The sequence below is a fragment of the Streptomyces sp. NPDC004539 genome (assembly GCF_040610055.1).
GTDB lineage: Bacteria > Actinomycetota > Actinomycetes > Streptomycetales > Streptomycetaceae > Streptomyces.
In genome coordinates this window covers 1-47536 of record NZ_JBEXLS010000053.1, presented here as the reverse complement: position 1 = coordinate 47536, position 47536 = coordinate 1, and the positions used below count along the sequence as shown (strand labels likewise).

46 protein-coding genes and 1 pseudogene are annotated in these 47536 nt (G+C 72.8%); 24 read left to right on the top strand and 23 right to left on the bottom strand.

Annotated features, from left to right (window positions below):
* Positions 1 to 323: 323 nt before the first annotated feature.
* From ABZX85_RS49455 to ABZX85_RS49445, 3 genes are read right to left on the bottom strand one after another with little or no spacing between them, the layout of a single operon-like run.
* Positions 324 to 905 carry a hypothetical protein gene (locus tag ABZX85_RS49455; RefSeq protein ID WP_355884989.1) on the bottom strand — a complete coding sequence of 194 codons (582 nt, stop codon included), beginning with the start codon at positions 903 to 905 and terminating at the stop codon, positions 324 to 326.
* Positions 902 to 1780, bottom strand: a complete 879-nt coding sequence (locus tag ABZX85_RS49450; protein WP_355884988.1) for an aminoglycoside phosphotransferase family protein — start codon at positions 1778 to 1780, stop codon at positions 902 to 904. The genes ABZX85_RS49455 and ABZX85_RS49450 overlap by 4 nt, the downstream gene beginning before the upstream one ends.
* A complete protein-coding gene (locus tag ABZX85_RS49445; protein ID WP_355884987.1) occupies positions 1777 to 1929 on the bottom strand; it encodes a hypothetical protein in 153 nt (50 codons plus the stop codon). The genes ABZX85_RS49450 and ABZX85_RS49445 overlap by 4 nt, the downstream gene beginning before the upstream one ends.
* Positions 1930 to 2858: 929 nt before the next feature.
* Here ABZX85_RS49445 and ABZX85_RS49440 point away from each other — a divergent pair.
* A pseudogene (locus ABZX85_RS49440) lies at positions 2859 to 3417 on the top strand (BCCT family transporter); the annotation flags it as partial.
* Positions 3418 to 3501: 84 nt separating this feature from the next.
* On the opposite strand, the gene ABZX85_RS49435 reads toward ABZX85_RS49440, so the two are convergent.
* The 4 genes from ABZX85_RS49435 to ABZX85_RS49420 form a co-directional block, all read right to left on the bottom strand.
* Positions 3502 to 4506, bottom strand: coding sequence for a 3-oxoacyl-[acyl-carrier-protein] synthase III C-terminal domain-containing protein (locus ABZX85_RS49435; protein WP_355884986.1), 1005 nt, complete (start codon positions 4504 to 4506; stop codon positions 3502 to 3504).
* A gap of 17 nt (positions 4507 to 4523) precedes the next feature.
* Positions 4524 to 5594 carry an alcohol dehydrogenase catalytic domain-containing protein gene (locus ABZX85_RS49430; RefSeq protein ID WP_355884985.1) on the bottom strand — a complete coding sequence of 357 codons (1071 nt, stop codon included), beginning with the start codon at positions 5592 to 5594 and terminating at the stop codon, positions 4524 to 4526.
* Positions 5595 to 5759: 165 nt separating this feature from the next.
* Positions 5760 to 6293, bottom strand: a complete 534-nt coding sequence (locus tag ABZX85_RS49425; RefSeq protein ID WP_355884984.1) for a GNAT family N-acetyltransferase — start codon at positions 6291 to 6293, stop codon at positions 5760 to 5762.
* 32 nt (positions 6294 to 6325) lie between these two features.
* The gene (locus ABZX85_RS49420) at positions 6326 to 7090 is read right to left on the bottom strand and encodes an NAD(P)-binding domain-containing protein (RefSeq protein WP_355884983.1); all 765 of its coding nucleotides are present in this window, start codon (positions 7088 to 7090) and stop codon (positions 6326 to 6328) included.
* A 136-nt stretch (positions 7091 to 7226) separates the two neighbouring features.
* Between ABZX85_RS49420 and ABZX85_RS49415 the strand changes: the two genes are divergently transcribed.
* A complete protein-coding gene (locus ABZX85_RS49415; RefSeq protein WP_355884982.1) occupies positions 7227 to 7802 on the top strand; it encodes a TetR/AcrR family transcriptional regulator in 576 nt (191 codons plus the stop codon).
* A gap of 1 nt (position 7803) precedes the next feature.
* Here ABZX85_RS49415 and ABZX85_RS49410 read toward each other — a convergent pair whose 3' ends face one another.
* Positions 7804 to 8172, bottom strand: coding sequence for a cytidine deaminase (locus tag ABZX85_RS49410; RefSeq protein WP_355884981.1), 369 nt, complete (start codon positions 8170 to 8172; stop codon positions 7804 to 7806).
* Positions 8173 to 8342: 170 nt separating this feature from the next.
* Here ABZX85_RS49410 and ABZX85_RS49405 point away from each other — a divergent pair, with 170 nt between their 5' ends.
* The gene (locus ABZX85_RS49405) at positions 8343 to 9608 is read left to right on the top strand and encodes an MFS transporter (protein ID WP_355884980.1); all 1266 of its coding nucleotides are present in this window, start codon (positions 8343 to 8345) and stop codon (positions 9606 to 9608) included.
* A gap of 108 nt (positions 9609 to 9716) precedes the next feature.
* Here the strand turns inward: ABZX85_RS49405 and ABZX85_RS49400 are convergent, their stop codons facing one another.
* On the bottom strand, positions 9717 to 10259 hold the full coding sequence (locus ABZX85_RS49400; protein ID WP_355884979.1) for a YciI family protein: 543 nt from the start codon (positions 10257 to 10259) through the stop codon (positions 9717 to 9719).
* A gap of 111 nt (positions 10260 to 10370) precedes the next feature.
* Positions 10371 to 11222, bottom strand: a complete 852-nt coding sequence (locus ABZX85_RS49395) for an SDR family oxidoreductase (protein WP_355884978.1) — start codon at positions 11220 to 11222, stop codon at positions 10371 to 10373.
* A 94-nt stretch (positions 11223 to 11316) separates the two neighbouring features.
* Between ABZX85_RS49395 and ABZX85_RS49390 the strand changes: the two genes are divergently transcribed.
* From ABZX85_RS49390 to ABZX85_RS49370, 5 genes are all read left to right on the top strand, one after another.
* A complete protein-coding gene (locus ABZX85_RS49390; RefSeq protein WP_355884977.1) occupies positions 11317 to 11715 on the top strand; it encodes a helix-turn-helix domain-containing protein in 399 nt (132 codons plus the stop codon).
* A gap of 87 nt (positions 11716 to 11802) precedes the next feature.
* The gene (locus ABZX85_RS49385) at positions 11803 to 12153 is read left to right on the top strand and encodes a VOC family protein (protein WP_355884976.1); all 351 of its coding nucleotides are present in this window, start codon (positions 11803 to 11805) and stop codon (positions 12151 to 12153) included.
* Positions 12154 to 12162: 9 nt separating this feature from the next.
* Positions 12163 to 12513, top strand: a complete 351-nt coding sequence (locus tag ABZX85_RS49380) for a hypothetical protein (protein ID WP_355884975.1) — start codon at positions 12163 to 12165, stop codon at positions 12511 to 12513.
* 131 nt (positions 12514 to 12644) lie between these two features.
* Positions 12645 to 13151 carry a hypothetical protein gene (locus tag ABZX85_RS49375; RefSeq protein WP_355884974.1) on the top strand — a complete coding sequence of 169 codons (507 nt, stop codon included), beginning with the start codon at positions 12645 to 12647 and terminating at the stop codon, positions 13149 to 13151.
* Between the two features lie 168 nt (positions 13152 to 13319).
* A complete protein-coding gene (locus ABZX85_RS49370; protein WP_355884973.1) occupies positions 13320 to 13841 on the top strand; it encodes a VOC family protein in 522 nt (173 codons plus the stop codon).
* On the opposite strand, the gene ABZX85_RS49365 is transcribed toward ABZX85_RS49370, so the two are convergent.
* The gene (locus ABZX85_RS49365) at positions 13825 to 14403 is read right to left on the bottom strand and encodes a helix-turn-helix domain-containing protein (RefSeq protein ID WP_355884992.1); all 579 of its coding nucleotides are present in this window, start codon (positions 14401 to 14403) and stop codon (positions 13825 to 13827) included. The genes ABZX85_RS49370 and ABZX85_RS49365 overlap by 17 nt on opposite strands.
* 127 nt (positions 14404 to 14530) lie before the next feature.
* Here ABZX85_RS49365 and ABZX85_RS49360 point away from each other — a divergent pair, with 127 nt between their 5' ends.
* The 3 genes from ABZX85_RS49360 to ABZX85_RS49350 all read left to right on the top strand — a co-directional run bounded on the left by ABZX85_RS49360 (position 14531) and on the right by ABZX85_RS49350 (position 19284).
* Entirely contained in the window at positions 14531 to 15409 is an 879-nt protein-coding gene (locus tag ABZX85_RS49360; RefSeq protein ID WP_355884972.1) for an NAD(P)-dependent oxidoreductase, read from the top strand.
* A 314-nt stretch (positions 15410 to 15723) separates the two neighbouring features.
* Positions 15724 to 17460, top strand: coding sequence for a hypothetical protein (locus ABZX85_RS49355; protein WP_355884971.1), 1737 nt, complete (start codon positions 15724 to 15726; stop codon positions 17458 to 17460).
* A gap of 54 nt (positions 17461 to 17514) precedes the next feature.
* Positions 17515 to 19284, top strand: coding sequence for an ABC-ATPase domain-containing protein (locus ABZX85_RS49350; RefSeq protein WP_355884970.1), 1770 nt, complete (start codon positions 17515 to 17517; stop codon positions 19282 to 19284).
* Here ABZX85_RS49350 and ABZX85_RS49345 read toward each other — a convergent pair.
* Entirely contained in the window at positions 19230 to 19583 is a 354-nt protein-coding gene (locus ABZX85_RS49345) for an SAV_915 family protein (protein WP_355884969.1), read from the bottom strand. The genes ABZX85_RS49350 and ABZX85_RS49345 overlap by 55 nt on opposite strands.
* A gap of 230 nt (positions 19584 to 19813) precedes the next feature.
* Between ABZX85_RS49345 and ABZX85_RS49340 the strand changes: the two genes are divergently transcribed.
* Positions 19814 to 20341, top strand: a complete 528-nt coding sequence (locus ABZX85_RS49340; RefSeq protein ID WP_355884968.1) for a ferredoxin — start codon at positions 19814 to 19816, stop codon at positions 20339 to 20341.
* Between the two features lie 602 nt (positions 20342 to 20943).
* On the opposite strand, the gene ABZX85_RS49335 is transcribed toward ABZX85_RS49340, so the two are convergent.
* The 3 genes from ABZX85_RS49335 to ABZX85_RS49325 form a co-directional block, all read right to left on the bottom strand.
* Entirely contained in the window at positions 20944 to 21222 is a 279-nt protein-coding gene (locus ABZX85_RS49335) for a transposase (RefSeq protein WP_355884991.1), read from the bottom strand.
* 70 nt (positions 21223 to 21292) lie between these two features.
* Positions 21293 to 21832 (bottom strand): hypothetical protein, encoded by a 540-nt coding sequence (locus tag ABZX85_RS49330; RefSeq protein WP_355884993.1) that lies wholly within the window; start codon positions 21830 to 21832, stop codon positions 21293 to 21295.
* Between the two features lie 512 nt (positions 21833 to 22344).
* Complete coding sequence (locus ABZX85_RS49325; RefSeq protein ID WP_355884967.1) at positions 22345 to 24240, bottom strand: L-lactate permease; 1896 nt, start codon at positions 24238 to 24240, stop codon at positions 22345 to 22347.
* Between the two features lie 320 nt (positions 24241 to 24560).
* Here ABZX85_RS49325 and ABZX85_RS49320 point away from each other — a divergent pair, with 320 nt between their 5' ends.
* The 8 genes from ABZX85_RS49320 (at position 24561) to ABZX85_RS49285 (ending at position 33759) form a co-directional block, all read left to right on the top strand.
* Complete coding sequence (locus ABZX85_RS49320) at positions 24561 to 25415, top strand: ABC transporter permease subunit (protein WP_355884966.1); 855 nt, start codon at positions 24561 to 24563, stop codon at positions 25413 to 25415.
* Between the two features lie 11 nt (positions 25416 to 25426).
* On the top strand, positions 25427 to 26287 hold the full coding sequence (locus tag ABZX85_RS49315) for a carbohydrate ABC transporter permease (protein WP_355884965.1): 861 nt from the start codon (positions 25427 to 25429) through the stop codon (positions 26285 to 26287).
* A gap of 30 nt (positions 26288 to 26317) precedes the next feature.
* Complete coding sequence (locus tag ABZX85_RS49310) at positions 26318 to 27955, top strand: extracellular solute-binding protein (protein WP_355884964.1); 1638 nt, start codon at positions 26318 to 26320, stop codon at positions 27953 to 27955.
* A gap of 70 nt (positions 27956 to 28025) precedes the next feature.
* The gene (locus ABZX85_RS49305) at positions 28026 to 29060 is read left to right on the top strand and encodes a LacI family DNA-binding transcriptional regulator (RefSeq protein WP_355884990.1); all 1035 of its coding nucleotides are present in this window, start codon (positions 28026 to 28028) and stop codon (positions 29058 to 29060) included.
* A complete protein-coding gene (locus tag ABZX85_RS49300) occupies positions 29057 to 30889 on the top strand; it encodes a DUF2264 domain-containing protein (protein WP_355884963.1) in 1833 nt (610 codons plus the stop codon). Before ABZX85_RS49305 ends, ABZX85_RS49300 begins: the two co-directional genes overlap by 4 nt.
* Positions 30890 to 30955: 66 nt before the next feature.
* Positions 30956 to 31945, top strand: coding sequence for a Rieske 2Fe-2S domain-containing protein (locus ABZX85_RS49295; protein WP_355884962.1), 990 nt, complete (start codon positions 30956 to 30958; stop codon positions 31943 to 31945).
* 65 nt (positions 31946 to 32010) lie between these two features.
* Positions 32011 to 32769 carry a glucose 1-dehydrogenase gene (locus ABZX85_RS49290; RefSeq protein ID WP_355884961.1) on the top strand — a complete coding sequence of 253 codons (759 nt, stop codon included), beginning with the start codon at positions 32011 to 32013 and terminating at the stop codon, positions 32767 to 32769.
* Between the two features lie 165 nt (positions 32770 to 32934).
* Entirely contained in the window at positions 32935 to 33759 is an 825-nt protein-coding gene (locus ABZX85_RS49285; RefSeq protein ID WP_355884960.1) for a hypothetical protein, read from the top strand.
* A gap of 94 nt (positions 33760 to 33853) precedes the next feature.
* On the opposite strand, the gene ABZX85_RS49280 is transcribed toward ABZX85_RS49285, so the two are convergent.
* Positions 33854 to 35809: a hypothetical protein gene (locus ABZX85_RS49280; RefSeq protein ID WP_355884959.1), complete on the bottom strand. Its 1956-nt coding sequence runs from the start codon at positions 35807 to 35809 to the stop codon at positions 33854 to 33856.
* Between the two features lie 97 nt (positions 35810 to 35906).
* Between ABZX85_RS49280 and ABZX85_RS49275 the strand changes: the two genes are divergently transcribed.
* Positions 35907 to 36296, top strand: a complete 390-nt coding sequence (locus ABZX85_RS49275; protein WP_355884958.1) for a hypothetical protein — start codon at positions 35907 to 35909, stop codon at positions 36294 to 36296.
* Here the strand turns inward: ABZX85_RS49275 and ABZX85_RS49270 are convergent.
* Genes ABZX85_RS49270 through glnT form a run of 6 tightly spaced genes read right to left on the bottom strand, consistent with a single transcriptional unit; the run spans position 36265 to position 42154 of the window.
* Positions 36265 to 36936 (bottom strand): XRE family transcriptional regulator, encoded by a 672-nt coding sequence (locus tag ABZX85_RS49270; protein WP_355884957.1) that lies wholly within the window; start codon positions 36934 to 36936, stop codon positions 36265 to 36267. The genes ABZX85_RS49275 and ABZX85_RS49270 overlap by 32 nt on opposite strands.
* Before the next feature lie 4 nt (positions 36937 to 36940).
* Entirely contained in the window at positions 36941 to 38029 is a 1089-nt protein-coding gene (locus ABZX85_RS49265; protein ID WP_355884956.1) for an FAD-dependent oxidoreductase, read from the bottom strand.
* Positions 38026 to 39345 (bottom strand): FMN-binding glutamate synthase family protein, encoded by a 1320-nt coding sequence (locus tag ABZX85_RS49260; protein ID WP_355884955.1) that lies wholly within the window; start codon positions 39343 to 39345, stop codon positions 38026 to 38028. The genes ABZX85_RS49265 and ABZX85_RS49260 overlap by 4 nt, the downstream gene beginning before the upstream one ends.
* 15 nt (positions 39346 to 39360) lie before the next feature.
* Positions 39361 to 40035 carry a glutamate synthase gene (locus ABZX85_RS49255; RefSeq protein ID WP_355884954.1) on the bottom strand — a complete coding sequence of 225 codons (675 nt, stop codon included), beginning with the start codon at positions 40033 to 40035 and terminating at the stop codon, positions 39361 to 39363.
* On the bottom strand, positions 40023 to 40835 hold the full coding sequence (locus ABZX85_RS49250) for a glutamine amidotransferase family protein (RefSeq protein ID WP_355884953.1): 813 nt from the start codon (positions 40833 to 40835) through the stop codon (positions 40023 to 40025). The genes ABZX85_RS49255 and ABZX85_RS49250 overlap by 13 nt, the downstream gene beginning before the upstream one ends.
* 11 nt (positions 40836 to 40846) lie before the next feature.
* Complete coding sequence (gene glnT, locus ABZX85_RS49245) at positions 40847 to 42154, bottom strand: type III glutamate--ammonia ligase (RefSeq protein WP_355884952.1); 1308 nt, start codon at positions 42152 to 42154, stop codon at positions 40847 to 40849.
* Between the two features lie 179 nt (positions 42155 to 42333).
* Between glnT and ABZX85_RS49240 the strand changes: the two genes are divergently transcribed.
* Entirely contained in the window at positions 42334 to 43545 is a 1212-nt protein-coding gene (locus tag ABZX85_RS49240) for a histidine kinase (protein ID WP_355884951.1), read from the top strand.
* Positions 43533 to 44177 carry a response regulator transcription factor gene (locus ABZX85_RS49235; RefSeq protein WP_355884950.1) on the top strand — a complete coding sequence of 215 codons (645 nt, stop codon included), beginning with the start codon at positions 43533 to 43535 and terminating at the stop codon, positions 44175 to 44177. The genes ABZX85_RS49240 and ABZX85_RS49235 overlap by 13 nt, the downstream gene beginning before the upstream one ends.
* A gap of 295 nt (positions 44178 to 44472) precedes the next feature.
* On the opposite strand, the gene phzG is transcribed toward ABZX85_RS49235, so the two are convergent.
* Positions 44473 to 46434 (bottom strand): phenazine biosynthesis FMN-dependent oxidase PhzG, encoded by a 1962-nt coding sequence (phzG, locus tag ABZX85_RS49230; RefSeq protein ID WP_355884949.1) that lies wholly within the window; start codon positions 46432 to 46434, stop codon positions 44473 to 44475.
* A gap of 133 nt (positions 46435 to 46567) precedes the next feature.
* On the opposite strand from phzG, the gene ABZX85_RS49225 reads away from it, so the two are divergent.
* The gene (locus ABZX85_RS49225) at positions 46568 to 47455 is read left to right on the top strand and encodes a LysR family transcriptional regulator (RefSeq protein ID WP_355884948.1); all 888 of its coding nucleotides are present in this window, start codon (positions 46568 to 46570) and stop codon (positions 47453 to 47455) included.
* Positions 47456 to 47536: the final 81 nt, after the last annotated feature.

Here is a 47536-nt window from a genome sequence, read left to right as displayed (position 1 = left end):
CCTGACACCAGACCGCCCGGCACCACCGACACGAACCCCACCCCCCAGCCCACCCCGACAAGAACACACCACACACCACCCGGCACGAACAGCCGACCCGCCCCGACAAACCACCACGAGATCTGCCGTCGTCAGCCACCAGCGCATCATGCCCCGGACGCTGCGCGCCGAGAGCGTCCGGCCGTGGACGCGGCAGTCGATGCGGGCCGCGATCACGCCGCCCAGTCCGCGCGGGACGACCGACAGCAGCAGCACCCCCAGCAGAAAGGGGTGCAGTGACGTCAGGACCGTTGCCGCCGCGGCGAGTTGGACGAGTGCGCTGGTCAGGGTCCTGGCGTCGCCGGCGAGGTCGACGGCGCGCAGGGCGCCGATCTCGGCGGCCCGGCCGCGGTCCTGGAAGCCCTCCGTGTCGTACGCCGACAGTTCCGCCGCATGTGGAGGCCGACCAGGGTCAGGGCCGCCGCCGAGGCGGTCTTCGGGTTGAGGCGGCGGATCGACCAGTCCGCGACGATCCACAGCGCCGCGCCGGCCGCCATCGCCGCCACGGCCACGGTCAGCGCCCAGGCCGCGCGTGACAGGCCGACGCGGGGGCCGGGGGCCGTCAGGTGCGGCAGGACCCTCGCGACCGCGCCGAGCATCACGGCCGTCGCGACACCGGACAGGAACCGGCAGACGACGATCGCGGTGACCATCCGGCGGGCGGACGTCCAGGCCAGGCGGGCCGTCCGGCGGAGGGCCGCCGGGATGCGGCGGGCCATGTCCCACAGGGTCGCCTCGTCCATGGCGTGGCGGTGCCGGCGGCCGTTGCAGCCGAGTTCCGGCGGGGCCGACGGGGCCGACGGGGCCGACGGGGCCGACGGGCGGGGAACTCCCGTACGGGCCGGGGGAACCGGGGCCGTCGTCACGCGAACACCCCCGCCATGAGCCGGTCCAGGGTACGGCGGCCCCGGGCCGTCACAGCGGCGTCCCCCAGCGCCGGGCCACGGGCCAGGCAGTTCACCGCGTCCAGGGCCGCGAGGCAGGCCAGCGCCTGTTTCTCCTCGGGAGTGAGGTCGCGGCCGTACCCCTCCAGGAACGCGGCGCGCAGGTCCGGACGGTCCGTCCAGGTCGTGCACGCCAGGAGGACGAAGTCCTGTACGGCGGTCGCGAACCGGGAGCGTGCGAAGTCGATCCAGCCGGCCCGGCGATGGGCCGGCGACCACAGGAGGTTGCGGTCCCCCGCGTCGCCGTGGACGAACGCCAGCGGGAGGGGAGGCAGGGCGCGCAGGCGGGCCGTGAGACCGCGTACGAGTCTGCGTTCCGGGACCGTCAGGCAGGCGTCGTGCAGGTGGTTGCCGGCCCCGTCGGCGGTCGACCTCAGGGCCTGCGCGGCTTCCTTGCGGCGGGCCGCGGAGAGGTCGCCGGCGTGGTGGAAACGGGACAGGAGCGTGCCGGCCTGACGGTGGGCGCGGGCCTCCTCCGCGGGGGTCAGGGTCTGCCGTTTCACCGGGTGGCCGGGGACCGCAGTCAGGAGGAGGGCCAGGTGCTGGGCGTTCGACGCGCGCAGGCGCGGGGCACGGCCGGTGCCGAGGGCCGGGGCCGCGTGGCGCAGGGCGAGCGTCTCCCGCTCGTACGCCACCGGGCGTGCGGAGATCTTCAGGTAGAAGCGGGTTCCGGTGGGGAGGGTGAGGCTCCAGACGCGGGAGGTCTCCCTCGGGTGGGAGACGTCCTCGGCCGCCGGGCGGGCGCCGAGGGCGGCGGCGGCCCAGGCGAGCGCGGCAGTGGGGGTGGTCCCGGTCATGCGCCCCACCTCGACGACGGGCGTGACGCGGAGGCGAACAGGGTGCGGCGGGCGTCGACCGGGCGGCGGAAGGCGGTGGCCCGCGCCGACTGGACAGGGGGATTTTCGAACGCGGGATGCAGGGCGGTGAGCAGGCGGACGGGACGCATGGCTTCTCCTCGGTGAGGGGGGTGGGGGCAGAGCAACCGGACAACGTCCCTGATCACGGGGGCGATACGGGGAGTTCCGGGCGACATGTCGAGCGTGAGTTCGAGCGCGGCCGGGCTCGGCAAGTACCGTCCGGGTCGCGGGCCGTTCGATTCACCCGTCGAGGGGACGGGGGTTCGCACGTGCCCCGAACGGGGGATTGCGTGACGGTCTCGACGGCACCGGACTCCTACAGCGCGACACGGACGTGCTCTGCGGACGGCACCCTCGCCGGTACCACTGACAATCACCGGGGTCCGGGGCCGGGATCAGGACATTCCGCGCGGAGGGGGTACAGGGTGCGGAGGGCCGCCGTACGGCCGCAGTCCCGGTGGGTGGTGGAAGGAAGGTGCCGCGTACGGCGCTTCCGGCGCCCGGGGCCGGGCCTTCGGCGACGTGGCCGGATCTGGTGTCCGCCGGTCACCGGAAGAGTGATCCGGCCTGCCGGTCCGGGATGGTGAGGGCTACGGTGGGCCCGCTCCTGCCGGCCGCCCGGCGTCACCCGCTGCATCCGGGAGTGACGGACACGATGCCGGCCTCCGGGTCGCCGCCTGCCCCCCGGCCTGCGACGGCAACCTCCTCGTCGGTCCCGATCCCGGCGAAACGGCAGCTCCAGCCGCCCGGAACATTACGGGCTCCCCGCATGAGGCGCTCACCGCTCCGAGAGCTGCACCGAGACGGGCTGCCCGGTGAAATACCTTTGCCTACCCCGAAATACGCGGCGCGCAAGGGATGAGAGGGATGGTGGGGCCGTGCCACCGGGACACTGGAGCAGGTGTCGGGGGATCTGCCGGGCGGGCTGGACGTCCGTTCTGACGGCGACGGGGCTCGTGGCGTTCGCACCGGGTACGGCGGGCGAGCAGCCGGAACTCCACACCCCGCCGTCGACCGTCAGGGCATCCAGCGGCCGTCCGACGTCAACATGGTGCTCGCGCTGCTCGTGGTCGTCGCCGGGCCGACGGTCTTCGTCCCCGACCTGATACCGGCCTCCGTCGGCGCCTGTCTCGGGGATCTGCCGCAAACGGCGGGCCGTCGGCATGTTCATCGCGCGGCTCAGCCACGGCCGGACGATCCGTCAGTTCGTCGGCGGGGTCGCCCTGGTGCCGAACACGGTCAGCCTGCTGTGGTTCGCGGTGTTCGGCGGGTCCGCCATGTAGCTGCGCGAACAGGGAGAACTCGCGGGCGCGACGAACCCGGAGAGCTGCCTGCTCGGGCTGCTCCAGGGGTTTCCGGCGGCGACTCCGGCCTCCGTCGTCGTGACGACCCTCGTCGGGATCTCCTTCGTCTCCGGCGCCGACGCGGCGGCCGTCGCGTCATGGGGACGCCCTCGCAGCGGCTCCCGGGAGCCGGGCCGTGGTCGTGTTCTGGGATGTCCTCACCGGACCGCAGAACCCGACAGTCCTCGCCGACTCACCCGGAAGCTGCGGCACGATCCGCTGACCGTCCGGGGGCGGCGCGGCGGGCATCGCCGGGTGCGAGGGGTACGGCGGCGGGGGTGGGCTGTGGAACGGGCCGGCGTCGTCGCCTTGAGCGCGTCAGACCCGGAGCAGGACCGCCGTGACGTGGAGGCCGCAGCCGACGGCGGCGATCACGACGTACTCGGTGTCGACGGTGGTGAAGTGGTGGGAGAGGTTGACCGGGTAGGTCGCGAGGGTCATGTTGCCGTACTCGGCGAGGGTGTCGAGGTGGACGGCGGGGCCGATGCGGTCGGACCAGTGGTCCATCAGGAGGCGGGAGCCCTGGTGGGTGATGAGGCTGACCTGGCCGCCCTTCACGCCGTTGCGGTCCAGGAGGGCGTTCACCAGGACGGGGAGTCCGTCCTTGACGACGCCGAGGAGGTCCTCGTTGCCGGTCCGGGTCATGTCGTACACCATCGACGGCAGCCCGGTGTCGGGGTTCACCGGCAGGAAGGTCAGGCCGTTGAGGGTCAGGAACCGGTGTCTGAGGGTGAGGCCGTGGTACTGGCTGCTGAGGGTGCGGAAGGCGTGGTCGACGAGGACGAAGCGGTCGGAGGGGCCGACGACGGCGGCTCCGGCGGCGTCGCTGATGCTGACCGAGTAGCCCTGGGTGTAGTCGCTGTGGCGGGTCCAGTTGGCGCCGACGACGACCAGGCTGGTGCCGGCGCGGCCGGCCTCGACCGCCTCGGCGGCGTGCACGAGGCCGAGGAGGAAGTTGCTGTACTCGCCGTTGACGGGGACGACCATCGCGTCGCCCGGCAGGCCGAGCAGGTGGTGCACCTGGAACAGGCCGTTGGGGGTGGCGTACTCGGGGACGGTGACGTAGCCGTAGAGCCGTTCGATGTCGTCCTCGCCGGTTCCCGCGCGGGTGAGGGCCTCGCGGGCGGCAGTGACCATGTGGGTCTCGATGCGTTCGCCGGGGGCGAGGAAGCGGCGCCGGTCGAGGCCGCGGAAGACGGCGGACTCGATGACGCCCTGCGCGTTGCGCCGCGTGTCGAGGGCGTCGTACACGGGGTCGTCGTTCCGGCGGGTCTGGGCGGGGAGGGAGTGGCCGCAGCCGAGCACTCCGGCGGTGACGGGCATGGGGGAATCCCGGGGTGTCAGTAGGTCAGGAGGGGTTTGAGGACGCCGCCTCGGCGGTCGGCGAGCATACGGAACGCCTTGTCGGCCTCGGCGAAGGGGAAGCGGTGGCTCGTCATGGGGGTGGGGTCGATCCGGCCGCCCTCAAGGAGGCGGAAGATGCGTTCCAGGCGTTCGGCGCCGCCCGGCGGCAGGACGGAACGGATGGTCTTGCCGCCCAGGCCGAAACCGAAGGAGACCAGGGGGATGGGGAGCGGACCGGTGCTCTTCCAGCCGTGGTGGCCCGCGTTGACGACGGTGCCGGACGCCTTCGTGATCCGTACGCACTGCTCGAACGTCTCGTGCGTGCCGAGGGCCTCGACGGCGCTGTCGACGCCGTGCGGGCCGACGAGGGCGCGGACGGCGTCGACGACGTCCCCGGCGCGGGGGTCGAGGACGTGGTCGGCGCCGAACAGCCTGGAGAGGCGGGCCTGTTCGGGGCGGGTCGCGGTGGTCACGATCAGGCCGGCGCCGAGGAGCCGGGCGCCGATGGTCGTGCAGAGGCCGACGGCGCCCTGGGCGAGGACCGCGACGGTTCCGCCGGGCGGGACGGCGGCCTGTTCGGCCGCGGCGAGGCCGGTGCTGAGGGAGTCGGTGGCGTACAGGGCCTGTTCGTCGCTGACCGTGCCGGGGATGCGGGCCAGGTTGTAGCGGGCGTCGGGAACGGTGAAATACTCGGCGAGCGAACCGTCCTGCTGGGCGGTGAACTTCCAGCCGCCCACTCCCCCGCCGCACTGCTGGGGCGCCCTGGTCTGGCAGAACGAGCACTGCCCGCACGGGGTGACGGCACTGACGGCGACCCGTTCCCCCTCCCGGAACCCGGTGACAGCGGCGCCGAGCCGGTGGACGCGGCCGACGCTCTCGTGGCCGAGGACGCGGCCGAGCGGTACGGGCACGACGCCGTCGAAGAGGTGGACGTCGGAGCGGCACATCATCGACGCCGTCGTGCGGATCACGGCCTCGTTGGGGCCGGGGAGGGGGACCGGGCGGGGTTCCAGGGCTACGTCGCGGTGTCCGAGGACGAGGGCTGTCATCGTGTGCGGGCCGGGCATGGGGGTGACCTCCGGGGAACGCTGTTCACGAGCGAAGGGGGATCGCTGCGGCGAGGCCAGGACGCCGGGGGCGACAGGGCGGATGACCCGTCCGGTTCCGGGGGTGTTGTGCTATGGGCCTGCGGTGATGTCCGGGACACGCGGACGGGCGCGGCGGGGCCCGGTTCATTCGAAGGCGTGAAACGGCTCCTCGGGCGGGTTCGGTGCGGCGTAGCTGTGGATCGTCACCGTCCGGGACGGGCCCCAGTGCTGTTCGGTGGTGGCGAGGCGGGCCCAGCCGAGGTGCTCGTACAGGGCTGTGGCGGCGGTGTCGGTGGTGAGGACGTCCAGGAGGGGGTGGAGGCGCAGGCGGCGGGACTCCGCGGCGGCACGGTCGAGGAGGAGGGTGCCGAGGCAGTGGCCGCGGGCCTGCGGGGTGACGAAGAGGCGGCTGACGACGGCGGTGGCGGGGGTGTGCCAGAGCGCGGGGGCCAGATCGCCGTCGCCGCCGGGGGCGAGGGAGACGTGGCCCGCCAAGCGGCCGTCCAGTTCGACCACCCAGGCGCCGAGGCCGGACGCCCGGGCCAGCCAGCCGCCGGGGTCGGCGGGCCAGTCGAGGGGGTAGCCGTCGTGGCGGTGGACGGCCGCGAGTGCTTCCGCGCAGGCGGGAAGGTCCTCGGGGGTGCGGGGGCGGATCGTCGGCGTGGTGTCGGTGGTCACCGCGGCATCGAAGCACGGGCCCCCGCGGAGTTCTACGCCTTTTCGGGGGAGTCGAAGCCGGCGGGGACGACGCCGCCCGCCGGGCCGCGTACGGCGGCGTCGACGAGCTCACGGACACGTGCCGCGGGGACGGTGACGCCGGGGGTCTCCAGGGCCCAGCGGAACCAGTCCGCCGGGGAGAGGCCGGCCGGGGACTCGCCGGCGTACGGCTTGACGTAGACCGGGGTCTCCGGCTCGCTGCGCCAGCTGTCGGTGAGGGTGCCGGTGTCGACGGTGTCCCAGCCGAGGACGTCGAGGAGTCCGGCGGTGGCCTTCTTGGCATCCGGGCCGTCACCGGCGACGGGCAGGGCACTGCGGTCGGGGGCGCCGGCGGGGCGGGCGAGGGTGAAGAGCTGGTGGGCGCCGATGTTGTTGAACACCTTGACGACGCGGGAGGCGGGCAGGAGGCGCTGGAGGAGGGCGCTGCTGGTCAGGTCGTTCGTGTCGAGCTCGGCGATCCGGCCGTCGCGCTGGGGGTAGTAGTTCAGGGTGTCGAGGACCGTCTTCCCGGCGAGGGCGTCGACGGGGAGCTTGTCGTAGGCGTGCAGGGGGACGGTCGCGACGACCAGGTCGCCGGCGCGGGCGGCTTCGGCGGGAGTCGCGGCACGGGCCCGGTCGCCGAGTTCGGCGACGAGGCCGGCGAGGGTCTCGGGGCCCCGGGAGTTGCTGAGGACGACGTCGACTCCGGCGGCAACGGCCAGGCGGGCGAGGGCGGTTCCGATGTTTCCGCTGCCGATGAGTCCGAGGGTGCGGGGCATGGCGTACTCCGTTCGTCGCGGCCCGGACAGATATCCGGAGGCACAGTCCGTTTTCTATCACACCAAACGGAGACAGCGTCCGGTTACGGCTCTGGTTCACTGGTCCCGACCCGCACGACAGGAACAGGAACGCGCCATGGACACCACCCCGACGACGTGCCGCAAGCCGCGTACCGATGCCGCGCGCAACCGCGCCCGCATCCTCGACACGGCGCTGCGTCACTTCACCGAGCGCGGGGCGGGGACCTCACTGGAGGCCGTCGCGAAGGAGGCCGGGGTCGGGCCGGCGACGCTCTACCGGCACTTCCCGACCCGGGAGGCGCTGCTCGCGGCGGCGCTGGAGACCCCGGCGGGCGAACTCCTCGCCGAACGCGAGGAGTTGCGTGCCGTCGGCGATCCCGACGAGGGGCTGCGGCGGTGGCTGCTGGCCCTGGAGCGCTACCTCAGCACGTTCACCGGGCTGCCCGCGCCCGTCCTCGCCGCCCTGAACTGCGACGACTCCCCGCTCGCCATGTCCTGTCAGGAACTGATCGGCATCACGGACGAGTTCCTCGCCACCGCGCAGCAGGGCGGGACGGCACGGCCGGCGGTCCACGGCCGCGACCTCTTCCTCGCCGCCCTCCTGCTCGCCTGGACTGGCGGCGCCCCGGTCGACGACGACGCGCTGCCGACGCTGCGCCGGCTCATGGAGACCGGGTACAGCACGCGGTGAGCTACTGGTGGTCGGCCCAGACGTAGCTCTCGGGGAGCAGGTCGGCGACGGGTACGGCCCGCTCCCCCACGATGACCTCGACCGTCGGGAAGTAGTCGAGGAGGACCTGCCGGCAGCGTCCGCAGGGCGGGACGACTCCCCGGTCGCGGTCCCCGACGGCGACGATCGTCCGCAGGTCGTAGACGCCCTGGGCGGCGGCCGTGCCGATGAGGACGAGTTCGGCGCAGGGGCCGCCCGTGAAGTGGCAGGCGTTCAGCGCGGTGACGATCCGGCCGTCGGGGGCGCGGCCGGCCGCCGCCATGGTGTGGCGGTCACCGTGGCAGCGGGTGCGGGCGAGGTGGGCGGCGGCTTCGACGAGTTCATGATCCACGCGGCCACGATCGCTTCGTAGGTGGGCGTGTGCAAGCGGATTGCGGGGCGGGGGTGCGCGCCGGGAGGCGTCAGGGCGGCATCCGAGCGGCATCCGGGCGGCGCCGTCCTCGGAAGAGGTGCCGAGGAGAGTGCGGGACGCCGTGCGGATCATGTGGCTAACGTGGGCGGGTGACTCTCCTCTCCCCCGCCCGGCTCGTCCCGCGCTCCTATCAACCCCTGTTCCGGCACGGCGAGTTCAGGCGGCTGCTGCCCGCGCTCGCGGTGTCGGACCTCGGGGACGGGATGAGTGTCGTCGCGGTGGCGTGGCTGGCCGTGCTGATCGCGCCGGACGGGCAGGCGGGGTTCGTGGTGGGCGCGGCGGTGGCCGCCTACGCCCTCCCGGGGGCCGTGGGGGCGCTGGTGTTCGGGCGGTGGCTGCGGCGGCTCGCGCCGAAGCGGCTGCTGGCGGTGGACAGCTGGCTGCGGGCGGCGATGCTGGGGTGCGTGCCGGTGGCGTGGGCGCTGGGGGTGCTGCATCCGGTGCTGTACGTGGTGCTGCTCGCGGGGTCGTCCGTGCTGCACGCGTGGGGCGGGGCCGGGAGGTACTCGCTGGTCGCGCAGCTGCTGCCGGCCGAACGAAGGCTCGCGGCCAACGCGTTGCTCAGTTCGAGCGTGTCCGTCTCGATCATCCTCGGGCCCGCGGTCGCCGGGTTCCTGGTGGCGGTGGTGGGGCCCGCCTGGCTGATCGGGGCGGACGCGCTGTCGTTCGCCGTGCTCGCCGTGCAGGTGGGGCGGATCGGTGAGGCCGGCGGGGTGACCGAGGCGCCGGCGGACGCCGGGCGGTCCATGGACGGGCTCAGGCTCCTGCGGGGCCAGCCCGAGCTGCTCGGGGTGCTGGTGCTGACGTGGATGTTCAACTTTCTGTACGGGCCCGTCGAGGTCGCGCTGCCGCTGCACGTGACCGAAGACCTCGGATCGGGCGCGCAACTCCTCGGACTCTACTGGACGGTGTTCGGGGTGGGGGCCGTGCTGGGGGCACTGGCGGCGGGGGCGTTGAGGCGGCTGCCGCTCTGGCCAGTGACGCTGGGGATCGTCGTGGGGTGGGGGCTGCTGCTCGTGCCGTTCGGGTTCGGGGCGCCGGCCGGGGTGTCGCTGGTGTGCTTCGCGGTGGGCGGGGTGATCTACGGGCCGTTCACCGCCTTGTCGTTCACGCTGTTCCAGGAACGTACACCGGCCGCCTGGCTGACGACCGTGCTGGCAGCCCGCGGGGCGGCGCTGCTGACGGCGGCGCCGGTGGGGACGGCACTGGGCGGGCCGCTCACGGCGACGCTCGGGCCTCGGGGAGTACTGGGGGCGTCGGGGGCGGCGACGGTCGTGCTCGGGGTGATCGCCGCGGGGGTGTGGGGATGGGCGCGGTGGTCGGGGGCGCGGAGTCCGGAGAAGGGGGGTGGGTGAGCGGCGGGGTTCAGGGCTGTTCGCGCGGGCGGCGCGGCTCGGCGTCGTACGTGTGGTGGTGCTTCGCAGGAGCGGAGGCCGATGGGCGGAGGGCGGAGGCCGGTGGGGTCAGCGTCGGCCGCCGAACTCCCAGGCGTGGACCTCCGTCTCGGCGTGGGGGCCGAGGACCGTGCGGGCCGTGTGCGGGTCGGGGGCGCGTACCAGGGCCGTCGTGCCGAGCCATCGGGTACCGTCGTCGGAGAGGAGGGGGCCGAAGGCGATGAGGTCGTCGGTGGTACCGGGGAGGGTGAGGACAGTGGACGGGACGGGGCCCAGGCCGAGGACCAGGTAACGGTCATCGCCGGTCGGGCCGCCGGGGAAGTCCCACATGGTGCGTCCGAGGAGGTTGCGCCAGCGGCGCAGGAGGACGTCCCGGTAGACGCCGGCCTGATGGTTGGGCTCGTCGTGGGCGAACGCGCGGGCGGCGGCCGGATCGGGGAGGCCGACGATGTGGACGCTGCCGGTGGGGGTCTCGCCGTCGGCGGCGAAAGTGGGGCCGCGGGCGATCAGTTCGGCCGTGTAGCGGTCCATGTACGACCAGTGGGATTCGGCGAGTTCCCTGCGCAGGGGCAGGGAGCCGGTGCGGTCACGGTGGTAGCAGAAGAACTCCATGGGCGGTGATCATCGCGGAGGCGGGGAGGAGGCTCAAGCGACTTCGGCCGCCGGACGGACCTGGGGGGTGCCGTACGGCGGCCGGCCGTGGATTGGCTCAGGGCTCGGTGGTCACTTGAGGGCTGCGGCGATCGTGTCCGCGATCGGTGTCGTCGGACGGCCCGTCAGGCGGGACAGGTCGCCGGTAACGGCGGCGAGTTCGCCGCGGGAGAAGGAGGCGTCCGCGTCGGCGAGGATCGTCGCGTAGAGGGCGGGCACGCCCGCGCCGGTGAGGACGTCGGCGTACGCCTCGGGGGTCACCCGGTGGTAGGCGATCTCCTTGCCGCAGAGGCGGGAGAGTGCGGCGGCGAACTCCGTGAACGTCCAGGCGTGGTCGCCGCCGAGTTCGTACGTACGGCCCTCGTGGCCCTCGCCGGTGAGGACGGTGACGGCGCCCGCGGCGTAGTCGGCGCGGGTCGCGGAGGCGATACGGCCGTCGCCGGCGGCGCGGACCAGGGTGCCGTGGGCGATGATCCGGTCGAGGCCGTCGGCGAAGATCTCGCTGTACCAGTTGTTGCGCAGCACGGTGTGCGGGACGCCCGAGGCGGCGAGGGTCTTCTCCGTGGCGCGGTGGGCCTCGGTGAGGGGGGCGTCGTGGCCGCCGGTCGCGCTGGTGTAGGCGAGGAGGGCGACGCCGGCGGCCCGCGCGGCGTCGATGACGACCTTGTGCTGGGCGGCGCGGTCCGCCGTCATCTCGCCGCTGGAGATCAGGAGCACCTTGTCGCCGGGCGCGAACAGGTTCGCGTACGTGTCCGGGGCGTTGTAGTCGGCGAACGCGGTCCGTATGCCCCGGGCGGTGAAGGGGGCGGCCTTCTCCTCGCTCCGTACGACGGCGGTGATCCGGTCGGCCGGGACCCTCTCCAGCAGGCCCTCGACGACCAGACGGCCGAGGTTCCCGGAGGCTCCGGTGACGACGTAACTCATGACGGCTCCTTGCGGCAGGGGGGTTGGGTGTGTCCTCGACCCTAGGAGTTTTCGTCACTCTGCGTGAGTACGTACTTTGAAGTACGGTACTGGCATGACCGTCAGTGCCGGGGTGGCGAGCCGATCCGGGGCGTTGTGCCCGCAGCGTCTGACCATGGAGCACGTCACCAGCCGCTGGGGCGTCGTCGTCCTGATCCGGCTCCTGGAACGCACCTACCGGTTCGCGGAGTTGCGGCGGGCCATCGGCGCCACGGAGTCCGTCGGGCAGGTCACCGAGAAGATGCTCGGGCAGACCCTTCAGAGCCTGGAGCGGGACGGGCTGGTCCACCGCGACGTGAAGCCCGTCGTCCCGCCGCACGTCGAGTACTCCCTCACCGATCTCGGGCGCGAGGCCGCCGTCCAGATCCGGGCGCTCGCGCTGTGGACCGACGAGCGGCGCGAGCGGGTGGAGCGGGCTCGGCGGGAGTATGACTTGGCGCGGGCGGGGGGCTGACGGCCGGGGCGGGGGCGTCTGGTGCGGGGGCGTCCCGAATCTGATCCTGGTGCGGCCCGGCTGTCGCGGCACGACTGGTGGGGCGTGGTGCTGGAGGCACCCGATCCCGGTGAACTGGCGTGCTTCTACGCGGAGTTGCTCGGGTGGGAGATCGTGAAGGCGGATGTGGACGGGGCGGCTGTCGCGCCCGCCGAGGGGGTCGCGTATCTCGGGTTCCAGCGCGCCGAGGGGTACGTCCCTCCGGTCTGGCCCGCGCGGGAGGGTGCCCAGCGGATGACGGCCCATCTCGACTTCGAGGTCACCGATCTCGCCGTCGCCGTCGCTCACGCGGTCGAACTCGGGGCCCGGGAGAGCGAGTTCCAGCCTCAGGACGGTGTGCGGGTGCTGCTCGATCCGGCGGGGCATCCGTTCTGCCTGTACGTGGACGGTGCTGGATAGGGTGGGGCGATGCCGCTCGTGGAGATCACTTACGCGCCCCATGTCGCACCGGAGGTTCTGCGTGAGCTCGGGGATGTGTTGCCGCATCTGGTGTCCGTGGCTGTGGAGTGTCCTGAGGAGCCGTATGACGGGGATCTTCGGCCTGGGGACGTGGAGTTGAGGTTCCGGGTGCTCGGGCCGTTCGATCGGAGTGGGCTGGATGTGGTGATCGAGGTGCGGTCGAAGTGGTTCGAGAGCCGGGCGGTGGATCGTCAGGAGCGGGTGGACGGGTTGTACGAGGCCGTGGCGGAGGCGACGGGGTTGCGGGAGTTCGGGGTGTATCTGTCGCTGCCGGTGGCGGCTTGGGCGCAGGGGGATTGACGGGGATGGAGGGCGTGGGGCGGTTGGGGCATGTGTACTGGGTCGGTGGGGGGCCGGGGGCGGGGAAGTCGACGGTTGCCCGGAGGATTGCCGCGCGGCGGGGGTGGCGGCTGTATGTCACGGACGACGTGATGGAGGAGCATGCGCGCCGGACCACTCCTCGGGACGCGCCGTTCCTGCGCGAGTTCCTCGCGATGGACATGGACGAGCGGTGGGTGGGGCGGTCGCCGCGTGTCATGGCCGAGACGTTTCACTGGTTCCGGGGTGAGGGGTTCGGGCTGATCGTCGAGGATCTGCTGCGGTTGCCTCGGGACCGGTGTGTGGTGGTGGAGGGGTTTCGGCTGCTGCCCCGTCTGGTGCGGCCACTGCTCGACGCTCCCGGTCATGCCGTCTGGCTGCTTCCGACGCCCGGCTTCCGGAAGGCGGCCATCGAGGGGCGGGCGGCGCCCGGGGACGGGTTCGTGGGGCGGACCGGTGATCCGGAGCGGGCCGCGCGGAATCTCGCGGAGCGGGACGCGTTGTTCGTCGAGCGGTTGACGCGGGAGACCGGGGAACTGGGGCTGGACACTGTGCGGGTGGAGGTGGGGATGACGGAGGAGGAGGTCGTGCGGCGGGTCGGTGGGGTGTTCGGGGTCTGAGGGGTGTGACGCGTGTCAGGGAGCTGAGGGGCGTGACGCGCCTGAGGGGGGTGTGTCCGTGGGAGCCGTCCTGTCGGCTCTCGGCGGGCCTCTAGGACCGTTTTCGTCCTACATCGGTCCTACTGTCGGAGACAGATGATTCCTCTGTTCCTCTGCGGAAGGGTTCCCATGTCGAAGCAGCCTGCCGGCTACACCACGGTCGCGCCTTGGGTCGTCACGGACGACACGGGCGGGTTTCTGGACTTCGTGGTGGACGTGTTCGGGGGTGAGGAGCTCGCCCGGGTGACGACCGAGGACGGGGCCGTGGGGCACGGGGAGGTGCGGGTCGGGGACACGGTGGTGCTGGCGTTCGACCGGCGGGAGGAGTGGCCGGTGATGCCGGCGCTGCTGCGGGTGTTCGTGGCGGACGCGGACGACGCGGTCGCGCGGGCCGTCGCCGCCGGGGGCCGGGTGGTCACGCAGGTGATGGACAGCGCGTTCGGGCAGCGGGGTGGGCGGGTCAGGGACCCGTTCGGGAACGTGTGGTGGGTGGTGGCACATGTTGAGGACGTGCCGGAGGACGAGATGTGGCGGCGGCTCGGGGAACCGGTGTACGCGGAGGGGATGCGAGTGGCGCAGGAGACGCTGGACGCCGAGTTGAGCGGCCGGGGTCAGGGGCGCGGGAGTGCGCCGGTCAGGCCGGGCGGCTGAGGGCGTCCCGGTCGACCGCGGCGTCGAGCAGGGGGGTCAGTTCCCGGACGGCGGTGTCGAGGGCCCGGGTGCTCTGTTCGGCGCGGGCGATGAGGAGGGCGCCCTCGATGCTGCTGATCATGAGGGTGGCCAGGGAGGTGGAGCGGTCGGGCGGCACGCCCATGCCGGTGAGGGCCTCGGCGACGGCCTCGGTCCAGGTGGTGAACGCGCCGACGGCGGCTTCCCGGGTGGAGGCGGTGGATTCGGCGCAGTCGACCGTGGCGGCGGCGACGGGGCAGCCGCCCGCGTATCCGGACGTCGTGTACTCGGCGGTCCACTGGCGGACCATCTCGGCGAAAAGGCCGCCGGGGGTCGGTGCGGGGAGGGCGTCCAGGAAGCGGGGGACGCGGTTGCCGGCGTACCGGCCCGCCCAGCGGACGGCCTCGTTGACCAGTTGCTCCTTGCCGCCGGGGAAGTAATGCTGGAGGGAGCCTCGGGGTGCGTCCGCGTGGGCGGCGACGTCCCGCATGCCGGTGGTGGCGACTCCGTCGCGCCGGATGAGCTGGGCGGCGCTGAAGACCATCCGTTCGCGTGGTCCGCGTTCCGTCACTCCGGGCCTCCCTCTCGTGTACCGCGGCCAGTCTATGACCGCTGTCATAGCGCGGGCTACTATGACAGCGGTCATAGTCCCGGGAGAGTGGTGGTGCGGCATGTCGTACGTGGGTTTCGTCGGTCTCGGCGTCATGGGTCGGCCGATGGCGTTGAATCTCGCGCGGGCCGGGACGCCGTTGGTCGTGTGGAACCGTTCGCCGGAGCCGTGCGAGGCGCTGCGTGCGGCCGGGGCCGAGGTCGCCGCGAGCGCGGCCGAGGTCTTCGCGCGGACGGGGACGGTCGTCCTGATGCTCGCCGACGAGGGTGCCATGGACTCCGTGCTGGGCCGGGGGACGCCGGAGTTCGCGGCGCGGGTCGCGGGACGTGTCGTCGTCCACATGGGCACGACCTCGGCCGAGTACTCGACCGCTCTCCAGGACGACGTCCGGGCGGCGGGCGGGCGGTACGTCGAGGCGCCGGTCTCGGGGTCGCGCGTACCGGCGGAGCAGGGTCAGTTGGTGGGGATGCTGGCCGGGGACGACGACGCCGTCGCGGCGCTGCGGCCGTTGCTGGCGCCGGTGTGCCGTGAGGTGTTCGTGTGCGGGGCCGTGCCGGGGGCGCTGCTCATGAAGTTCTCGGTGAACCTGTTCCTGATCACGCTGGTCACGGGGCTGACCGAGGCGTTCCACTTCGCCGAGCGGCAGGGGGTGGACCTGGGGCTGCTGCGGAACGTGCTGGACGCAGGGCCGATGGCGAGCGCGGTGTCGCGGGTGAAGGCGCCGAAGCTGGTGGAGCGGGAGTTCGGGGTGCAGGCGGGGGTGGTGGACGTGCTGAAGAACAACCGGCTGATCGCGGAGGCGGCGCGGAAGGCGGGGGTGGCTTCGCCGTTGCTCGATGTGTGTCACGCGTTGTTCGGGGAGACGGTGGAGCTGGGGTTCGGCGGGGAGGACATGGTGGCGGTGGTGCGGGCGATCGAGGGGCGGAGTGATGGGGTGTGAGGTGGGGTGTGAGGTGGGGTGTGAGGTGGGGGTCGGGGGTGTGAGCTGGGAGGGCGAGGGGGCGAAGTGGCGGTGAGTGCGGGGCGAGGGTGAGGGTGAGGGGGTGGTGAGCATGGGGAGGCGGGGGTGCGCCTCGGCCGAACGGCCGATTCTGGGGTGGGTCGGGGCGTGATGTCCGGCCGTTCGGCCGATGTGGGGCGGGGGTGCGGGGCGGGAGGGTGGTGTGTGACGGAAGTGGTCTCGCAGGGCGGGTCCCGCCGTCGTCGACCGTCCCTGTCCAGGAAACGTCCCCCCCTCCAGGAATCGTGCCTCTCATGACCGTTGCCCTCGACGCAGTCGCCCGCTCCGACCGGGCCGCCCCCTCGGCGCGGCGGAGATGGTCGGGGGCCGCCCGCCGGTGGCGGGTGCCGCTGCTGGCGACGGCTTCGATGCTGCCCCTGTACCTGGTGTGGGCGGTGTTCCGGGCGAACGGCGGCGGTGACCTCGCGGCGCAGGAGGCGTGGGCGCGATTCGCGGCCGAGCACGGCGACTCGGCGTACGGGCTGTTCTGGTTCGGCGGGCTACACACGGCGAACTACAGCCTGCTGTCGCCGTATCTGATGGGTTTCCTCGGCGTGCGGACGGTCGCCGTGGTGTCCGGGCTGGCCGCGAGCTGGCTGGCGGCCGTGCTGTTCGTGCGGTCGGGGGTCCGGCGCCCGCTGGCGCCCGCGCTGACGGCGGCGTTCGGGCTGTGGGTGAACGTGGCGGCGGGGCGGGTGACGTTCGCGCTGGGGGTGGCCTTCGCGCTCGCCGCGTGTGTGGTGCTGGTGGGTGAGCGGCGGCTGGTCCCGGCCGCCGGGTACGCGTTGCTCGCGACGGCGGGCAGTCCGGTGGCGGGGCTGTTCGTGGTGGTCGCCGGTGCGGCGTACGGCCTGCTGCGGGACTGGTGGCGGGCCGCCGTGCTCATGGTTCCGCCGTTCCTGGTCGTGGGGGTGACGACGCTGCTGTTCCCGTTCGACGGGGAGGAGCCGATGGCGGTGGGCCGGGTGTGGTGGCCGGCCGGTCTCGGGCTCACGGTGGCGGTGTGCGCGCCGCGTGGGCGGGGGTGGCGGGTCGTCAGGCTCGGGGCGCTGGTGTACGTGCTGGGGGTCGTGCTGTCGTTCCTGCTGCCGACGCCGATCGGCAGCAACGTGGAGCGGTTCGCGCTGCTGTTCGCGCCGGCCGTGCTGGTGGCGGCGCTGGTGTCGTCCCGGCCGCCGGAGCGGCTGCCGGGTGATCGGGGGCGGCTGGACCGGCTGTCTGTCCTTCGGCTCCCCTTGGCGCGGCTGCCTTGGGAGCGGCTGCGGCGCGGCGGGCTCGTGCTGGCGTTGGCGGGGTCGTTGTTCTGGGTGGGGTCGGGGACGCCCGTGTCGTTCGTGAAGGGGTCGAGCCAGGTGCCGGCGTGGGCCGCGGACACCCGGGGGCTGCTGGGGGCGCTGGACCGGTTCGACGCGGACCAAGGCCGGGTGGAGGTCGTCCCGGCGCACGACCACCGTGAGGCCGCCGTCCTCGCACCGCACGTGAACCTGGCGCGCGGCTGGAACACCCAGCTCGACGTCGAGCGCGGCCGGATCTTCTACGAGGGCACGCTGACCCCGGCCGCGTACCGGGCCTGGCTGGACACGTGGGCGGTCGGTCTCGTCGCCGTCTCCGACGCGGAGCCCGATCACTCGGGGGTCGCGGAGGCGGCGCTGATCCGGGGCGGGCTGAGCTGGCTGGAGCCGGTGTGGAGCGACGCGCACTGGCGGCTGTACCGGGTGCGGGACGCGGTGCCGCTGGTGTCCGCCCCGGCGGAGGCCGTGCGGGCGCCGGACTCGGACGCGTATCTCGTGGTGTATCTGCCGAAGGCGGCGTCGGTGACCGTGCGGATCGCCTGGTCCCCTTGGCTGCGGGCCGACAACGGGGCCTGTCTGAGCGAGGACGGCGAGTTCACGCGGCTCACGGCACGGCAGGCGGGCGTCTTCCAGATCTCCTCCCAGTACGATCCGACGGTCTCCCTCCCGGAGCCGAAGCACCGGCCGGTGTGCCGGTGAGGGCCCGGGCGGGAGCTGCCGGAGCCGAACCCGCAGCGAGGAAGTGAGCAGCTCATGCGCCGTCAAGGGCGACCCACCGGAGCGTCGGAACACACGGGCCGTGCCCGTCGGTCCACGGGAGCGCCGGAGCGGACGGGCGGTGTCCGTCAGGGCCTGGACCGGGAGCTGGAGCAGCTCGACGGGGCGTCCTACAGCCGCTACCGGGGGCTGACCGGGCGGTGGGAGCTGCCCGGGGGTGTGTCGGTGGAGATCGTGCGGGGGCAGGCGGACCCGTACGCGCCGCCCGCGCGGGTCGCCGTCCGGATGCCGGGTGAACGGGCCGGGTTCCCGAGGGAGTTGTGGGACTCGCCGGTGCGGCGGCGGGCGCTGGCCGGGTATCTCGTGCGGCGGGCGGCGCGGGAGGTGGCGGCGGAGCGGGCCGTGCAGCTCGACGCAGGCGGGCAGGAGGTGCTGGACCGGAATTCGTGCACGGTGGACGCGCGGGACGGGTCGGTGACGTTGCGGCTCGGGGTGGCGTTGCCGGGGCCGCATCGCCGGGTCGACGGGCGGGAGGCGCGGCGGCTGCTGTGTCAGGTGCTGCCGGGGGTCGCGGAGCGGGCGTTGTGTCTGGCGGCGCTGGAGGCGGGGCGGGTGCGGGAGTTCGTGGCGGCGGTGGAGGACTCGGCGGCGTTGCGGGCGGCTCTGCCGGGGCTGGGGCTGGTCGGGTTCGTCGCGGACGGGTCGCTGCCGGCGAGGCGCAGCGGGGCGGACGACCGGCCCGCGGAGGGTGCGGGGGTGGTGGCGTTCCGGTCGCCCGAGGAGCTGCGGGTGAGCGTCGAGCTGCCGCATGCGGGGACGGTCACCGGGATGGGGGTGCCCGAGGGGGTGACGTTGATCGTGGGGGGTGGTTTCCACGGGAAGTCGACGCTGCTGCGGGCGCTGGAGACGGGGGTGTGGGACCACGTTCCGGGGGACGGCCGGGAGCGGGCCGTCTCATTGCCGGACACGGTGAAGATCCGGGCGGAGGACGGTCGTCCGGTGGAGCGGGTGGACGTGCACGCGTTCGTCAGCCATCTGCCGGGCGGGGCGGACACGGCGGACTTCTCGACGCCGAACGCGTCCGGGTCGACGTCCCAGGCGGCGTCCCTGTGCGAGGCGGTGGAGAGCGGGGCGCGGCTGCTGCTCATCGACGAGGACACCGCGGCGACGAACCTGATGATCCGGGACGCGCGGATGCAGGCGCTGGTGGCGAAGGAGCGGGAGCCGTTGACGCCGCTGGTGGACTCGGTGCGTTCGCTGCACCGGGACCACGGGGTGTCGACGGTGCTGGTGATGGGCGGCAGCGGGGACTATCTCGAAGTCGCCGACCGGGTGGTGCTGATGGACGCCTACCGTCCGTACGACGTGACGGAGCGGGCCCGGGAGATCGCCGCGGTGCCGACGGGGCGGCGGGCGGAGGCGGACTCCTTCCCGGGGGTGGTCGCCCGCCGGATCGACCCGGCGTCGGTGGACTCGACGGTCAAGGGGCGCAGCCGGGTGCGGGCGCGGGGTACGGACTATCTCGTCTTCGGTGAGCACGACATCGATCTGCGGGGCGTCGAGCCCCTCGCGGACGCCTCGCACGTCACCGGGGTGGGGCTGGCGCTCGAACTCCTCGTGCGGCACGGCCATCTGACGCGGGACCGGACCCTGGCGGAGGCCCTCGACCTGCTCGACGCGGACTTCGCCGGGGCCGATCCGGTGGCGGCGCTGCGCGGCGTCCACGACGACGACTTCGCGGTGCCCCGGCGTCACGAGATCGCGGCGGCGCTCAACCGGCTGCGGGGGCTGAGGGTGGTGCGCTGAGGGCGTCCGGCGGGCGGTGGGGCGGTGAACTGGGGGTCGACGGTGACGGCGGTGACGCCCAGCGGGAGGGCGAGGGCGCGCAGGGCGGGTTCGGCGAGGCGCAGCCAGGGCTGGTGCGGGCCGAGGGTCGCCGTGAGGCGGCGGGCGGAGGTGAAGCCGACGGCCGTGCGGGTGCCGAGGGGCGTGCGGAAGAGGCGGGCCGTACAGCCCGAGGGGCCCGGCCGGACGGGGACGTACAGGGGTCCGGCCGGGGACGGATCGGAGGGTTCGGGGTCGTCTCCGTACAGGGCTTCCGTCATGAGTGGCCTCCGTGAGGGGTGCTCGGGGCGCCCCGGTCGCGGGGAGGCGGGACCGGGGCTCGTCGTCGACGTTATGCCCGCTCCCCCGGCATTACGGTCCATCCTGACGGAACGTTGACAGACATCCCATGAGCCGACGAGTCGAACGGCGAGTACGTGAGCCCTCGGAGACCAGACAGTTCCCGGAGGCATATGCCGTTCAGCTCGAACGAATGCTCTAGTCTCGGCGGATGGAGCTCTACTTCGACCCGGTGGCCGTCCTCGGCAACGACCGCAATGTCTTTGAGGGCCGTTGGGAAGACCGACTGTGGCTCAACGTCCCCGGGCCCTTCTACGGCGGGGAGACCGACACCTGCTGGACGGGACGGCTCTCGGCGCCCGCCCACGTCCTCTACGGAGGCGAGTACCTCAGCGAGTACGTCTACCGTCAGCCCAGAACGCTTGCGGACACGGCCCGGCTGGTCGAGGCGGCGGACAACGACCCGTTCCTCGGATACGGCTGTGACGGCGACTCGCGATGGACACCGGAAACGGTTCGAGAGTGGTGGCGTGACCGCAGCCAAGTCGTGCAGTACCTGTCCGGACAGCGGAGCAAATGGGATGAGGGCGATGCCTGGTCAGGCCAGGGCATCGCCGCCGCCGTCCGCGACTTCGAGCTCTACATCGCCGATGGCCTGGCAGCTGACCTGCGGATCTACCTCTACTGGCTGGAAGAGCAGCGGTCTCCTACATCCGTTGACCGGTTGCCCGAGCTGTAGTGTCACGCGGCGAGTTGACGCAGGGCGGAATTGAATTCGATGCTGCGGGCTCGTTGTTTCTCGCGGTGGGCCCTGGCACCGGCGGAGATCCTCAGTGCGGAGAATGCCTGAGCGATCAAGGCGTCGATGAGTCGGTCGCTTCGGACGTGCCGGGCGGTCACGACCTTCTTTCCACCGGAGGCGCTGAGTATCGAGCCCAGCCCGAGCTGGGAGCCGATGATCTAAGCGTTGGGGTACCGACGGAAGTAGTCCTCGACCTGCCCGCGTAGAAAGTTGACCTGCCCGTTCACGGTGGCCAGCAGCGCGGCAAGAGCGCGTACCGAGTCGGAGTAGGCAGCCGTCACAGCGGCGGTGGCCCAGGTGCTTGGCGCCGCAGTACGGCCTGTTGCGCCGACGGGCGCGCTTGAGGACTGCACTGATCTGTGCGGCCGTCAGCTTGGCTGCGACTGCCGGGTCAGGTGCTTTGGCCAGCAATTCCAGGGCGTCGGGGGCGTCCAGGTCCTCGAACGCCTCCAAGGCGGCGGGGAAGTAGTCCAGCAGGGCGTGCCGCAGCCGCTGCGTGGTGTGGGTCCGCCCCCAGATCAAGGTCCTATGGGTGCGCGTTACCACCTTGACTGCTTCCGCGTCGGCAGTGAAGGGCGCAACTGGTGGGAGTCGGTGCGCACCACGTCGGCGAGCATGTACGCGTCGGCCGCGTCACACTTGGCCCCCGAGACCGCCGAGCGTTCCCGGTACCGGGAAGCTTGCAGTGGGTTTGACCACGTAAACCGTGCAGCCGCAACGATCAGCGCCTGCGCCCATGAGGCCCGGTCGGTCTCGATCCCGATCACCACCTCGGCCCTGTTGTCCTCTCCAGCTCGGCACCGATCATCCTGTGCAATCGCTCGATGCCCGCGACGCCTTCTGGCAGCCGAGCCTTGGACAGCCGGCGACCTGATGGGACACCGTTTCTTATGGTGCTGCTGGACACGCGTACTGGAGGAGAGCGAAGGACGCGCCGGCGGAGGCGGCAGGGAAAAGCCGCAGGACGGTAGCCCGGTCCGGCGTCGTGATGACGTAGTACCGCGCCAGGTGGGAAAGATCTCCCCAGCTTTCACGGGCATGAACGCGCATCAGGATCTGGCCGCATATCGTGCAGGTGATCCAAGGCACGAAGACGAGGCCGGCCAGGTCCTGTACGCCCACAGCAGTTGCCTCGGGAACGGGGCTCCCGTCGCCATCGATCAACTTCATGGGGCCTGGCGCGCCTTCGACACGACACTGAAGGATCTTGGGTGTGAGGGTTTCCCGCTCGCCCCAGATCTCGGCGAGTACGGAGATCTGGGCCCTGGCCGTCTCACTGATCGGCACCCGATGGCCGACAATTCCGGAGACAAGCAGGCCAAGCCCTGCCTCCTGCTCTCCGATGTCCCAGCAGTCTTTGACTTCCCGGGCTTCGGCCTCTGGCAGCAAGACAGTGAACTGGTTCCAGATGACGGCGTCGTCGGTCACCTGACAGACGCTACCGGCCGACGCATGGCATCGATCGTTCCAGCGAACTCGACCTGCCACGGACCGTCCCAGTCCTGGGCGCGGAGGACCGCGACGCGGCTGCCCGACATCAGCCCACCCGCTGGCCATGTCGGGTTCAACGGACGACCGAGGACGTGCTCCGCCGCCTGGCGGTCATCAACGCCCAAAGGGACCGAGCCAGAACTTTCTGTCATGCCGCCCACTCTGCCCGCGCCACATCCGGGAACGCCAGAAGACGAAGAACAAGCCAAGGCTGTGCTCACGCCGCGATCGGGCGGGCACGACATCCCATCAGCGATTTCACTCCTGGCTGGCCGGCAGGGGCACGATCTGTCAACAGGACTCGGTGTCCAGAGAAAAGAGAGTGCTCACCGCCGGCGGCTACCGGGCACCGAGCCCGCCGGATGGAGCCTCAGTAGGTCCTGTTAGGGGTTGGGGGGACCTTGACGAGGTGCTGACGTGCGGGTGGCGGGCCCTTCAAGTCTCGCCGGTCAGACCGTCATCCAGTCCAGGACCGGTGTCGACTGGAGGTAGACGAGCGCCGCGAAGCCGAGGAGGAGGCCGAGGCTCCAGCCGAGGACCTTGCGGAAGATGAGGCTTTCGCTGCCGGCCATGCCGATGGACGCGGCGGCGACGGCGAGGTTCTGTGGGGAGAGCATCTTGCCGAGGACGCCGCCGGTGGAGTTGGCGGCGGCGAGGAGGACGGGGTCGAGGCCGGTCTCGTGGGCGGCGGTGACCTGGAGGACGCCGAAGAGGGAGTTGGAGGAGGTGTCGGAGCCGGTGACGGCGACGCCGAGCCAGCCGACGACCGGGGAGAAGAACGCGAACGCGGCGCCGGTCTGGGCGAGTGCCGTGCCGAGGGTCGCGGTCTGCCCGGAGAGGTTCATCACCCAGGCCAGGGCGAGGACGGAGGTGACGGTGACGACGGTCCAGCGCAGTTGGTGGAGCGTCGCGGCGTACGCCTTGAGCGCGGGGCCGGGGCGCAGGCGGTAGAGGGCCGTCGTGAGGAGGCCGGCGAGGAGGAGGATCGTGCCGGCGGCCTTGAGGTGTTCGAGTTTGAAGGTGACGGCGCCCGCCTGCTGACCGGTGGGCGTCAGGACGTCGAGGCCGGGCCAGGAGAACGTGACGACCCCGTGCACGGCCAGCCACTCCTTGACGGGGCCGAGCTGGGTGAGCGCGAAGAGGGCCACGATGATCAGGTAGGGCGCGAAGGCCATGAGGGCGCTGCTCTTGACGGGGTCTTCCGCATCGGAGCCTCGACCGGGGCCGACGTCGGGGCCAAGGCCGACACCGTGACCGGGGCTGGAGCCGACACCGTGACCGGAGCGGGAGCTGGAGTCGGAGCGGGAGCCGGTGCCGGAGCCGGTACGGGAGCCGGTGCGGGTGACCGGGCCCGGCACCGACTCGCCGCGTGCGCCGGACCCCGTAGCCCCGCCGGAACCCGACCCCGCACCCGAACGCGACCCCCCGCCCGAGCCACCCCCCTCGCCCGCGCCGCCGCCCGTGCCCGAGCCCTCGCCCCCGTACATCTCCGCGTCCGAGTACGTGTCGATCCCCCCGCCGACCGTCACCAGCGCCGGCTGCCACACCCGCAGGAACCCGAGGACCGACAGCAGCGCGACGACGCCGGCGACGATGTCCGTGACCTCGACGCTGATGTAGTTCGCGGCGGCGAACTGGGCGAGCCCGAAGGTGACCCCGGCGACGACGGCGACGGGCCACGTCTCGCGTACGCCGCGCCGGCCGTCGAGGAGGAACACGAGGACGAGGGGGACGAACACGGCGATCAGCGGTGTCTGGCGGCCCGCCATCGCGCCGAGGTCGTCCAGGGGCAGCCCGGTCACCCCGGCGAGGGTGGTGAGCGGGACGGCCATGCTGCCGAAGGCGACCGGAGCGGTGTTGGCGACCAGGGCGACCGTGGCCGCCTTGAGCGGGGCGATGCCGACGGCGACCAGCATCACGGCGGTGATGGCGACGGGCGCGCCGAATCCGGCGAGGGCCTCGATGAGCGCGCCGAAGCAGAACGCAATCAGGATGCCCTGGACGCGCTGGTCGTCGGAGACCGTGCGGAAGGACCGGCGCAGGACCGCGAACCAGCCGGTGACCTCGGTCATCCGGTAGATCCAGAGGGCGTTGACGAGAATCCACAGCACGGGGAACAGCCCGTAGAAGCCGCCCTCGACCGCGCCCGACAGGGCTTGCCCTGCGGGCATCCCCCACACCGCGACCGCCAGGAGCAGCGCGAGGGCGAGGGCGGTGAGCGCCGCGTACTGGGCGCGGACGCGGAAGAAGCCGAGCAGCGCGAAGAGGGTCAGCAGGGGCAGGGCGGCGAGGAGGGCGGACCAGTACAGCGATCCGGCCAGCGGGTCGAGCACTTGACGGTACAAGTGGACCTCCCGGTACGGCAGTTGCTGCCGTGAAGCGCGATGTTCCGGTTCACAGACTTGTAGGACACGTGATCGGGGCCGTCAATGGCGCCCTCGCCGGCCGTGCTCACCTGCGGGTCCTGTCACAGGCGTTGACCCGGCTCTGAAAACGTTTTAACTTCCCCTCACTCCCAACCCCGAGCCGAGGAGGCTCCGTGGCGGTGCAGTTACGTGAGGGCCCCGGGAAGACGGCGGTCAGAGGTGTCCGCCGCGATCGGCCGGGCAGGCTGGGCGAGCGAAAAGGTTTTCAGGGACGGCGCAGCCGGACGCTGTTCCTGCTGATGCTTCCGGGACTCGGGTACTTCCTGGTGTTCCACTACGGGGCGCTCGTCGGGAACGTGATCGCGTTCAAGGAGTACGTGCCGTTCGACGGGCTGTGGGGCAGTCCGTGGACCGGGGTGGACAACTTCCGGCGGATGTTCGAGGACGCGGCGTTCTGGGACGCGGTGGCGAACACGGTGTGGATCGCGCTGCTCCAGCTGGTGTTCTTCTTCCCGGTGCCGCTCGGGCTCGCGCTGCTGCTGCACAGTCTGACGCGGTCGTCGGTGCGGCGGTTCGTGCAGTCGGTGGCGTATCTGCCGCACTTCATCTCGTGGGTGATCGTCGTCGCGCTGTTCCAGCAGGTGCTGGGCGACACGGGAATGGTCAACGGGTACCTGAACGACGCCGGGCTGCACACGGTCGACATCGTCGGGAACCCGGACGCGTTCAAGCCGCTGGTGGTCGCGCAGGTGATCTGGAAGGACGCGGGCTGGGGGACGATCATCTTCCTGGCCGCGCTGGCGCAGGTCGACGAGCAGCGGTACGAGGCCGCCGCGATCGACGGCGCGGGGCCCTGGCGGCGGTTCTGGCACGTGACGCTGCCGGCGATCCGGCCGGTGCTGGTCCTGCTGCTGATCCTCAGGCTGGGCGACATCCTGTCCGTCGGTTTCGAGCAGATGCTGCTCCAGCGGGACGCGGTGGGTCCGCAGGCCGCCGAGGTCATCGACACGTTCGTCTACTACCAGGGCATCGTCGGCGGCGACTACGGGTTCGCGGCGGCGGCCGGGCTGTTCAAGGGCGTCGTCGGGGCGCTGCTGGTGTACGCGGCGAACAAGGCCGCGCACCGGCTCGGCGAGCAGGGGGTGTACCGGTGAGGCCCGCGTGGATGGAGAAGCCGAAGCCGCTCACGCAGGCGGGGAAGGCGGTCGCGCTGACGGCGGTGGTGCTGCTGGTGTGCGTGCCGTTCCTGGTGATCCTGTCGACGTCGCTGGCCTCGCAGCGGGAGGTGGTGGCGAACGGCGGCTGGGTGCTGTGGCCGCAGGAGCCGACGCTGAAGGCGTACCGGGACATCCTCGACGGCGGGATCGTCACGCACGCGCTCGGGGTGAGCGCCGGGGTGACGCTGGCCGGGACGCTGCTGAGCCTGGCCTGCACGGTGACGCTCGCGTACGCGCTGTCGCGGCCCGGGGTGTTCGGGGGGCGTCCGGTGCTGCTGCTGATCCTGTTCACGTTCCTGTTCCCGCCGGGCATGATCCCCAACTATCTCCTCGTCAAGCAGCTCGGTCTGCTGGACGGTTACGCGTCGCTGGTGCTGCCGGTGCTGGTGAACGTGTTCAACCTGGTCGTCCTGCGCGGCTTCTTCCAGGGTGTCCCGGAGGAGCTGTACGAGGCGGCGCGGCTGGACGGGGCCGGTGATCTGCGGGTGCTGTGGTCCGTCGTCCTGCCTCTGTCCAAGGCGGCGCTGGCGGTGGTCGGGCTGTTCTACGCGGTCGCCTACTGGAACTCGTGGTTCTACGCGTCGCTGTATCTGGAGAGCGACCACTGGCCGTTGCAGCAGGTCCTGCGGACGTACGTGATCGCGGGGACCGGGCTGACGGACACGACGACGGGTGAGGGCACGGTGAGCGCGCCGCAGACGATCCAGATGGCGGTGCTGGTGATCGCGACCGTACCGATCCTGCTCGTCTACCCCTTCCTCCAGAAGTACTTCACCAAGGGCGTGCTCACCGGCGCCGTCAAGAGCTGACACACCCTCGCTATCGGAAAGGTCCCGCTCATGTCCCGCATGTCCCGACGCGCGCTGCTCGGTTCCATGGCAGCGGCGAGTGTCCCCGGTCTGCTGACCGCCTGTTCCACCGGCAAGGACGACGGCGACACCGCGAACGCGGGCAAGAAGCTCGCCGCGTGGCCCGCGTACCGGCCGGCGACCGGCGCGAAGCCGGATCTCGCGCCGACCGACGCGGGGGTGCAGCCGGGGTACACCTCCTATCCGGCCGCTCTCCCGGCTTCCGTGAAGCGCACGCCGGGTGACGGGTCGACGATCCGCGTCATGTCGGTCACGTTCGGCACACCGCCCAAGGGGCGTGCCGACAACCGGTACTGGCAGGCCGTGGAGAAGGCGCTCGGCGTGAAGGTCGAGTTCACGGTCATCCCGACGGACGACTACCAGAAGAAGATGGCGACCGTCATGGCGGACGACCCCGACGCGCTGCCGGACATCCTGAACGTGTTCTCCGGGTTCACGCTGCCGCGCGAGGCGCAGTTCGTACAGCGCAGGGCCGAGGACCTGACGCCGTTCCTGTCCGGCCAGGCGGCCCTGGAGTACCCGAACCTGGCGAACATCCCCGGGCACGCCTGGCGGGACATGGGCCGGATCGGCGGCCGGATCTACGGTGTCCCGCTGGAGCGTCCGCTGCCGGGGTCGACGCTCTGGCTGAACCAGGGGGTGTTCGCCGGCGCGGGGATGCGCGAGGGGTGGACGTCCGAGGACTTCGCGGCCGTCGCGGGCCGGGCGACGAAGGGCAGGACGTACGCGCTGGGCGCGGGGACGGGGTCGGTGTTCGGGAACGCCGTGCACGCCGCCGCGCACGGTGCGCCGTCCGGGTGGGCCGTCGACGGATCGGGGGTGTTCCGGCCCAACTACACCGACGAGCGGTACCGGGCGGCGATCGCCTATCAGGCGGGGCTGCGCAAGCGAGGGCTCTACCATCCGGACGCCGCGTCGATGTCGACGTCCGACCTGACGACGCTGTTCCTCAACGGCACGGTGGGGTCCATGCAGAACGGGTTCGGCTCCTACCAGACGCTGTACCCGGACGCGGAGGGCCTCATGACGCCGGCGCCGGCACTGCCGTACAGCGTCGGCGCGGCGGCGGGCGGGATTGTCGCGGCGCGGCGGTCGTTCGGGTACACCGTCGTCAAGAAGGCGAAGAAGGAGCGGGTGCAACTCCTGCTGCGGGTGCTGGACTTCCTCGCGGCGCCGTTCGGGACGAAGGAGTGGGAGCTGGTCCATCACGGGGTGGAGGGGACGCACTTCACGCGGGGTGCGGACGGCGCGCCGCGGGCGACGAGGCTGGGGGAGGTGGAGAACGTGACGAACCTGCCGTTCCGGTATCTCGCCGAGGGGCCGCAGGTGCTGTTCGTGCCGGGCCGGCCGGAGGTGGTGCGCGCGGTGCACGCCTGGCAGGAGAAGGTCGTCCCCGTCGCGATCCGGGACGCGTCCCTCGGGCTCCAGTCGACGACGCGGACCACGCAGGGGACGACGCTGAAGGCGCTGATGGACGACGCGACGACGGCCGTCATCGCGGGGCGTTCGCCGATGTCCGCGTACGACGAGGCGGTGCGGACCTGGCGGGCGCGGGGCGGGGACAGAATGGCGGACGAACTGGCGAAGGAGCACGCCGCCGCCTCATGACGGCGTTTCAGGCGGCTTTTCATGACGGCTCTTCGTGGCGGCACGGGACGAGAAGGGGGCGCGCGGCGACATGGTGGCGAGGGAACGGGTCACGATCCGTGAGGTGGCCGAGCGGGCGGGCGTGTCGGTGGCGACGGTGTCGCGGGTGCTGACCGGGAACTATCCGGTGCCGCCGGCCACCCGGTCCCGGGTCCTGCGGGCGGCCCGCGCGCTGGACTACGTCGCGAACGCGCACGCCCGCGCGCTGGTCGGGGGTGGCCGCAAGATGGTCGCCGTGGTGCTGCGCCAGGTCACCAGCCCGTTCTACGCGCAGGTCGCCGAGGGGGTGGAGGCGGAGGCAGCCGACCGGGGCTGGCTGTGCCTGGTCGGCACCACCGGGGGTGATCCTCAGCGGGAGATGGACTTCGTGCAGCTCATGCGGGAGGAGGGGGCGCGGGTGGTGATCCTGGTCGGCGGGGTCGTCGAGGACGACGCCTACCGGGAGCGGGTCGCGCACTACGCGCAGGCCCTCAGCGCGTCCGGGGCGCGGCTCGTGCTGTGCGGACGCCCTTCCCCCGATCCGGAACTCCCGGCACTGGTCGTCGAGTTCGACAACGAGGCGGGCGCGCGCGCCGTCACCGGGCATCTGCTGTCGGCGGGGCACCGGCGGATCGTCTTCCTCGGGGGGCTGCCCGGGAACACCGCTCTCGACGCGCGCGTACGGGGCTACCGGGCGGCGCTCGCCGAGCACGGGCTGCCGGAGGGGGCCGGGTACGTCGTCGACTGCGGGCTCGGGCGGGAGGCGGGGCGGGTCGCGATGGAGCGGCTGCTGCGCGAGACGCGGGAGTTCACGGCCGTGGTCGCCGGGGACGACATGGTGGCCGCCGGGGTGCTGCGGGCCGTCGCGGACGCCGGGCTGCGGGTGCCCGGTGACGTGTCGGTCGTCGGGTACAACGACATCCCGCTCGCCGAGGACTTCAACCCGCCGCTCACCACGGTCCGTACGCCCGCCGAGGAGCTGGGGCGGGCCGCCGTCCGGCTCGCCGTGCGGGATGGGGCGCCCGCCGGCCGGCATCTGCTGGGCACCCATATCGTCGTCCGGGAGAGTGCGGGGCCGCCCGCATGAGCGATGCGCGGGCGAGGTGGGAGGGGGCCGCCGACCGGCTGCTGGACGCGCTGGTGCCGTACGCGACGCCCGGTTTCGCGCAGTACCGGCTGCCCGGACGGGCCGGGCACTCCGGGGTGTGGTCGGACGGCCTTGAGGGGTACGCGCGGTCGTTCCTGCTGGCCGCGTTCCGGATCGCGGGGGCCGGGGGCGTGGGGGTGGACGCGCTGATCGAGCGGTACGTGTCGGGGCTGGCGGCCGGGACCGATCCCGCCCATCCGGAGCACTGGCCGCCGATCACGGACCGGGGGCAGCCGATGGTGGAGGCCGCGTCCGTCGCCGTGGCGCTGCACGAGACCCGCCCGTGGGTGTGGGACCGGTTGCCGGAGGGGGTGCGGCAAAGGGTCGTCGAGTGGTTCGGGGGGTTCGTGGGGGCGGTGGTGAACGACTCCAACTGGCGGCTGTTCCAGGTGATCGTGGAGGAGTTCCTCGCGTCCGTGGGGGCACCGTACCGGCGGGCGGAGATCGAGGCCGGGCTCGCGCGGCTGGACGACTGGTACCGGGGGGACGGGTGGTACACGGACGGGGACGGGCAGAAGTTCGACTACTACAACGCCTGGGCACTGCACCTGTATCCGGTGCTGTGGGCCCGGATCGCCGGGGTGCGCGCCGATCCGGCGGTGGTGGCGCGGCACCGGGGGCGGCTGCGGGAGTTCCTGGAGACGTACCAGTACTTCTTCGGGGGTGACGGCGCTCCGGTCCATCAGGGGCGGTCGCTCACCTACCGGTACGCCGTCGTGGCACCGCTGTGGGCGGGGGTCCTCGCGGACGCCACTCCCCTGTCGCCGGGGCGGACCCGGGCGCTCGCGTCGGGGGCGTTACGGCACTTCGAAGACCGTGAAGTGCCGGACGGGGACGGGGTGTTGCGGCTGGGCTGGTACCGGGAGTTCCTGCCGGTGACGCAGCCGTACTCGGGGCCCGCCTCGCCGTACTGGGCGGCCAAGGCGTTCCTGGGGCTGCTGATCCCGGCCGGTGATCCGGTGTGGACGGCTCCCGAGGAGCTCCTCGCGACGGAGGACCGGTGTCTGTCGCTGGCCGCTCCCGGGTGGCTGCTGCACTCGACGGCCGCCGACGGGATCGTACGGCTCGTCAATCACGGCAGTGACCGGCTCGCGCCGGTGCCGGCCCGGTCCGAGGCCAGTGCGCACTACACGCGGTTCGCGTACTCGTCGGTGACCGCGCCGGAGACGCCGCCGGGGGACGTGACGGGCGGGGTGGACAACCATCTGGCCGTGGGGGCGTCGCGCCGGGGGCGGATTCACCGGGCGGGGACGGGGGCGTCCTGGCATGTGCCGCTGACGGGCGAGGGTGAGGAGATGGCGGGGTGTGCCGTCTCGACGGTGAGTGTGGTGCACGGGGCATGGGAAGTGCGGGTGCATGCCGTCGAGGGGACGGAGGGGGCCGTGCTGCGGGAGGGGGGCTGGGCCGTGGCCGCCGACTCGGGGGCGCCGGTGGGGTCGTCCGGGGAGGGGTGGGCGGTGGTGCGGCGGGCGGACGGGCTGTGCAGTGCGGTCGTGTCGCTGCTCGGGGGTGTCCGGGAGGGGCGGGTGGTGTCCGGGGAGGGGGCCAATGCTTACGGGCGGTGGTCGGGGACTCCTGTGCTGGTGGGCGGGGGTGCGGACGGGGTGGTGGTGACGCTGGTGGTGCTCACCGCCGATCCCGGGGTGGGGTGGTCGGGGGCCTGGGCTCGGGAGATGGGGGGTGGGAGGGTCGAGGTGGGGTTTCCCGACGGATGGACGGAGGTGGTCGGGGTGGGTGGGGTAGACGGCGACGGCGTTCGGGGAGGGTGACTCGTTTGCGCCAACTACCTTGTACCGAGGGGTAGTTGAATCGTCCAGGGCCGTTACCATCGCCGCATGCGATCACTGCGTGGACAGGACGACCTGGACCGGCTTCCGCGGGACAGCAGGGCGGACGCGTATCCGATGCCGAGTGTGCCGTACGGGTGGTACGCGGTGGTGCGGAGCGGGGAGTTGCGGGCGGGGAAGGTGGTGAGCCTGCACTACTTCGGGCGGGCGTTGGTGGCGTTCCGGGGTGCGGACGGGCGGGCCGCTGTGCTGGACGCGCACTGTCCGCACTACGGGGCGCATCTGGGGGCGGGCGGGAAGGTCGTCGACGGGGCGGTGGAGTGTCCGTTCCACGGGTGGCGGTTCGGGGTGGACGGGCGGTGCGTGAAGGCGCCGTTCGCGGCGCGGGTGCCGAAGGTGGCGCTGGGCGGGTTCCCGGTACGGGAGCACAGCGGGCTGGTGTTCGTGTACGTGGGGCCCGGGGAGCCGGAGTGGGAGGTCCCGGAGATCCCGGAGACGGCCGACCGGGGGTACGCGGCGCCGATCGAGGACACCTGCCGGGCCCGGGTGCATGTGCAGGAGATGCGGGAGAACATCGTCGACGAGTCGCACTTCCACTTCATCCACGGGCAGCCGGAGCCGCTGGCTCAGGAGTGGCGGGAGGACGGGCCGTTCGCGGAGGCGCGGGGGCGGATCGGGCGGCGGGTGCTGCGCTGGGACATCGACAACACCTTCGACGCGTTCATGTACGGGCCGGGCGTCATGGTGGTGCGGACGCAGGGGCCGGTGCTGTCGTTGACCGCGGTCGCGCTGAGCACGCCGGTCGACGAGCGGACGAGTGAGCTGCGGATGCTGTACTACCTGCGCAAGCCGCCCCGGGCGCCGTTCCTGACGCCGCTGCTGAAGCTGGTGTTCCGGTCGCAGGCGCTCGGGGAGGTGCGGGAGGAGGTGCTGATCTGGGATCACAAGGTGCATCTGGCGAAGCCGGTGCTGCTGCCGCACGAGAAGGGGATTCGGGCGCTGCGGCGGTGGTACGCGCAGTTCTATCCGCCGGTGTGATGCGGGCGGGGCGTCGGGGTCCGGGGTATGACTGGGGCTCACGTCGTCGAGAGGGAGAGAGCTCAGTGAGCAACGTCAGCGGGCCGCTGTCCGGCCGTGTCGCCCTGGTCACCGGTGGCGGTGGGGGGATCGGGCAGGGGATCGTGCGTCAACTGGCCCTGGCGGGGGCGGGGGTCGTCGTCCACTGCCGTCAGGCGGTCGGGCGGGCCGAGGAGTTGGCGCGGGAGGTCGGGGAGGCGGTGGTGGTGCGGGGGGATCTCACGCGGGAGGAGGAGTGCCGGCGGGTGGTGGAGGAGGCCGTGCGGTGGCGGGGGCGGCTCGATGTGCTGGTCAACAACGCGGGGGTGCAGCCGGTGAAGGAGCTCGCGGCGCTCACCGCGTCCGACTGGCAGGAGATGCACCAGGCCAACGTCACCAGCGCGTTCGCCTGTACGCAGGAGGCGGCGAAGGTCATGGTGGGCCAGGGCGGGGGCAGCGTCGTGCACATCGCCTCCGTCGAGGGGACCCGGCCCTCCCCCGGCCACGCCCACTACAGCGCCTCCAAGGCCGCCCTCATCGCGCACGCCCGCGCCGCCGCCCTGGAGTACGGTCCCCTCGGCATCCGCGTCAACACCGTCTCCCCCGGCCTCGTCGACCGTCCCGGTCTCGCCGGCGACTGGCCCGAGGGCGTCTCCCGCTGGCACGCCGCCGCGCCTCTGCGGCGCCTCGGCCGTCCCGAGGACGTCGGTGCGGCGTGCGTGTTCCTCGCGTCCGACGCGGCGTCCTGGATCACGGGGGTGGACCTTCCGGTCGACGGGGGTGTGAGTGTGCGGCCGGGGTGGTGACCGCGCCGCCTGCGGGAGGGCGGGCTCGGCGGACCGGGGCGGTGGGGGTACGGCAGGGAGGGTGGGGTTAACCCCACCCTCGCTTCGGTGGCGTACCTCAGTGATCACGCCGTCCCGTGTGCGGGAGGGTGAGGGGGTCGTGCCGACCTGACCCCGGGAAGTGCCTTGTCCAGTACCGCCACCGTTCCTTCGCCCACCGGCCGGCTGCGGGCCCGTGTGCTCGTCCCCCTCGCCGGATCGCTCGTGCCCGCCGTGTACTTCGGGCCTCATCTGCTGGCGGCCGACGCGTCGCAAGGCGGGTTCGGGGATCAGGGGCGGCTGGTCGGGGCCGTCAAGGAGGGGTTCGTCCGGTACTGGGCCGCCGGGCGGGCGGACTACTCGCCGGAGCTGGGGGGTGTCGTCGACTACTGGTTCCGCTTCCACCTGGCCAAGGCGGCGCTCTCCGCCCTGCTGTTGGCGGTCCTCGTGGCGCTGGGGGTGGTCGTGTGGCGGGCGTTCCTCAGGAGCGGCGGGGCACGGCGGGCCGGACTCGCGGTGTCCGGGGTCGTCGTCGGTGCCCTCGGGCTGCTCTCGCTGGTCGTCGCGGCGGCCAACGTGCAGGGGGCGGTGGCGCCGTTCACGTCCGTCCTGACGATGCTGCCGACCGGGACCCGGACCGGGGCGCTCGGGGGGACGCTGGAGCAGGTGAGGGCCGGGCTGGGGAGCCCGGAGAGCGCGCCGCCCGCGCTCGCGGTGATGATCGGGGACAACACGCGCTACCACGTGACGATGGCGGTCGTCTCCGCGGTCGTGGCGGTCGGGTTCGTCGCCGTGAGCGTCCTGCTGTGGCGGCGGTTCACGGGGACGGCGGACCGGCGGGCCCGGCGTCTGCTGGGCGTGTTCGGCTCGCTCGGGGTCGGCATGACGCTGGTCGTGCTGGTGGTGGGCGCGGCGAACGTGAGCGTCGCGGCGGACTCGGCGCGGGGGTTGTCGGAGTTCTTCGGGGCGTAGCCGTTCACCGGATGACCATCAGCTAGTGACCGCCCGGTTGCGCAAGGAGTGACAGAGAGGGGTTCGGTGGTCTCGGCGTCCGCCCCCGCACGCGTCACGTCCGGGCGTCGGTGAGCAACATGCGGGCGAGGGTGCGGAGTTCGTCGTCGGTGTGGCCCGGGCGGGTGTGGGGGAGGTCGGTGAGCAGGCGGTGTGGGGAGAAGGAGAGGGCGCGGAGGGTGGGGCGGAGGGGGGCGGGACAGTGGCCGAGGACGGTGAGGGTGCGCAGGGCGTCGAGGCCGACGGGGGTGGGGCCGACGAGTGCGGTGAGGACCGGGAGGGCGCGGTCCGGGGAGCCGGTGATCCAGTGGTGGACCTCGGCCGCCGCGAGGCGTGTCCAGTCGTCGCGGGAGTCCAGGAGGGGTTCGACGACGGGGAGCAGCGGGGCGGCGGCGCTGCCGAGGGGGCGCAGGCCGCGGAGGTACCAGTGGGTGCGGCCGTCGGCGAGGAGGCGGGACCTGATCGTGTCGAGCGTGGGGACGGGGTCGTCGGTGAGCTGGTGGTGGGCGACGGCGGCCGAGATGCTCAGGGAGGCGTCGGGGCTGTCCATCGCGGCTCTCAGGAGGGCGGTCGTCTCGGGGGTTCGTACGCCGAGGTGGCCGAGGCGGCGGGCGGCGACGATGGCGGCGCGGCCGGTGCGGAGGCAGTCGACGAGTTCGGGGTGGGCGGTGCGGGCGGCGGCGCCGAAGGGCGTGAGGGCGCCGACGAGGGTGATGGCCGCGTTTCCGGTGGCTCCGGCGGCGAGTTCACGCCGGATCAGGGGGACCAGGCGGTCGGCGTGCTCGGGGAAGTGGTGGGCCGCGGCCTCCAGGAGGGCGGGGGTGAGCCGGTCGGCGAGAAGGTCGAGGGCTCGGGGGTCCTCGGCACGCAGGAGGGCGAGGAGGGCTGGGGCGGCGGCGTCGCCGTCGGTGGTGGCGTGGGGGTGGAGGGTGTCGCGGAGGGTGGTGAGGAGGCGGGCGTGCGAGGTGGCTGCGCGGTCTGTCGCCGGGGCTTCGAAGCCGGTCCCGGCGGGGCGGGTCCCGGCGGGATGAGTTCCGGCGGGGTGGGCCGGTGGTTTCGGCAGGCGTTCCGTCCAGTGGGCGATCGCGCGTATCCGGGCCGCCGGGTCGTCCGCGTGGTGGGGCAGGGCGGCCAGCAGGAGGGTGAGGACCTCGGGTTCGCGGTCGCGCCAGGTCTCGGCGATCTCCTCGGCCAGCCACGAGCCGTGGGTGCCCGCGTCACCGGCGTCGATCCAGCGGGCGGCGATCGTGAGCGCGGCGTCCGGGTCCTTCCCGAGCAGTGCGGTGATCCTCTGATGCTGCCCGACCCCGTCCGACCACGGGAAGCCGTCCCCGGCGCCGGGCGGGACCGCCGCGAACACCTCCACGAGACCGGCCGGGTACGGCGCCCCGCAGCGCTCGGCGTGCAGCACGGCCGCCGCGAGCCGCACCTCGGGCGCGGGGTCGTCCAGCCCCTGCGGCGCGCGCCCGAAGCGGGCCAACGCGGTGAGCGCGTCCGCCCGCACCGCCGGGTCCGGGTCACCCGCGTACAGCGCGTCGAGCCACTGCTCGGCCCGCGCCCTCAGGTCGGCCGGGAGCAGGCCGGCGACGACCGCGACCGTCCGCAGCGCGGCCCGGCGTACGGAGGTGTCGGGGTCGTCGAGGCACGGGAGGAGGTCCGGGAGGACCCGGCGGAGTTCGGCGCAGATGGCGGCGGTGTCGCTGCCCGCCCAGTGCCGGGATTCGGTGTCCTCGGGGTCGTGGTCGGCGAGGACGGCCAGCAGCATGAGGAGGTCGGCGGCGCGGCCCGGGGCGTGCCGGGCGGCGTGGGCGAGGAAGGGGACGGCGGGTGCGGACGCCTCGTACACCGAGCCCTGGTGGTGGATGTTGCCGTACAGCTCGTAGATCGCCTCCTCCGCCGGTTCCGCGCCCTCGTACAGGGCCCTGATCAGTCCGGGGACGTCCTCGGCGGTGCCGTAGGCGTGGGTGAGGGTGTGCCACTGGACGGTGTCCAGCTCCGCCGGAGGTCTCATGGGCCGTGCTCCTTGTCAGATCAAGGTGGAGTCGACCTTAACCAGCGGCACTGACAATCCGGTTGAGAGGCCGGGCGGGGGCTCGTAGGGTCCCGGCATGTCCCTACGTGATCGACTGCGCCGAGCCCTGCCCGAAGCGATGCGGGCCCGGGAGAAGACCGCCGTGAGCGCGCTGCGTGCGACGCTCGCGGCCCTCGACAACGCGGAGGCGGTGCCGGTGGACGCGTCGGCGCTGCGGGGGCAGGCGATCGAGCAGGTGCCGGTGGGGGTGGGGGCGACGGAGGCCGAGCGGCGGGTGCTCGGTGAGGAGGACGTCGTACGGATCGTGCGGGCCGAGACGGACGAGCGGTTGCGGGCGGCGGAGCAGGTGGAGGGGACGGCGCACGCCGAGCGGCTGCGGGCCGAAGCCGGGGTGCTGCTGCGGTTCCTGGAGGACGCAGCCGTCCAGGACGGTTCTACTGCGGGGCGTGGTCCCCGAACGCCGTGACGGACAGGAAACGGATGGGGAGCGAGACGAGTTCCTGGGGGCCGTGCGGGCCCTCGCCGTCGAGTTGGAGGGCGTCGCCGGGGCGCAGGGTGTAGGCGGACTCGCCGTGGCCGTACACCATCTCCCCTTCGAGCATGTAGAGGAGTTCGGTGCCGGGGTGCTGGAAGAGGGGGAAGACCTCGCTCTGTTCGGTGAGAGTGACGAGGACGGCCTCCATGCGTTTGTGGGGGCCGCGCAGGGCGCCGAGGAGTTCGTAGAGGTGGCCGACGCGGCTGCCCCGGCGGACGATGCGGGCGCCGTGCCCGGCGGGGACGTACACCGCCTCGCGGTCGGCGTCGAGGCCGCGGAAGAGGGCGGTGACGGGGATGCCGAGGCCGTTGGCGAGGCGGCCGAGGGTGGTGAGGCTGCACGACGTCTGGGCGTTCTCGATCTTCGAGAGCATCGCCTTGGAGAGGCCGACGCGGGCCGCCATCTCGGCGATCGACAGTCCGGCGGCCGTGCGGTACTCCCTGACCTGGCGGCCGATCACGGCCTCCAGGCCCAGCGCCTGCGCCGCCGCGCCGGGGTCGACCTCGCGGTCGGGCAGCGCGGCGGCGTGTTCACGCAGGTCGGTGGGGCCGGGGCCGGGATCGGTCGTCATGCGGTCATTGTGCCCCGGGGGTGCGGCGCGTCAGCCGGAACCTGGGGTGCGGCTCGGCGACGCCCGTCGCCAGGTCGGCCGCCATCGCGCCGATGAGCGGGGTGAACTTGGCGCCGTGTCCGGAGCACGGGGAGACGATCACGAGCGGTCCGTGGCGGTCGAGGACGAAGTCCTCGTCGGGGGTGGTGGTGTAGAGGCAGGTCGCCTCGGCGACCGGTTCGGGGTCCAGGCCGGGGAAGCGGTCGCGGACGAAGGCGGTGATCCGTTCCCGTGAGCCGGCGTCGGGGACTCCCGTGCGGGTGTCGGCCGTGGTGGGTGTCCCCCGGTCGTGCTCGGCGACCTTCATCGCGGGCGCCGCTCCCCCGTCGCTCCCGGAGGGCAGCCCGTACGCCTGCATGTCCGTGTACTTGATCACCGACACGGGCCACGCGTCGGCGGGCCGGCGCTGCCGGAAGTGGAAGACCTGCTGCTGCGTCACCCGCAACGGCGGGAGCGGGACGGGCAGTCGGAGGCCCGGCAGCCAGGCTCCCGCGGCGACGACGACGGTGTCGGCGGCGATCTCCTCGCCGCCCGCCAGCCGCACCCGGCCCTCCTCGATGCCTACGACCCGTGCCCCGGTGACGATCCGCGCCCCCGACTCCCGCGCCCTGCGTACGCAGGCGCCGACCGTGGCGTCCGCGTCGATCACCCCGGCGTCAGGGTGGTGGAGGACGGTCTCGTCGAACCGGATGAACGGCCACCGCTCGGCCGCCGCCTCGGGGCCGAGGAGTTCGCAGGGCACTCCGGCCGCGCCGAGGACGGCGGCGAGCTTCTCGGGGTCGCGCCCGTCCCCCAGGTCGAGGCCGCCGGTCGTCCGCAACAGGGCTTCCCCGCTGTCGAGTTCGAGTTCGCGCCACTGCTCGTACGCCCGGCCGGTGAGGCCGACGTACAGCGGATCGGCGTAGGCGCGGCGGAAGATGCGGGAGCTGCCGTGCGAACTGCCCTTGCGGTGGCCGATGTCGAACGCCTCGATCAGCGTCACCTCGTGGCCTCGGCGGGCGAGCTGCCAGGCGGTGGCGGCGCCCATGAGTCCGGCGCCGACGACGGCGATCACAGGCCCGCTCCCGGAATCCAGTCGGTGCCGGCGAGGGGGACGCGGGCCATGGCGGCGGACTCGATGGTGAGGGCGACGAGGTCCTCGGGTTCGAGGTGGAGGAGGTGGCTCTTTCCGCAAGCTCGGGCGAGGGTCTGGGCCTCCATCGTCATCACGCGCAGGAAGTTGGCGAGCCGTCTCCCGGCGGCGACGGGGTCGAGGCGGGCAGCGAGGGTCTCGTCCTGGGTGGAGATACCGGCGGGGTCGCGGCCGTCCTGGTAGTCGTCGAAGTAGCCCGCCGCCGAGCCCAGTTCGCGGTACTCGGCGTCGTACCGGGGGTGGTTGTCGCCGAGGGCGATGAGGGCTGCGGTGCCGATGGCGACGGCGTCCGCGCCGAGGGCGAGGGCCTTGGCGAGGTCGGCGCCGGAGCGGATGCCGCCGGAGACGACGAGCTGGACCTCGCGGTGGACGCCCAGCTCCCGCAGGGCGCGCACGGCCTGGGGCAGGGCGGCGAGGGTGGGGATGCCGACGTGCTCGATGAACACGTCCTGGGTGGCGGCGGTGCCGCCCTGCATGCCGTCGACCACGACGACGTCGGCGCCCGCCTGGACGGCGAGTTTCACGTCGTAGTAGGTGCGGGTGGCGCCGACCTTGACGTAGACGGGTTTCTCCCAGTCGGTGATCTCGCGGAGTTCGAGGATCTTGATGGCGAGGTCGTCGGGGCCGGTCCAGTCGGGGTGGCGGCAGGCGCTGCGCTGGTCGACGCCGACGGGCAGCGTCCGCATGCCGGCGACGCGTTCGGTGATCTTCTGGCCCAGCAGCATGCCGCCGCCGCCCGGTTTCGCGCCCTGTCCGAGGACGACCTCGATGGCGTCGGCGGCGCGCAGGTCGTCGGGGTTCATGCCGTAGCGGGACGGGAGGTACTGGTACACGAGGTGCTTGGAGTGGCCGCGTTCCTCGGGGGTCATGCCGCCGTCGCCGGTGGTCGTGGAGGTGCCGGCCTCGCTGGCGCCCCGGCCGAGCGCCTCCTTGGCCTGGGCGGACAGGGCGCCGAAGCTCATGCCGGCGATGGTGACGGGCGTCGCGAGGCGGAGGGGGTGCTTGGCGTGGCGGGTGCCGAGGACGACGTCCGTGTCGCAGCGTTCGCGGTAACCCTCCAGCGGGTAGCGGGACATGGAGGCGCCGAGGAGCAGCAGGTCGTCGAAGTGCGGGAGTCTCCGCTTGGCGCCCCAGCCGCGGATGTCGTAGACGCCGGTCTCGGCGGCGCGCTGGATGGCGTGGATGGTGGCGCGGTCGAAGGTGGCGGACTCGCGCAGGCCGTGGGATGCGGGTTCCATGGTCGATCGACTCCCTCAGTACGACGCGGTGTTGCCGGTCTTGAAGTGGTACAGCTCCCGGGCGGAGCCGTACCTGCGGAACTCCCCCGGGTCCTCGTCCCGTTCGGCGGCCTTGAGCAACTCGGCGAGTTCCGCGAGGTGTTCTGGCCGTATCTCCTTCTCGACGCAGTCCGCGCCGAGGGACTTGACCGTCCCCCGGACGTAGATCCGCGCCTCGTACAGCGAGTCGCCGAGTCCGTCCCCGGCGTCCCCGCAGACGACCAGCCGTCCCGCCTGTCCCATGAACGCGCTCATGTGACCGGCGTTCCCGCCGACGACGATGTCCACGCCTTTCATGGAGATCCCGCACCGCGCGGCGGCGTCCCCGTCGACGACGAGGAGTCCGCCGTGCGCGGTGGCGCCCGCCGACTGGGAGGCGTTGCCGTGGACGCGGACGGTCCCGGACATCATGTTCTCGGCGACGCCGGTGCCCGCGTTGCCGTGGACGGTGACGGTCGCGTGCTGGTTCATGCCGGCGCAGTAGTAGCCGACGTGCCCGTCGATGTCGACGGTGTGGCCCGCCCGGATTCCGCAGGCCACGGCGTGTGCGCCGCGCGGGTGCGTCACCCGCCAGGACTGCGCGTCGGTGTCGTGCAGTGTCTGGTTGAGTTCGCGTACCGGTGTCGTGGCGAGGTCGATCAGCGTCGCCATAGGTAGACCTCTTCCGGCTCGGGTTCGAAGATGCGGGCGTGTTCGATGCCGGGGAGGACGTCGAGGGCGCGGTACTCGGAGGCCATGGCGACCCAGTCGTCGGTCTCGGCGATCAGCGCGGGTTTGCAGGCGATGGCGTCGCGGACGACGGCGAAGGAGTCGTGGGTGGTGACGAGGAGGGTGTAAAAGCCGTCGAACCGCTCGCACAGCAGCTTGAGGGCCTTCTCCAGGTCGGCGCCCCGGGCGAGGTGGTGGGCGATGAAGCGGGCGCCGACCTCGGAGTCGTTCTCGCTGTCGAACTCGACGCCCTGGGCGCGCAGTTCGCGGCGGATGGTGGCGTGGTTGGCGAACGAGCCGTTGTGGACGAGGCATTGGCCGGGTCCGACGGAGAAGGGGTGGGCGCCCTCGGGGGTGACGGCGGACTCGGTGGCCATGCGGGTGTGGCCGAGGGCCTGGTGTCCGGTGACGTGGGCGAGGCCGAAGGTGTCCGCCAGCTCGACGGGGTTTCCCACGCCTTTGAGGACGGCGAAGCCCTCGCCCGAGCCGATCACGGTGGCGTCCGGGGGGTCCGTGTGGACCAGTGTGGTGTCACCGAGAACGATCCCCGGGGTGTCCGCTGGGGCGCCGAGCAGGCTGGTCGTGACGACGCCGGGCGGTGACAGACGGGGGTCGCCGTAGACGGCGACGCCCGCCGAGTCGGGGCCGCGTTCCGCGACCTGTCCCAGCATCGCGGCGAGGAGTTCGCCCAGGCGTGGTTCGAGGGAGGGGGCACGCAGGTGGAGTCCCACGATTCCGCACATCTCAAGTCCCTTCAGAAGGCGGTCAGATAGTGGTCCAGCTCCCAGGGGCCGACCGTGGAGTGCCAGTCGAAGAACTCCTCGCGTTTGAGGTCGGCGAAGTAGCGGCTGACGCCGGGGCCGGCGGTGTCGAGGGCGCCGCCGACGACGTCGTCCGCCTGGAGGGCCTCGACGGCGTGCAGGAGGGTCGGGGGGAGCTCGGGTCCTTTGCCGGGGGCGCCGGGTTCGCCGGGGTCGAGGCCGCGTTCGATGCCGTCGAGCCCTGCGGCGAGGGCGGCGGCTGCCGCGAGGTAGGGGTTGGCGGCACCGTCTCCGCCGCGCAGTTCGACGCGGTTGCCGTCGGGGACGCGGACGAAGTGGGTGCGGTCGTTGCCGCCGTATCCGGCGACGCGGGGTGACCAGGTGGCGCCGGAGCGGGTGGCGACGGCGCCGGTGCGCTTGTAGGAGTTGACGGTCGGTGCGAGGACGGCCTGGAGGGCGGGGGCGTGTTCGACGATTCCGGCGAGGAACGAGTAGGCGAGCGGGGAGAGGCCGAGGCCGCGTCCGTCGTCCGGGGCGGGGAAGGCGGGTTCGGCGCCGCGCCACAGGGAGAGGTGGAGGTGCAGGCCGGTGCCGGTGCGGTCGGTGAACGGCTTCGGCATGAACGTCGCGGTCATGTCCCGGCGTTCGGCGAGCACCGAGATCAGGTACCGCAGGGTGATGACGCGGTCGGCGGTGGTGAGGGCGTCGGCGTGCCGGAAGTTCTGCTCGAACTGGCCGTTGCCGTCCTCGTGGTCGTTGGCGTAGTTGCCCCAGCCGAGCGTGTTCATCGCGCGGGAGACGGCGGTGAGGTGGTCGTACATGCGGGTCAGGCCGCGCGCGTCGTAACAGGGGCGGGTCGCGGTGTCGCGGGGGTCGGCGACGGAGAGCGTGCCGTGGGCGTCGCGCTGGACGAGGAAGTACTCGACCTCGGCGCCGACCTGCATCGACAGGCCCTGTTCCGCGGCCAGTCGGAGCTGGCGGCGCAGGATGACGCGCGGGGCGTAGGGCCAGGGTTCGCCCTCGACGTACGGGTCGCAGTGCACGAGGGCGAGGCCGGGTTCGACGAAGGGCAGGGGGGTGTAGGAGGTGACGTCGGGGCGGGCGACGACGTCGGGGTCGCTGGGGAGCTGGCCGAGCGCGCCGGCGGCGTACCCGGCGAACCCCACTCCCTCGTCGCGCAGTTCCTCCACCGACTCGGCCGGCACGAGCTTCGCGCACGGTTTGCCGGTCAGGTCGACGAAGACGGCGAGCACGAACTCGACGCCGTCCGCCCGGACGAGTTCGGCGAGGTCGGTCGTCATGGGGCCTCCCGGAGGGTGTCCACTGACAGGAATCAATGTTGCACACCAGTAGACTCGGCAAACATTTCCGGGGGATTTCGGCGGGGGAAGTTCCGGGTTAGGGGTGGTGCCTGCTGCACCCCGGAAGCGGACGTCTCCTTCATGGTCCGGCCCCCGCGCCGGGTTCTACGGTTGCGGGCATGCACCTCACCGCTCACCTGCGCCGCATCGCCCTGGACCCGCTGCGCGGCGCCGCCCGCCCGGTCGCGTTCCACGTCACGGGGCTCCTGGTCCAGCTCGGCGTCCTGCTGGTCCTGGCCCTGCCGTGGATCTTCCTCAGGCCGTCGGCGCTGTGGGCGGTCCTCCTCGCGGTGCTCGTGCCGTCGGCGGCGCTGGTGGCCGCCGGGCCGGTGCTGACCCGGGTGCAGCGGGCGCGGTTCCGGGAGCGGCTCGGGGTGGACATCCCTGCGCCGTACGGCCGTTCACGCCGGCCGTTCCGCTACCATCTGGCGGCCGGCCCGCTGGTGTCGCTCGGCGCGGCACTGCTCCTGCTCGCCGGAGCCGTGGCCGTCGGGGCGGTCTCGTTCTACGTGTGGATCTGGGCCCTGCCTCCCGACTGGCGGCTCGCACCGGCCGGTTACTCGGTGTGGGGCGCGTACGTCACCGTCGTGGGTCTCGCCCTGCTGTACGGCACGGCGTGGCTGTCGGGGGCGCTGGCCCGGCTGGACGGGCGGGTCGCCCGGACGCTGCTCGGGCCGAGCCCGGCGCAGGCGCTGGCGCGCCGGGTGGACGCGCTCGCGGAGAGCCGGGCGGAGCTGGTGGCGGCCGTGGACGCGGAGCGGCGGCGGATCGAGCGGGATCTGCACGACGGGGCGCAGCAGCGGCTGGTGTCGCTCGCCGTCGGCCTCGGGATCGCGAAGGCGTCCCTCCCCGGTCTGCCGGTGGAGGTGCGGCGGGTGCTGGACGAGGCGCACCGGGAGGCGAAGGAGGCGATCGAGGAACTGGGCTCGCTGGTGCGGGGGTTGCATCCGGCGGTGCTGGAGGACCGGGGGCTGGACGCCGCGCTTTCCGGGCTCGCGGGGCGGGCGCCGTTGCCGGTGCGGGTGCGGGTCGATCTGGCGGCGCGGCCGTCGGCGACGACCGAGTCCGTGGCCTACTTCGTGGTGTCGGAGGCGCTGACGAACGTCGTGAAGCACGCGGAGGCGTCGCGGGCCGAGGTGAGTGTGGAGCGGTTCGGGCCGACGCTGCTGGTCGTGGTCAGTGACGACGGGGTGGGCGGGGCGCGGGTGGGGGCCGGGTCCGGGCTCGCCGGGCTGGCGGGGCGGGTCGCGTCGGTGGATGGCAGGCTGTCCCTCGACAGCCCCGTCGGGGGGCCGACCGTGCTGAGTGTGGAGCTGCCGTGCGTGCCGTGATCGCCGAGGACTCGGTGCTGCTGCGGGTCGGGGTCGTCAAGGTGCTGGAGCTGTCCGGGTTCGAGGTGGCCGCCGAACTCGGGGACGCGGAGGGGTTGTTGGCGGCGGTCGAGGAGCACCGGCCCGAACTCGCGGTGGTGGACGTGCGGATGCCGCCCGGGTTCACCGACGAGGGGGTGCGGGCGGCGCTGGTGATCAAACGGCAGTGGCCGCGGACCGGGGTGCTGCTGCTGTCGCAGTACGTGGAGGAGCGGTACGCGGCGGAGCTGCTGGCCGCGCACACGACCGGGATCGGCTATCTCCTCAAGCAACGGGTCGCGGACGTCGAGGAGTTCGCCGAGTCCGCGCGCCGCGTGGCCGCCGGGGGCACCGCGCTGGACCCCCAGGTGGTGTCCCAGCTCCTCGCCCGCCGGCACAGCGATCCCCTGGACCGGCTGACCCCGCGCGAGCGGGAGGTGCTGGAGCTGATGGCCGGCGGGCGCTCCAACGCGGGGATCGCCGGGGAACTGGTGGTGAGCGAGAGCGCGGTGGCCAAGCACATCAACAGCATCCTCGCGAAACTGGACCTGCCGCGCGCGGACACGGATCATCGACGGGTGCTGGCGGTGCTGCGGTTTCTGGGGGTGGCTTGAGGGGGACGAGGGCGTGCGAGCTGGAGGTTGGAGTGCGGGTGAGCCGGGGCTGAGGAGTGCGGGCAGGCCGGGGCCGATGGGTGACACGCAGGCCCGGGGCCGAACGGCGTGCGCAGGCCGGGGCCGAGGACCACGCGCGGGCCCCGAGTCGGAGGGTGCACGCAGGCCGCCGCTGTTCCCGAGGGCCGGCCGACGGCGCATCAGCACCGGGCCCGCACTCCTGCGCGCGGCCCCGCCCGTGTTTCCCGGCGCGCGGTGCGCGGCCGTGTGCCGGGAGGGGCCTCGTCCGGTCGGGTCAGGGCTGGAGCCGCTCGTGCGTCCAGGACGGTGTCCGCGTGCCGGGACGGTCGTAGCGCAGGCGGCGGTGGAGCCGGTCCGGGCTGCCGTACCAGAACTCGACGGCCGTGGGGATCAGGCGGTAGCCGGTCCACTCGCCGGGGCGGGGGACGTCCGTGCCGGCGGCGACCAGGGACGTCGCCCGCTCGCGCAGGGCGCGTTCGTCGGTGAGGGGCCGGCTCTGGCGGGAGACGGAGGTGGTGGCGCGGGCGGCGAGGGGCCGGCGGGCGAAGAGCGCGTCGGACTCGGCGGCGCCCACCTGTTCGACGGGCCCGGAGACGGTGAGCTGCTGGAGGGTCTCGCGCCAGTAGAAGGTGAGGGATGCCCAGGGCCGGGCGGCGAGTTCGCGGCCCTTGCGGCTGCCGGTGAAGCTGGTGAAGACGAGGCCCGAGGCGTCGGCGTCCTTGACGAGCAGGACGCGGGTGGAGGGCCGGCCCTCGGCGTCGGCGGTGGCGAGGACGGCGGCGTACGGCTCGCGGACCTCGCGGGCCACGGCGCTGTCGAGCCAGCCGAGGAGCAGGGGGACCGGGTCGGCGGGCGGGGTGTCGAACTCGGGGAGGTCGAGGTCGGTGGCGCCGCTCAGCGTCTGGGAGTGGGGGGAGGTGGTCACTTGGGGAGCGCTCCTTGGGCGTGACGGTGCGTACGGTGGATCATCCTGCCCGACCACCCGGCCCCCGGCGTGCGCGGGACGGCCGCCGAGCAGCGGCAGCAGGCTCACGACGGTCAGCAGCGCGAGGGTCAGCAGGATGCCGGGGGCGGGCAGTTCGCGGTCGAGCAGGTCGAAGACGAACGGCGCGGTGAAGCCGATGTAGGCGAGCGCCCAGTAGATGCCGGTCAGGGCGGCGAGCCGGTCGGGGCCGGCGAGGCGGGCGGTCTGGGTGAGGCCGTAGACGACGCACAGGCCGTATCCGCAGCCGAGGACGGCGGAGGCGGCGAGGGCGAGGAGCGGGTCCTGGTGGTGGACGGCCCAGCTGCCGGCCAGGAGCCCGACGGCGATCGTCGCCATGCCGGCGACCGCCGGGACGAGGGGACCGCGCGCGGCCAGCCGGCGGGCGAAGGGGCTCATGAGGGCACCGGCGCCGGGCGTGACGAGGATGGCGAGCCCGCTGTACAGCAGGACGTGTTCACCGAGCGCGCCGGCGACGAGGTGGGGCAGGACGACGTACCCGATGGTGGGCGCGGCGAACACCCAGGGGGCCAGCGGGACGACGTACCGCAGGAAGGGGCGGACGCCGCCGCCGCGCCGTCCGTCGCGCCGGGTGGTCCGGCGTGCGGTGGGCGCGGCGGTCTCGGGGAGCCGGACGGCGGCGGCCAGCGCGACCGCGGCCAGGGCGAGTTGGGGGACGTAGGCGAGGAGCAGGGGATGCGGCAGCCACTGCGCGACCAGCGCGGAGCACAGCCCGCTGAGGGCGAACCCGGCGGACAGGCAGAGGCCGGCCCAGCGGGCGGGGCGGTCGGGGTCGTCGTCCGGTCCCCGTACCCGGTCGTGGAGTTCGCGCGACCAGACGACGACGGAGGTCATCGCGGCGCCGATCGCGAGCCCGGCGAGCATCCGGCCGGCGTACAGCAGCGCGGGCGCCTCGGAGCCCGCCATCAGGGTCAGGGAGGAGAGCCCGGAGGCCGCGATCGCGGCGACGACGACCTTCTTGCGGCCGAGGCGGTCGGTGACGGGACCGCCGAGCAGGATGCCGGGGACGATGCCGAAGACGTAGACGACGAACGCGCCGACGACGAGTCCCTGGGAGAGGCCGAGCAGCCGGCGGTAGACGTCGAGGAGGACGGTGAACTCGTTGGCGGTCCAGCCGATCGCGACGAGGGTGAGGGCCGCCCTGCGCCATCCTCCGGCGTCCCGCGCCGGCCCGGGCCGGGCCCCGTCCGGCGGGGCGAGTGCGTTGTTTCGCAGCCGGTGTTTGTCACCCATGCGGACACCACACCCGCTCCGACTTTCCGACTCTTGGCGCATGCAACGTTATTCCAACCCTTCCGAACTTTTTAGCCCGCCATCACCAATGCGCTGCTTGTTGTATACAACTTGAACCTTTAATATCCCGGACATGGATCTTCGACGCCTGAATTCATTCGTGGCAGTCGCAGAGGAAGGGCATTTCGGCAAGGCCGCCAAGAGGCTCTACCTCTCCCCGCCGTCGGTCACTCTGCACATCAAGCAGTTGGAGGCCGATTTCGGAGTGCAGTTACTCCACCGCACGCCGGTCGCGCTCACCCCGGCCGGCCAGCGTCTCCTGCGGCACGCCCACCGCCTCCTCGGCGCTCTGGAGGCGGCCCGCGAGGACCTGGCCGAACTGACGGTGCCGGCCGGCTCGCGGCCCGCCCGGCTACGGGTGGGGGTGATGAGCCACGGCGCGGGGGAGCTCACCTCCTCCGCGCTGTCCGCTTTCCAGCACCTGCGCCCGCACACTCCGCTGCTGGTCGTCCAACTCGACTTCCAGGAGCACCTCTCCGCGCTCCTGGAGGGCGAGGTGGACGTCGCCTTCATCCGCCCCGCGCCGACCGACGAGCGCATCCGCTACGACGTGCTCGCGACCGAGCCGCGGATCGCGATCGTCCCCGCGACCTCGCCGCTGGCGGACGCGCGGACCGAGGGCATCCCCGTGAGCGCCCTGCTCGACGAGCCGTTCCTGCCGATCGCGGAGGTGACGCGGGAGTTCGCCGACTACTTCTACTTCGCCCCCGCGCGCGGCGGGACACCGGTCCGGCGAGGGGCGCCCGGAGTGGTGCGCACGCCGTACGACGCGCTCCGCTCGGTGGCGGGCGGGGCGGGCATCGCCACCACGGTGGACTCGTTCACGCATTATCACTCCTGGCCGGGAACGGCGTACGTGCCGATACTCGACGCCCCCTGGGAAAAGTGCGTGCTGGCCCGGCGGGGGAACGACGACAGTCCCGACGTCCGGACGTTCCGGGCACTGACACGGCAGCTGTAGTTCTTGATCACGGTTGGTCGTGACGGTGGTGTCGTTGCTGGTGGCAGGCGGTTGCGACGGCTTGGTGACGGCGTCGCCAGG

Excerpts from the sequence above, each read along its gene's own strand:
- ABZX85_RS49305 (WP_355884990.1), top strand. The coding sequence starts at position 28,026 with ATGGTGGCGAGGGAACGGGTCACGATCCGTGAGGTGGCCGAGCGGGCG.
- ABZX85_RS49445 (WP_355884987.1), bottom strand. The coding sequence starts at position 1,929 with ATGCGTCCCGTCCGCCTGCTCACCGCCCTGCATCCCGCGTTCGAAAAT.
- ABZX85_RS49415 (WP_355884982.1), top strand. The coding sequence starts at position 7,227 with ATGGACACCACCCCGACGACGTGCCGCAAGCCGCGTACCGATGCCGCG.
- ABZX85_RS49350 (WP_355884970.1), top strand. The coding sequence starts at position 17,515 with ATGCGCCGTCAAGGGCGACCCACCGGAGCGTCGGAACACACGGGCCGT.
- ABZX85_RS49420 (WP_355884983.1), bottom strand. The coding sequence starts at position 7,090 with ATGCCCCGCACCCTCGGACTCATCGGCAGCGGAAACATCGGAACCGCC.
- ABZX85_RS49355 (WP_355884971.1), top strand. The coding sequence starts at position 15,724 with ATGACCGTTGCCCTCGACGCAGTCGCCCGCTCCGACCGGGCCGCCCCC.
- phzG (WP_355884949.1), bottom strand. The coding sequence starts at position 46,434 with ATGGGTGACAAACACCGGCTGCGAAACAACGCACTCGCCCCGCCGGAC.
- ABZX85_RS49225 (WP_355884948.1), top strand. The coding sequence starts at position 46,568 with ATGGATCTTCGACGCCTGAATTCATTCGTGGCAGTCGCAGAGGAAGGG.
- ABZX85_RS49375 (WP_355884974.1), top strand. The coding sequence starts at position 12,645 with ATGGAGGAGCATGCGCGCCGGACCACTCCTCGGGACGCGCCGTTCCTG.
- ABZX85_RS49255 (WP_355884954.1), bottom strand. The coding sequence starts at position 40,035 with ATGGCGACGCTGATCGACCTCGCCACGACACCGGTACGCGAACTCAAC.
- ABZX85_RS49310 (WP_355884964.1), top strand. The coding sequence starts at position 26,318 with ATGTCCCGCATGTCCCGACGCGCGCTGCTCGGTTCCATGGCAGCGGCG.
- ABZX85_RS49360 (WP_355884972.1), top strand. The coding sequence starts at position 14,531 with ATGTCGTACGTGGGTTTCGTCGGTCTCGGCGTCATGGGTCGGCCGATG.
- ABZX85_RS49390 (WP_355884977.1), top strand. The coding sequence starts at position 11,317 with ATGACCGTCAGTGCCGGGGTGGCGAGCCGATCCGGGGCGTTGTGCCCG.
- ABZX85_RS49370 (WP_355884973.1), top strand. The coding sequence starts at position 13,320 with ATGTCGAAGCAGCCTGCCGGCTACACCACGGTCGCGCCTTGGGTCGTC.
- ABZX85_RS49295 (WP_355884962.1), top strand. The coding sequence starts at position 30,956 with ATGCGATCACTGCGTGGACAGGACGACCTGGACCGGCTTCCGCGGGAC.
- glnT (WP_355884952.1), bottom strand. The coding sequence starts at position 42,154 with ATGACGACCGACCTCGCCGAACTCGTCCGGGCGGACGGCGTCGAGTTC.
- ABZX85_RS49345 (WP_355884969.1), bottom strand. The coding sequence starts at position 19,583 with ATGACGGAAGCCCTGTACGGAGACGACCCCGAACCCTCCGATCCGTCC.
- ABZX85_RS49270 (WP_355884957.1), bottom strand. The coding sequence starts at position 36,936 with ATGACGACCGATCCCGGCCCCGGCCCCACCGACCTGCGTGAACACGCC.
- ABZX85_RS49380 (WP_355884975.1), top strand. The coding sequence starts at position 12,163 with ATGCCGCTCGTGGAGATCACTTACGCGCCCCATGTCGCACCGGAGGTT.
- ABZX85_RS49430 (WP_355884985.1), bottom strand. The coding sequence starts at position 5,594 with ATGCCCGGCCCGCACACGATGACAGCCCTCGTCCTCGGACACCGCGAC.
- ABZX85_RS49320 (WP_355884966.1), top strand. The coding sequence starts at position 24,561 with ATGCTTCCGGGACTCGGGTACTTCCTGGTGTTCCACTACGGGGCGCTC.
- ABZX85_RS49400 (WP_355884979.1), bottom strand. The coding sequence starts at position 10,259 with ATGGAGTTCTTCTGCTACCACCGTGACCGCACCGGCTCCCTGCCCCTG.
- ABZX85_RS49340 (WP_355884968.1), top strand. The coding sequence starts at position 19,814 with ATGGAGCTCTACTTCGACCCGGTGGCCGTCCTCGGCAACGACCGCAAT.
- ABZX85_RS49365 (WP_355884992.1), bottom strand. The coding sequence starts at position 14,403 with ATGGTCTTCAGCGCCGCCCAGCTCATCCGGCGCGACGGAGTCGCCACC.
- ABZX85_RS49250 (WP_355884953.1), bottom strand. The coding sequence starts at position 40,835 with ATGTGCGGAATCGTGGGACTCCACCTGCGTGCCCCCTCCCTCGAACCA.
- ABZX85_RS49280 (WP_355884959.1), bottom strand. The coding sequence starts at position 35,809 with ATGAGACCTCCGGCGGAGCTGGACACCGTCCAGTGGCACACCCTCACC.
- ABZX85_RS49300 (WP_355884963.1), top strand. The coding sequence starts at position 29,057 with ATGAGCGATGCGCGGGCGAGGTGGGAGGGGGCCGCCGACCGGCTGCTG.
- ABZX85_RS49435 (WP_355884986.1), bottom strand. The coding sequence starts at position 4,506 with ATGCCCGTCACCGCCGGAGTGCTCGGCTGCGGCCACTCCCTCCCCGCC.
- ABZX85_RS49260 (WP_355884955.1), bottom strand. The coding sequence starts at position 39,345 with ATGGAACCCGCATCCCACGGCCTGCGCGAGTCCGCCACCTTCGACCGC.
- ABZX85_RS49395 (WP_355884978.1), bottom strand. The coding sequence starts at position 11,222 with ATGAGTTACGTCGTCACCGGAGCCTCCGGGAACCTCGGCCGTCTGGTC.
- ABZX85_RS49315 (WP_355884965.1), top strand. The coding sequence starts at position 25,427 with ATGGAGAAGCCGAAGCCGCTCACGCAGGCGGGGAAGGCGGTCGCGCTG.
- ABZX85_RS49275 (WP_355884958.1), top strand. The coding sequence starts at position 35,907 with ATGTCCCTACGTGATCGACTGCGCCGAGCCCTGCCCGAAGCGATGCGG.
- ABZX85_RS49240 (WP_355884951.1), top strand. The coding sequence starts at position 42,334 with ATGCACCTCACCGCTCACCTGCGCCGCATCGCCCTGGACCCGCTGCGC.
- ABZX85_RS49450 (WP_355884988.1), bottom strand. The coding sequence starts at position 1,780 with ATGACCGGGACCACCCCCACTGCCGCGCTCGCCTGGGCCGCCGCCGCC.